General features: G+C 73.6%; 51 protein-coding genes and 1 riboswitch (2 of these 52 only partly in view). Of the genes, 18 read left to right on the top strand and 33 right to left on the bottom strand.

Annotation, left to right across the window (positions count from 1 at the left end):
• Together Sru01_RS36125 and Sru01_RS05320 are read right to left on the bottom strand one after the other, a co-directional pair.
• A protein-coding gene (locus tag Sru01_RS36125) for an SWIM zinc finger family protein (protein WP_203982700.1) crosses the window boundary here: on the bottom strand, positions 1-109 show its 5' end (the start). 743 nt of this gene lie to the left of the window's left edge; only the first 109 of its 852 coding nucleotides appear in the window; its start codon is at positions 107-109; its stop codon lies beyond the left edge, outside the window.
• A gap of 1 nt (position 110) precedes the next feature.
• Positions 111-3,386 (bottom strand): DEAD/DEAH box helicase, encoded by a 3,276-nt coding sequence (locus Sru01_RS05320; RefSeq protein WP_239136947.1) that lies wholly within the window; start codon positions 3,384-3,386, stop codon positions 111-113.
• Positions 3,387-3,574: 188 nt separating this feature from the next.
• Between Sru01_RS05320 and mmuM the strand changes: the two genes are divergently transcribed.
• Positions 3,575-4,465: a homocysteine S-methyltransferase gene (gene mmuM / locus Sru01_RS05315; protein WP_203982699.1), complete on the top strand. Its 891-nt coding sequence runs from the start codon at positions 3,575-3,577 to the stop codon at positions 4,463-4,465.
• A gap of 258 nt (positions 4,466-4,723) precedes the next feature.
• Positions 4,724-7,009 (top strand): carbamoyltransferase HypF, encoded by a 2,286-nt coding sequence (hypF, locus tag Sru01_RS05310; RefSeq protein WP_203982698.1) that lies wholly within the window; start codon positions 4,724-4,726, stop codon positions 7,007-7,009.
• 98 nt (positions 7,010-7,107) lie between these two features.
• Here the strand turns inward: hypF and Sru01_RS05305 are convergent, their stop codons facing one another.
• Positions 7,108-7,827 (bottom strand): lysophospholipid acyltransferase family protein, encoded by a 720-nt coding sequence (locus Sru01_RS05305; protein ID WP_203982771.1) that lies wholly within the window; start codon positions 7,825-7,827, stop codon positions 7,108-7,110.
• A gap of 191 nt (positions 7,828-8,018) precedes the next feature.
• On the opposite strand from Sru01_RS05305, the gene Sru01_RS05300 reads away from it, so the two are divergent.
• Both Sru01_RS05300 and Sru01_RS05295 read left to right on the top strand, forming a co-directional pair.
• Positions 8,019-8,780, top strand: coding sequence for an alpha/beta hydrolase (locus Sru01_RS05300; RefSeq protein WP_203982697.1), 762 nt, complete (start codon positions 8,019-8,021; stop codon positions 8,778-8,780).
• Positions 8,781-8,930: 150 nt separating this feature from the next.
• Positions 8,931-9,410, top strand: coding sequence for a hypothetical protein (locus tag Sru01_RS05295; protein WP_203982696.1), 480 nt, complete (start codon positions 8,931-8,933; stop codon positions 9,408-9,410).
• Positions 9,411-9,459: 49 nt separating this feature from the next.
• On the opposite strand, the gene Sru01_RS05290 is transcribed toward Sru01_RS05295, so the two are convergent.
• From Sru01_RS05290 to Sru01_RS05260, 7 genes are all read right to left on the bottom strand, one after another.
• Entirely contained in the window at positions 9,460-10,653 is a 1,194-nt protein-coding gene (locus Sru01_RS05290; RefSeq protein WP_203982695.1) for a hypothetical protein, read from the bottom strand.
• Positions 10,654-10,721: 68 nt separating this feature from the next.
• Entirely contained in the window at positions 10,722-11,411 is a 690-nt protein-coding gene (locus Sru01_RS05285) for an endonuclease/exonuclease/phosphatase family protein (protein WP_239136945.1), read from the bottom strand.
• A gap of 9 nt (positions 11,412-11,420) precedes the next feature.
• Entirely contained in the window at positions 11,421-12,365 is a 945-nt protein-coding gene (locus tag Sru01_RS05280; protein WP_203982694.1) for an ROK family glucokinase, read from the bottom strand.
• Between the two features lie 34 nt (positions 12,366-12,399).
• The gene (locus Sru01_RS05275) at positions 12,400-13,086 is read right to left on the bottom strand and encodes a hypothetical protein (RefSeq protein ID WP_203982693.1); all 687 of its coding nucleotides are present in this window, start codon (positions 13,084-13,086) and stop codon (positions 12,400-12,402) included.
• Complete coding sequence (locus Sru01_RS05270) at positions 13,086-14,267, bottom strand: ArsA family ATPase (RefSeq protein ID WP_203982692.1); 1,182 nt, start codon at positions 14,265-14,267, stop codon at positions 13,086-13,088. Before Sru01_RS05270 ends, Sru01_RS05275 begins: the two co-directional genes overlap by 1 nt.
• Positions 14,264-14,710, bottom strand: a complete 447-nt coding sequence (locus Sru01_RS05265) for an SRPBCC family protein (RefSeq protein ID WP_203982691.1) — start codon at positions 14,708-14,710, stop codon at positions 14,264-14,266. The genes Sru01_RS05270 and Sru01_RS05265 overlap by 4 nt, the downstream gene beginning before the upstream one ends.
• Positions 14,711-14,765: 55 nt before the next feature.
• Positions 14,766-15,533, bottom strand: coding sequence for a metallophosphoesterase family protein (locus Sru01_RS05260; protein WP_203982690.1), 768 nt, complete (start codon positions 15,531-15,533; stop codon positions 14,766-14,768).
• Between the two features lie 232 nt (positions 15,534-15,765).
• On the opposite strand from Sru01_RS05260, the gene Sru01_RS05255 reads away from it, so the two are divergent.
• The 3 genes from Sru01_RS05255 to Sru01_RS05245 all read left to right on the top strand — a co-directional run bounded on the left by Sru01_RS05255 (position 15,766) and on the right by Sru01_RS05245 (position 22,456).
• A complete protein-coding gene (locus tag Sru01_RS05255; protein WP_203982689.1) occupies positions 15,766-17,604 on the top strand; it encodes an AMP-dependent synthetase/ligase in 1,839 nt (612 codons plus the stop codon).
• 28 nt (positions 17,605-17,632) lie between these two features.
• Entirely contained in the window at positions 17,633-18,391 is a 759-nt protein-coding gene (locus tag Sru01_RS05250) for a 3-keto-5-aminohexanoate cleavage protein (RefSeq protein ID WP_203982688.1), read from the top strand.
• Positions 18,392-18,475: 84 nt separating this feature from the next.
• Entirely contained in the window at positions 18,476-22,456 is a 3,981-nt protein-coding gene (locus tag Sru01_RS05245) for a HAMP domain-containing hybrid sensor histidine kinase/response regulator (RefSeq protein ID WP_203982687.1), read from the top strand.
• Between the two features lie 15 nt (positions 22,457-22,471).
• On the opposite strand, the gene Sru01_RS35330 is transcribed toward Sru01_RS05245, so the two are convergent.
• The 7 genes from Sru01_RS35330 to Sru01_RS05210 form a co-directional block, all read right to left on the bottom strand.
• Positions 22,472-22,795 carry a PIN domain-containing protein gene (locus Sru01_RS35330; RefSeq protein WP_239136943.1) on the bottom strand — a complete coding sequence of 108 codons (324 nt, stop codon included), beginning with the start codon at positions 22,793-22,795 and terminating at the stop codon, positions 22,472-22,474.
• 223 nt (positions 22,796-23,018) lie between these two features.
• Complete coding sequence (locus Sru01_RS05235) at positions 23,019-24,134, bottom strand: helix-turn-helix domain-containing protein (RefSeq protein WP_239136942.1); 1,116 nt, start codon at positions 24,132-24,134, stop codon at positions 23,019-23,021.
• A gap of 391 nt (positions 24,135-24,525) precedes the next feature.
• On the bottom strand, positions 24,526-25,050 hold the full coding sequence (locus Sru01_RS05230) for a GNAT family N-acetyltransferase (protein ID WP_239136940.1): 525 nt from the start codon (positions 25,048-25,050) through the stop codon (positions 24,526-24,528).
• 27 nt (positions 25,051-25,077) lie between these two features.
• The gene (locus Sru01_RS05225; protein ID WP_203982685.1) at positions 25,078-26,331 is read right to left on the bottom strand and encodes a glycosyltransferase family 4 protein; all 1,254 of its coding nucleotides are present in this window, start codon (positions 26,329-26,331) and stop codon (positions 25,078-25,080) included.
• Complete coding sequence (locus tag Sru01_RS05220; protein ID WP_239136938.1) at positions 26,328-27,860, bottom strand: M48 family metallopeptidase; 1,533 nt, start codon at positions 27,858-27,860, stop codon at positions 26,328-26,330. The genes Sru01_RS05225 and Sru01_RS05220 overlap by 4 nt, the downstream gene beginning before the upstream one ends.
• A 34-nt stretch (positions 27,861-27,894) precedes the next feature.
• Positions 27,895-28,773 carry a hypothetical protein gene (locus tag Sru01_RS05215; protein ID WP_203982684.1) on the bottom strand — a complete coding sequence of 293 codons (879 nt, stop codon included), beginning with the start codon at positions 28,771-28,773 and terminating at the stop codon, positions 27,895-27,897.
• Positions 28,774-29,066: 293 nt separating this feature from the next.
• Entirely contained in the window at positions 29,067-29,687 is a 621-nt protein-coding gene (locus Sru01_RS05210; protein ID WP_239136937.1) for a C40 family peptidase, read from the bottom strand.
• A 38-nt stretch (positions 29,688-29,725) separates the two neighbouring features.
• A riboswitch (cyclic di-AMP (ydaO/yuaA leader) is annotated at positions 29,726-29,885 on the bottom strand.
• A 402-nt stretch (positions 29,886-30,287) separates the two neighbouring features.
• On the opposite strand from Sru01_RS05210, the gene Sru01_RS05205 reads away from it, so the two are divergent.
• Together Sru01_RS05205 and Sru01_RS05200 are read left to right on the top strand one after the other, a co-directional pair.
• Complete coding sequence (locus Sru01_RS05205) at positions 30,288-30,863, top strand: ArsR/SmtB family transcription factor (protein WP_203982683.1); 576 nt, start codon at positions 30,288-30,290, stop codon at positions 30,861-30,863.
• The gene (locus Sru01_RS05200; protein ID WP_203982682.1) at positions 30,860-32,203 is read left to right on the top strand and encodes an MFS transporter; all 1,344 of its coding nucleotides are present in this window, start codon (positions 30,860-30,862) and stop codon (positions 32,201-32,203) included. The genes Sru01_RS05205 and Sru01_RS05200 overlap by 4 nt, the downstream gene beginning before the upstream one ends.
• A gap of 77 nt (positions 32,204-32,280) precedes the next feature.
• Here the strand turns inward: Sru01_RS05200 and Sru01_RS05195 are convergent, their stop codons facing one another.
• The 3 genes from Sru01_RS05195 to Sru01_RS05185 all read right to left on the bottom strand — a co-directional run bounded on the left by Sru01_RS05195 (position 32,281) and on the right by Sru01_RS05185 (position 35,423).
• On the bottom strand, positions 32,281-33,267 hold the full coding sequence (locus Sru01_RS05195; RefSeq protein ID WP_239136935.1) for a C40 family peptidase: 987 nt from the start codon (positions 33,265-33,267) through the stop codon (positions 32,281-32,283).
• A 136-nt stretch (positions 33,268-33,403) separates the two neighbouring features.
• Positions 33,404-34,726 (bottom strand): NYN domain-containing protein, encoded by a 1,323-nt coding sequence (locus tag Sru01_RS05190; RefSeq protein ID WP_203982681.1) that lies wholly within the window; start codon positions 34,724-34,726, stop codon positions 33,404-33,406.
• A gap of 148 nt (positions 34,727-34,874) precedes the next feature.
• Positions 34,875-35,423: a hypothetical protein gene (locus Sru01_RS05185; protein ID WP_203982680.1), complete on the bottom strand. Its 549-nt coding sequence runs from the start codon at positions 35,421-35,423 to the stop codon at positions 34,875-34,877.
• A 183-nt stretch (positions 35,424-35,606) separates the two neighbouring features.
• On the opposite strand from Sru01_RS05185, the gene Sru01_RS05180 reads away from it, so the two are divergent.
• Positions 35,607-37,367, top strand: coding sequence for a DEDD exonuclease domain-containing protein (locus tag Sru01_RS05180; protein WP_203982679.1), 1,761 nt, complete (start codon positions 35,607-35,609; stop codon positions 37,365-37,367).
• Positions 37,368-37,397: 30 nt separating this feature from the next.
• On the opposite strand, the gene Sru01_RS05175 is transcribed toward Sru01_RS05180, so the two are convergent.
• Together Sru01_RS05175 and Sru01_RS05170 are read right to left on the bottom strand one after the other, a co-directional pair.
• Complete coding sequence (locus Sru01_RS05175) at positions 37,398-37,799, bottom strand: PIN domain-containing protein (protein WP_203982678.1); 402 nt, start codon at positions 37,797-37,799, stop codon at positions 37,398-37,400.
• A complete protein-coding gene (locus tag Sru01_RS05170) occupies positions 37,796-38,071 on the bottom strand; it encodes a ribbon-helix-helix domain-containing protein (RefSeq protein WP_203982677.1) in 276 nt (91 codons plus the stop codon). Before Sru01_RS05170 ends, Sru01_RS05175 begins: the two co-directional genes overlap by 4 nt.
• 216 nt (positions 38,072-38,287) lie before the next feature.
• Between Sru01_RS05170 and Sru01_RS05165 the strand changes: the two genes are divergently transcribed.
• On the top strand, positions 38,288-38,575 hold the full coding sequence (locus Sru01_RS05165) for an Lrp/AsnC family transcriptional regulator (RefSeq protein WP_203982676.1): 288 nt from the start codon (positions 38,288-38,290) through the stop codon (positions 38,573-38,575).
• A gap of 66 nt (positions 38,576-38,641) precedes the next feature.
• On the opposite strand, the gene trpD is transcribed toward Sru01_RS05165, so the two are convergent.
• Positions 38,642-39,715 (bottom strand): anthranilate phosphoribosyltransferase, encoded by a 1,074-nt coding sequence (trpD, locus tag Sru01_RS05160; protein WP_203982675.1) that lies wholly within the window; start codon positions 39,713-39,715, stop codon positions 38,642-38,644.
• A gap of 152 nt (positions 39,716-39,867) precedes the next feature.
• Positions 39,868-40,266: a response regulator transcription factor gene (locus Sru01_RS05155; RefSeq protein ID WP_203982765.1), complete on the bottom strand. Its 399-nt coding sequence runs from the start codon at positions 40,264-40,266 to the stop codon at positions 39,868-39,870.
• Positions 40,267-40,448: 182 nt separating this feature from the next.
• Between Sru01_RS05155 and ctaE the strand changes: the two genes are divergently transcribed.
• From ctaE to qcrB, 4 genes are read left to right on the top strand one after another with little or no spacing between them, the layout of a single operon-like run.
• On the top strand, positions 40,449-41,075 hold the full coding sequence (gene ctaE / locus Sru01_RS05150) for an aa3-type cytochrome oxidase subunit III (protein WP_203982674.1): 627 nt from the start codon (positions 40,449-40,451) through the stop codon (positions 41,073-41,075).
• 17 nt (positions 41,076-41,092) lie between these two features.
• Positions 41,093-41,923 carry a cytochrome bc1 complex diheme cytochrome c subunit gene (gene qcrC / locus Sru01_RS05145; RefSeq protein ID WP_203982673.1) on the top strand — a complete coding sequence of 277 codons (831 nt, stop codon included), beginning with the start codon at positions 41,093-41,095 and terminating at the stop codon, positions 41,921-41,923.
• Positions 41,916-43,031, top strand: a complete 1,116-nt coding sequence (qcrA, locus tag Sru01_RS05140; protein ID WP_203982672.1) for a cytochrome bc1 complex Rieske iron-sulfur subunit — start codon at positions 41,916-41,918, stop codon at positions 43,029-43,031. The genes qcrC and qcrA overlap by 8 nt, the downstream gene beginning before the upstream one ends.
• Positions 43,028-44,695 carry a cytochrome bc1 complex cytochrome b subunit gene (qcrB, locus tag Sru01_RS05135; protein WP_203982671.1) on the top strand — a complete coding sequence of 556 codons (1,668 nt, stop codon included), beginning with the start codon at positions 43,028-43,030 and terminating at the stop codon, positions 44,693-44,695. The genes qcrA and qcrB overlap by 4 nt, the downstream gene beginning before the upstream one ends.
• A 184-nt stretch (positions 44,696-44,879) precedes the next feature.
• On the opposite strand, the gene Sru01_RS05130 is transcribed toward qcrB, so the two are convergent.
• The 4 genes from Sru01_RS05130 to ctaC all read right to left on the bottom strand — a co-directional run bounded on the left by Sru01_RS05130 (position 44,880) and on the right by ctaC (position 49,121).
• Positions 44,880-46,154, bottom strand: coding sequence for a L,D-transpeptidase (locus Sru01_RS05130; protein WP_239136931.1), 1,275 nt, complete (start codon positions 46,152-46,154; stop codon positions 44,880-44,882).
• Positions 46,155-46,318: 164 nt separating this feature from the next.
• Positions 46,319-46,714 carry a cytochrome c oxidase subunit 4 gene (locus Sru01_RS05125; RefSeq protein WP_203982670.1) on the bottom strand — a complete coding sequence of 132 codons (396 nt, stop codon included), beginning with the start codon at positions 46,712-46,714 and terminating at the stop codon, positions 46,319-46,321.
• On the bottom strand, positions 46,711-48,381 hold the full coding sequence (gene ctaD / locus Sru01_RS05120; RefSeq protein WP_373869486.1) for an aa3-type cytochrome oxidase subunit I: 1,671 nt from the start codon (positions 48,379-48,381) through the stop codon (positions 46,711-46,713). Before ctaD ends, Sru01_RS05125 begins: the two co-directional genes overlap by 4 nt.
• Positions 48,378-49,121, bottom strand: a complete 744-nt coding sequence (ctaC, locus tag Sru01_RS05115; protein ID WP_203982762.1) for an aa3-type cytochrome oxidase subunit II — start codon at positions 49,119-49,121, stop codon at positions 48,378-48,380. Before ctaC ends, ctaD begins: the two co-directional genes overlap by 4 nt.
• Before the next feature lie 263 nt (positions 49,122-49,384).
• On the opposite strand from ctaC, the gene Sru01_RS05110 reads away from it, so the two are divergent.
• Complete coding sequence (locus tag Sru01_RS05110) at positions 49,385-50,521, top strand: cysteine desulfurase family protein (protein ID WP_203982669.1); 1,137 nt, start codon at positions 49,385-49,387, stop codon at positions 50,519-50,521.
• An 18-nt stretch (positions 50,522-50,539) separates the two neighbouring features.
• Complete coding sequence (locus Sru01_RS36520; protein ID WP_373869485.1) at positions 50,540-50,887, top strand: sulfurtransferase TusA family protein; 348 nt, start codon at positions 50,540-50,542, stop codon at positions 50,885-50,887.
• Between the two features lie 73 nt (positions 50,888-50,960).
• Here Sru01_RS36520 and Sru01_RS05100 read toward each other — a convergent pair whose 3' ends face one another.
• Positions 50,961-51,947, bottom strand: a complete 987-nt coding sequence (locus tag Sru01_RS05100) for a carbohydrate kinase family protein (RefSeq protein WP_203982668.1) — start codon at positions 51,945-51,947, stop codon at positions 50,961-50,963.
• A 331-nt stretch (positions 51,948-52,278) separates the two neighbouring features.
• Positions 52,279-52,632: an iron-sulfur cluster insertion protein ErpA gene (gene erpA, locus Sru01_RS05095; RefSeq protein WP_203982667.1), complete on the bottom strand. Its 354-nt coding sequence runs from the start codon at positions 52,630-52,632 to the stop codon at positions 52,279-52,281.
• A 203-nt stretch (positions 52,633-52,835) separates the two neighbouring features.
• On the opposite strand from erpA, the gene nadA reads away from it, so the two are divergent.
• Positions 52,836-54,020 (top strand): quinolinate synthase NadA, encoded by a 1,185-nt coding sequence (gene nadA / locus Sru01_RS05090; RefSeq protein ID WP_203982666.1) that lies wholly within the window; start codon positions 52,836-52,838, stop codon positions 54,018-54,020.
• 65 nt (positions 54,021-54,085) lie between these two features.
• On the opposite strand, the gene Sru01_RS05085 is transcribed toward nadA, so the two are convergent.
• From Sru01_RS05085 to pspAB, 3 genes are all read right to left on the bottom strand, one after another.
• Complete coding sequence (locus tag Sru01_RS05085) at positions 54,086-54,895, bottom strand: SIMPL domain-containing protein (protein WP_203982665.1); 810 nt, start codon at positions 54,893-54,895, stop codon at positions 54,086-54,088.
• A gap of 106 nt (positions 54,896-55,001) precedes the next feature.
• On the bottom strand, positions 55,002-56,813 hold the full coding sequence (locus Sru01_RS05080; RefSeq protein ID WP_239136927.1) for a phosphatidylglycerol lysyltransferase domain-containing protein: 1,812 nt from the start codon (positions 56,811-56,813) through the stop codon (positions 55,002-55,004).
• A 97-nt stretch (positions 56,814-56,910) separates the two neighbouring features.
• Positions 56,911-57,086, bottom strand: the 3' portion of a protein-coding gene (gene pspAB / locus Sru01_RS05075; RefSeq protein ID WP_203982663.1) for a PspA-associated protein PspAB. 385 nt of this gene lie beyond the right edge of the window; the window shows 176 of its 561 coding nt (coding positions 386-561); its start codon lies beyond the right edge, outside the window; its stop codon occupies positions 56,911-56,913.

The following is a 57,086-nucleotide window of genomic DNA, read 5'->3' as shown; positions in this document are numbered from 1 at the left end:
GGGACCACCATTGCTCGCCGATGCTGCCGCGCCTGCTGCGCGCCCGGATGCCGCCCTCCACCCGGATGGGGGCTCCACCCTCGAACCAGCCGTCCCGGCCGACCGGCACCTCAGCTCACCGCCTCGGGGCCGAGCCGGAACAGCTCGCGCAGCTGCTCGGTGGACAGCCCGGTGATCCAGTCCTCGCCGGCGCCGACGACGCGCTGCGCCAGCGCCTTCTTGCGCTCGATCATCTCGTCGATCCTCTCTTCCAGGGTGCCGGCGCAGATGAACTTGCGCACCTGGACGTTGCGGGTCTGCCCGATGCGGAACGCCCGGTCGGTGGCCTGGTCCTCCACCGCCGGGTTCCACCAGCGGTCCACGTGGACCACATGGTTGGCGGCCGTCAGGTTCAGGCCGGTGCCGGCCGCCTTCAGCGAGAGCAGGAAGATCATCGGCTGGTCGTCGCCCTGGAACCGCTCGACCAGCTCGTCGCGGCGTTTCTTGGGCAGCCCGCCGTGCAGCCACAGCACCGGGCGGTCCAGGTGGGCGGCGAGGTACGGCTGCAGCATGGCCCCCCACTCGGCGTACTGGGTGAACACCAGCGCCTTGTCGCCCTCCTCGACGATCTCCTGAGCCAGTTCCTCCAGCCGGGCCAGCTTCCCGGACCGGCCGGCCAGCCGCGAGCCGTCCTTGAGCAGCTGGGCGGGGTGGTTGCACACCTGCTTGAGGCGGGTCATCGCCGCCAGCACGTTGCCGCGCCGCTCGATGCCGTCGCTGCCGTCGATGCGGTCCATCATGTCGCCGACCACCGCCTGGTAGAGGCTGGCCTGCTCGGGGGTGAGCGTGCACCACACCTTCATGTCCAGCTTCTCCGGCAGGTCGGAGATGATCGTCTGGTCGGTCTTCAGCCGCCGCAGCACGAACGGCCCGGTCGCCCGGCGCAGGGCGCGCGCGGCGTCCTCGTCGCCCCGCGCCTCGATCGGCTCCTGGTAGCGCTCGCGGAACCGCCGGGCCGGGCCGAGCAGGCCGGGATTGGCGAACTCCATGATCGACCACAGCTCGGCCAGATGGTTCTCCACCGGGGTGCCGGTCAGCGCCAGCCGGGTGCGCGCGGGGATGCCGCGCACCGCCTGCGCCTGCCGGGCCGCGCTGTTCTTGATGGCCTGCGCCTCGTCGCAGACCACCCGGCCCCAGCCGAAGCCGGCCAGCACCGGCGCGTCGCGCAGTGCCGTGCCGTAGGTGGTGACCACCAGGTCGGCCGCGGCCACCTCGGCGGCCAGTTCCTCGCCGCGCCGCCGCCCGGCGCCGTGGTGCACGTACACCCGCAGTGAGGGGGCGAACCGCGCGGCCTCCTTCTGCCAGTTGCCGACCAGGGACATCGGGCAGACCAGCAGGGTGGGCGCCGGCCGCCCCGCGGTGCGCTCGGCGAGCAGCAGCGCCAGCGTCTGCGCGGTCTTACCCAGGCCCATGTCGTCGGCCAGCACGCCGCCGAGCCCGATCCCGGACAGGAACGCCAGCCAGGACAGGCCGCGTTCCTGGTAGGGCCGCAGCGTCCCCTGGAAGCCGGGCGGGGTGGCGACCGTGGTGAGCCGCCGGTCGGCCTCGCCGGACAGCAGGTCGCCGAGCGGGCCGTCGGCGTCCACGGCCACCAGCGGCAGGTCCTCGTCCCCACCGGCCACCACCTCCTGGAGCACCTCGCCGGCCGACATCTCGCCCGAGCGCCGCCGCTCCAGCACCGCCAGCGCCGCCTTCAGCTGCCGGTCGTCCAGCTCCACCCACTGGCCGCGCACCCGGACCAGCGGCACCTTGAGCCGGGCCAGCTCCGCCAGCTCCTCCTCGCCGATGGTGTGGTCGCCGATCGCCAGGTCGATCCGGAAGTCGACCAGCTCGGCGAGGCCGAAGCCCTGTCCGGCGGCGGCCCGGCCGGGCGCCGTGCGCGAGCGGGTGGTCAGCTTGAGCCCCAGGTTGCGCCGACCGGCCCAGTCGGGCAGCCGGACGCCGAAACCGGCCGCCTGCAGCAGCGGGGCCGCGCGGCGCAGGAAGCCGAACGCCCACGCGGTGTCCACCACCATGCCGCTCGGCGCCGGGTCGGCCAGCGCCGCGTGCAGTTCGGGGCAGAGCCGGACGGCCCGCCCGAGACCGGCCAGCAGCGTCTCGTCCGGCCGGCCGGGCAGCCCGGGGATCCGGCCCTCCCGCCACACCACCGCCGCCGGAACGTACAGGCTCGGCTCGTCGACGGGCTGCAGCGCGAACTCCAGCTCCCAGGCGTCCTCCTCGCCGGCCGGCTCGATCAGCCGGAAGCACACCCGCACCGGTCCCTCGGCCCGGCTCGCGGCGGCGAACCACTCGCCGAGCGTCGTGCCGAGCTGGCCGGCCTCGGCCGGATCGGCGCCGGGCAGCGCCGCGTCGTCGCCGGTCAGCGCGAACAACCACCGCTCGGCCAGCGGGGTGCGCGTCCCGGGCCGGTTGCCGCGCAGCAGCCGGTCGGGCAGCGCGCGGCGGACGGCCTGGTCGGCGAGCGCGCCGAGCGCATCCGCCAGCACCCGCGCGGCGGGGTGCTCCCCGCCGGCGGCGCGGCAGACCGGCGGCATGGCGCGGGCGAGGTCGCCGAACGCCGCCGCGTCCGCCCCGGTCACCACCGGGCGCCAGCGGGCGGCGTGCCCGCCGTCCTCCTCGGCGAGCTGTGGCAGTACCCGGCCGCGCCGGACGAGGGCGCGGGCGTGCTCGGCCACCACGGCGAGGTAGCGCAGCGACCCGCCGGCCCCCCACTCCGGCACCTCGGCCCGGCCCGGCTCCAGGTCGCCGCCGGAGGGCTCCCCCGGCCCCGCGTCCAGCCCTGCGACCGGCCCGGTGACCTGCTCGGTGCCGCGCCCGGCGACCGGCACCGAACCCGGCCCGGTGTCCGGATCCGCGTCCGGATCCGCGTCCGGCTCGCCGTCCGGTCCCGCGCCCGGCCCGGTGCGGGGCGTGCCCGGGCCGGAGGCCGGTGACGTTCCGCCCGGGGCCGGGCCGGCGAGCCGGCCGAGCAGGTCGAGGGCGGCCGCCGGGCCGAGCAGCAGCGCCGGAACCCGCCACGACGAGATCTTCGGGACCCGGAGCCGGGTGGCCAGCCCGGACTCCGGCGAGGGCAGCGGGCCGGCCGGCGACCCGGGCAGCAGCACCTCCACCTCGGCCCGCTCCGCACCGCCCGCGGCATCGCCCAGCGCGGCCGCCAGCCTGCCGTTCGCCGCGGCGAACGGATGGTCCTTGGCGCCGCGCCGGCGAGGCCGCGCGGCTCCCGCGCCGGTGTCCGTCCCGGCTCCACCCCTGGTGGCCGTTCCGGTGGCCGGGGCGCCGGGCGAGGTGGTGTCCTCCGCCCACAACACCAGCCGCCGGCCCTGCCAACCGCCGTGTACCACCAGCACCTGATCCGACTCCTGTCCGCCCGCGCCGCCCGGCGGGACCGCCCCCTGCCCCCGGCGCCGGCACGCCCGCACCGTACCCCGTCCGGAGACCCGGCGCCTATGGATCGTTCCATCGCCCTGCCGGGCCGCCGGCCGGCCGTCCCGATGCCCGGCACCTCGGGCGGCTGACCGGCCATTAGGGTATTTAGGTGACTTTTCTCCCCGAAGAGACCGATGTCGTGATCCTGGACGGCGGCCTCGCGACCCACCTGGAGTCGCTCGGGCACGACCTGGGCGATGAGCTTTGGTCGGCCCGGCTGCTGCTGGAGAACCCAGAGGCCATCCTCCAGGCCCACCGGGACTACTTCGCCGCGGGCGCCGACGTGGCCACCACCGCGACCTACCAGGCGAGCTTCCCCGGCTTCGCCCGGCGCGGGCGCAACGAGCACGAGGCCGAGGCCCTGATGCAGCTCGCGGTCGAGCTGGCCAAGCAGGCCCGCGACGAGGCGGGCGGCGGCGGGGTCGTCGCGGCCGGGGTGGGCCCCTACGGCGCGTCGCTGGCCGACGGCTCGGAGTACACCGGCCGCTACGACCTGGACGAGGAGGGGCTGTACGCCTGGCACCGGCCCCGGTGGGAGGTGCTGGCCGGCAGCCACGCCGACCTGCTGGCCTGCGAGACCATCCCCTCGTTCGCCGAGGCCCGGGCGATCGCCCGGCTGCTCGCCGATACGCCCCGGACCAACGCCTGGGTGAGCTTCTCCTGCCGGGACGGCGGGCACCTCGCCGACGGCACCCCGCTGGAAGAGTGCGCCGCGCTGTTCGCCGGGAACCCGCAGGTGGTGGCGGTCGGGGTGAACTGCGTCCCGCCGAGCCTGGTCGGGAAGCTGATCCCCCGCCTGGACGGCGCGCCGGTCATCGTCTATCCCAACTCCGGCGAGAGCTGGGACCCCGCGGCCCGCCGGTGGCGCGGGATCGCCGACCCCGAGGAGTTCGGCGACGCGGCCCGGGCCTGGCGGGACGCCGGCGCCGCCTACATCGGCGGCTGCTGCCGGACCACCCCCGACCACATCCGCCGGGTGCGCCAGAGCCTGTCCGCCTGACCGCCCCGGCCCGCGGGCGACGGCCGGGCACTACCCCGCCGGGCATCCTGACCTGCGGCCCGCCGGCCTCATACACCCCGCCCCCGGCATCCTGACCCGTGGGCCCCTCGCGGGGCGTTCGGCTCTGATCGGGCCGGTGCCCCGTCCCGGCGAGTCCGCCGGCCCGGCCCCGTGCTCCGGTCCGAGAGGCGACCGCCTTCGGCTCGCCGGCCGGCGGGTTCGTTGTGCTAGCGGACCCGCCGGGCGAGACTGATCTTCGTGAACGGGCGTGTCCGGACGCTGGTCCGGGTCGACGGGATCGTCCAGGGGGTGGGTTTCCGGCCTTTCGTGCACCGGCTGGCGGCCCGGCTCGGGCTGTCCGGGCACGTGGGCAACGACGAGCGCGGCGTGCTGGTCGAGGTGGAGGGTCACCCCGCCGCGGTGGCCGAGTTCCTCGGCGCGGTGCGGGACCGGCCGCCGCCGGCGGCCGTCGTCGAGCGGGTCACCGCGCGCGAGATACCGGCCACCGGCCGGCCCGGCTTCGTGATCGGCCCGAGCGCCGGCGACGGCCGCGGCCGGGCGCTGATCTCGCCGGACATGGCGACCTGCGACGACTGCCTGCGCGAGCTGGCCGATCCGGGCGACCGGCGGTACGGCCACCCGTTCGTCAACTGCACCGGCTGCGGCCCGCGGTTCACGATCGTGCGCTCCTCGCCCTACGACCGGGCCGCGACCACCATGGCGCCGTTCGCCATGTGCGCGGCGTGCGCCGCCGAGTACCGCGACCCGGCGGACCGCCGCCACCACGCGCAGCCGGTCTGCTGCCCGGCCTGCGGGCCGCGCCTGCGGCTGCTGCGCACCGAAGACGGCGGCGTCGCGGACGGCGCCGGGGACCCGGGCGATCCGCTGGCCGCGGCGGCGGAACTGCTGCGGGCCGGCCGGATCGTCGCGGTGAAGGGCGTCGGCGGCTACCACCTGGCGGTGCGCGCCGACCTGGAGCCGGCCGTCGCCGAGCTGCGCGCCCGCAAGCGCCGCGAGCACCGGCCGTTCGCGCTGATGGCCGCCACCCTGGCCGCCGCCCGGGAGCTGTGCGCGGCGGACGCGGCCGAGGCGCGGCTGCTCACCGCGGCGGCGCGGCCGATCGTGCTGCTGCGCCGCCGCGCCGGCGCCGCCGTGGCGCCGTCGGTCGCCCCGGGGACGGGCCGGCTCGGCGTGATGCTCCCCTACTCGCCGCTGCACCACCTGCTGGCCGCCCGGGTGGCGGCGCCCCTGGTGCTGACCAGCGGCAACCTGGCGGGCGAGCCGATCGCGCACCGGGACGAGGCGGCCCCGGCCGCGCTGGCCGACGCCGTCCTGCTGCACGACCGGGTGATCCACGTCCGGGCCGACGACTCGGTGGTGCAGGTCTTCCGCGGCCGGTCACTGCCGGTCCGCCGCTCCCGCGGGTACGTCCCGGCGCCGATCGTCCTGCCGCGGCCGGCCCGCCGGCCCGTCCTCGGCTGCGGCGCCGAACTCAAGCACACGTTCTGCCTGGCCGGTGGCGGGCGCGCGTTCGTCTCCGCGCACACCGGCGACCTGGCCGACGCCGCCACCCACCGGGCGTTCACCGAGGGGGTGGCGCACTTCGAGCGGTTGTTCGGCATCGTCCCGCGGGTGGTGGCGCACGACCTGCACCCGCAGTACCTGTCCACCCGGTACGCGCTGGCCCGCGCGGACGCCGAGCCGGTCGGCGTCCAGCACCACCACGCGCACATCGCGTCCTGCCTGGCCGACAACGGGGCGGCCGGGCCGGTGATCGGCGTCGCGTTCGACGGCCTCGGCTACGGCCCGGACGGCACGCTGTGGGGCGGGGAGTTCCTGGTCGCCGACCTCACCGGATTCGTGCGTGCCGGGCACCTGGCCCCGGTGCCGATGCCCGGCGGCGCCGCCGCGGTCCGCCAGCCCTGGCGGATGGCCGCCGCCTACCTGGGGGACGCGGCACCCCCGGACCTGCCGGTCCGCGCACGCAATGCCACGCACTGGGAGGCGGTGGTCGCGATGGCCGCGCGCGGGGTCAACGCACCGGCCACCTCCAGCGCGGGGCGGCTGTTCGACGCGGTGTCCGCGCTGGTCACCGGGCGGGACGCGATCACCTACGAGGGGCAGGCCGCCGTCGAGCTGGAGGAGGCCGCCGACCGGGCCGAGCGGGGCGCCTACCCGTGCCCGATCGACGGCGGGACGCCGTTCGTCGCGCGGGGCCAGGACATGGTCGCCGCCGCGGCGGCGGACCTTTCGGCCGGCGTCCGGCCCGGCGTGGTCGCGGCGCGCTTCCACAACGGGCTGGCCGGCCTGGTCGCCGCGGGCTGCGCGCTGGCCCGCGAGCGCACCGGCCTGGCGGCGGTGGCGCTGTCCGGCGGGGTCTGGCAGAACCTGCTGCTGCTGGAGCGGGCGGTGCCGCTGCTGGAGGCCGCCGGGTTCCAGGTGCTGCTGCACTCCCGCGTCCCGCCCAACGACGGCGGCGTCAGCCTCGGCCAGGCCGCCATCGCCGCCGCCCTGGACCACCCGTCCCGGCGGCGCCGTAGGTGACACGACACCGTCCCCCGCCCGGGCAGGGCCGGCAACGCCCTGGCGGCGTGCGCTCCCGCCCTCCCGGCGGATCGTGCCGCCGGGGGCGACCGGAGATCTCAGGCTTCGGGGGTGGGCGGGGGCTGCCTGCGGCGGGCGGCGCGGGCCATCTCGACCTTGGCGCTGGCGGCGTACTTGTCGACGTACTCCTGGCCGGACAGCTCCATCAGCGCGTACATGATCTCGTCGGTGACCGCGCGCAGGACCAGCCGGTCCTCCTCCATGCCGTAGTAGCGGGAGAAGTCCAGCGGCTTGCCGTAACGCACCCCGGGGCGAATGCCGAGCTTGGGCAGCGGCCGGCCGGGCGGCATCATCTCGAAGGTGTTGACCATCGCCCACGGGATCACCGGCACCCGGGCCTCCAGCGCCAGCCGGGCCACCCCGGTCTTGCCCTTGTAGAGGCGCCCGTCCGGCGAGCGGGTGCCCTCGGGGTAGATGCCGAGCACGTGCCCCTCGCGCAGCACCCGCAGCCCGGTGCGCAGCGCCGCCTCGCTGGCCTTGCCGCCCGACCGGTCGATCGGCACCGTGCCGACGCCTTTGAAGAACGCCTTGCTCAGCAGCCCTTTCAGACCCCGGCCGGTGAAATATTCGGCCTTGCCGAGGGAGATCACCTTGCGCGGCAGCGGCAGCGCGCCGAAGAAGTGGTCGGCGAAGGAGAGGTGGTTGCCGGCCAGGATGACCGCCCCCTCGCGCGGAACGTTGTCGGTGCCCTCGGTCCATGGCCGGAAGACCAGGTGCAGGAACGGCGAGAGAACGGCCTTGACCAGCCAGTAGAACACTCCCGGCATCCCTTCTCCGGCCTGTGGTGTCGTTCGCCCGCGTTACGGCGGCGTGGCGTCATCTTCGCATGCCTGGCATGCCACCCCTACATCCCCGGACGCGACATCCGCGACACCGGGGATGTCGGACCTCGCGGAGAGGCGCCGGAACATGCGACGATCAGGCGAGCCGCACCACGAGGGGAACCGTCATGCCGCTGATGCCCGGCTCCGCGCCGTACCAGCACGAAGGTGGCCAGGTGGGCGTCCTGCTCTGCCATGGGTTCACCGGCACGCCGCAGTCACTGCGCCCGTGGGCGGAGCACCTGGCGGCGGCGGGCCTGACCGTATCACTCCCCCGGCTGCCCGGCCACGGCACCACCTGGCAGGAGATGAGCCACACCCGCTGGGAGGACTGGTACGCCGAGCTGGAGCACGCCTTCGAGAGCCTGGCGGGCCGGTGCGCCGAGGTCTTCGTGATGGGCCTGTCCCTGGGCGGCTGCATGGCGCTGCGACTGGCCGAGGTGCACGGCCCCTCGGTGCGCGGCCTCGTCGTGGTGAACCCCTCCATCGTGAACGACGTGTGGCTGCTGAAGCTGGCCCCGCTGCTGAAGTTCGTGGTCCCCTCGGTGCCCGGCGTCGCCAACGACATCAAGAAGGAGGGCGCGGTCGAGCTGGGGTACACCCGGACGCCGGTGCGGGCGGCGGCCACGCTGCCCCGGCTGTGGTCGCTGGTGCGGTCGGAACTCCACCTGATCACCCAGCCGGTGCTCGTGTACCACAGCCCGGAGGACCACGTGGTGAAGCCGCACAGCGTCCGCCTGCTGCGCCGGACCCTGGGCGACAATCTGGAGGTGCGCGAATGCCCCGACAGCTATCACGTCGCGACGCTGGACAACGATGCCGAGCGGATATTCGAAGGGAGCCTCGAGTTCATCAGGACGCATGCCTCGGTACCCTTGCAGAGGGACTGATCCGACCCCGGCGGTGAGCCACGCGCGAGGCCGCGGCCAGACCCGGGCGGCCGGCCGCCGGCCATGACCGTCCGACGAACACCACCCGCACGATCGCCAGCACCAGCCAGCCAGTGGATCACGAGCATGGGAAACGAATCGAAGTGACCGGTGACGCCACAGAGCGATGAGGACGAGGTCTGGCGTCAGATCGTCGCCTCGTTCAACGAGACCGCCGAGCCCGGCACGGCCGGGCATCCCTGGCCGGACCGGGAGAACGTCTCCGAGGAGGATGCGGCGCCCCCGGCGACGCCGGCACCCCCCGCGGTGAAGGACCCGCCCGCCGCCGAGGACGGGGCCGCGGCGGAGGACGAGGAGCGGCCCCCCGCGCCGGAGGAGGACGAGGACCACTACGTCCCGCCTCCGCCGCCGCCGCTGCCCAAGATGGACGGCGGCACCAGGGCCGCCTGGCTCGCGCTGTTCGGCGGCCCGGCGTACCTGCTGCTGGCGGCCCTGCTGAACTGGCCGATGGACGGCTGGATCGTGTTCACCGCGATCGCCGCGTTCATCGGCGGCTTCGTGGCGCTGATCGTCCGGATGGGCGACGGCCCGCCGCCCGGCTCCGGCTGGGACGACGGCGCGGTGATCTGACCGCCCGGACCGCTCGGGAGGGCGGGCGGAGAAGCCCGGGTCGCCCTGGTCAGCGCGCGGCGGGGCCGGTGTCCCGCCCGGTGCGGCCGGTGGCGGCGGCCCGGGTCGCGCCGGGCTGGAACCGCTCCACCACGTCGGTGTAGCGGTCGCGGGCGTCCACCACGTGCCCGACCGCCATGGTGAGATCGCCGACGTGCGTGACGGCCAGCAGGCGCACCGTGCGCGAGCCGCCGGCGGCCTTGCCGCGGACGGCCTTCCACCCGGCGGCGCCGCCGCGCAGCAGGAACGCCTGCCCGGGGGTGCCGGGGTCATGGCCGGACGCCCAGAAGTGCCCCTTGCCGTCACCGGTGACGCCGTACAGCTCGGCGGGGCGGTCCGGAAGTCGGGCCCGGCTCCAGCGCCGGCCGTTCCAGGAGAGCACCAGCGGGGCGATGCCGCCGTCGTCGTGGTAGACGCCGCCGACGGCGACCGCCTTCTTCGCGCCCTCCGCCGTCACGTCGCGCAGGAACCCGCCGGGGATGTCCGGGATCTTCACCGGCTTCGCGGTGCCGCCGGACACCTTCATGATCAGCGGCTCGCCGTCACCGTCGCCGACCGCCCAGCTGTCGCCCTTGCCGGCCGGCGTGACGCCGTACAGCGTGCCGGCGGTCTTGCCGGCGGTGACCGTCCACCCCTTGGCGGTGACCGTGGCGATCAGCGGCTTGCCGCGCCGGGCGCCGACCGCGACCGTGCGGCCCGGTGCCGCGGCCACGCCGCCGAGCCAGTCGCCCGAGCCGAACTCCGGGACGCTGATCCGGTCGAACACCGAGCCGTCCCCGCGCACCACGTACGGCAGGCCGTCGTGGGCGTCGCCCACCGCCCAGATCTCCCGGGGGGAGGCGATCGCGACCGACCTCAGGTGCCCCGCCCCCGAGGCGTCGTTGCGGATGCCGAGCTCGGTCCAGGCCGAGCCGTTCCAGTGGGTGATCACGCCGCGGTTCTGCCAGGCCTCCCAGACGTCCTCCTGGCCCACCGCCCAGACGTTCGACTTGGACAGCCCCGCGACGTCGGAGAGCGAGCCGTCGGCCCGCAGCCGCGCGGTGGCCGACTCCTGGACCAGCGTCGCCGGGCCGCGCTCGGCGGCGCTCGGCCGGGACGGGTCGGCGTGGGCATGGGCGGAACCGCCGTGGAGAAGGCCCCCGGCCAGCACACCGGTCACCAGCACGCACAACGGCGTCACACCCGGCGGCAGGCGACGGGACATGTCCAAATCGTACGTGTCCTGCCATCCGGTGCGTGGCACGTACCCCACACTTCACCGAATCATCTACCTCAGGTGGCCGTGAGGTCGGCGATCACCGGCAGGTGGTCGGTGGCGGCCCGCAGGTCGGCCGGGTCGGCGGCCACGCCGCCGCAGGATCGCACGGCGAGCGCCGGATCGGCCAGCACGACGTCCAGCCGGCTCTCCGGCCGCCGGGCGGGGAAGGTGCGCCCGTCACCGGACGGCGCGATCAGGTAGCAGTCGGCCAGCCCCCGGGTGAGGTAGCCCCACACCGGGCCGCCGGGCCGCTCGTTGACGTCGCCGGCCACCACCAGCGGCGCGCCGAACCGGTCCGCGACCGCGCCGGCCAGGCCCATGATCTCGCCGGCGTGGCACAGCCGGGCACCGGCGTGCAGGTCGAGGTGGACCGAGGCCACGGTCAGCCGGGTGCCGGCGTGCTCGGCGACCGCGATCGCCACCGCCCGCCGCTCCAGGCCGGTGAACGCCCGCAGCGGGTGGCTCTCGGCGTGGATCACCCGGGTCCGCGGCCCGGCCAGCACGGCGACGCCGCCGAGGCGCCGCCCGGTGACCGGCCGCAGCCCGGCGGACCGGGCCAGCCGCTCCCGGGCGCCCCGCCAGCCGGTGAACCGGGGCGCCTCCTGGACGCACAGCAGGTCGGGGGCCATCGTGGTGATGACCCGCGCCAGCGCGGCGGTGTCGTCGTACATCGACCGCACGTTGTAGGTGCCGACGCGGATCACCGGCGGCTCCTAGGGGTGGCGCGCCAGGTCGGCCGCGCCGACCAGGCCCGCCGCGGCGCCGAGCTCGGCCACCCGGATCTCCGGGTGCGGGCGGTGCTCCCGGGCGGTCAGCGCGCGCAGGAACGCGGCCCTGGTCTGGTCGACCCACAGGTCGGCGGCGCGGGAGACGCCGCCGCCGAGGATGAAGCAGCCGGGGTCGAGGATGGCGGCCACGTCGGCCAGGCCCTGGCCGAGCCAGTCGGCCAGCGAGGTGAAGGCGCTCAACGCGGCCTCGTCGCCCTCGCGGGCCGCCTGGGTGACGTGCTCGCCGGACAGGTCGGACACCGACCCGCCGGCCAGCTCCAGCATGCGGCCGGCCCGCTCGGGCTCGGCGGCGGCCAGCCGGCGGGCCTCGTGCACCAGGGCGTTGCCGCTGGCGTACTGCTCCCAGCAGCCGAGGTTGCCGCAGCCGCACAGCCGGCCCTCCGGGACGACCTGCATGTGGCCCATCTCGGCGCCCATGCCCCAGCGGCCCCGGTACAGCGCGCCCTGGATCACGATGCCGCTGCCGATGCCGGTGCCGACGGTGACGCACACCACGTGGCTCTCGCCGCGCCCGGCGCCGAAGCGGTACTCGCCCCAGGCCATGGCGTTGGCGTCGTTCTCCACCACGACCGGCAGGCCGGTCCGCTCGGCCAGCTTCTTCTGCAGCGGCTCCTCGCGCCAGGCGAGGTTCGGCGCGAACCTCATGATCGACCGGGTCTCGTCGACGAATCCCGCCGCGCCCAGCCCGAGGGCCTCCACGTCGTGGCGGCCCGCGAGCTCGCGCACCGCCTCGGCGATCGTGTCCGCCACGTCGTCGGGGCTGTCCGCGGGGGTGGGCCGCAAGAGGTTCTCCACGATGTGGCCGTCCTCGTCCACGACCCCCGCGGCGATCTTCGTACCGCCCACGTCAACGCCGATCGTCAGCGCCATTTCTCATCCCTTCTGCCCGAGGGCCACCGGGCGCTCAGCCCAGGTCGATGTGCTCCACTCGGGTGCCCGCGTCGCCGTCGCGCGGCGGCGGGGCCGGCCGCGACACGGCGTCGGCCATCCCGCGCAGCGCGGCGAACAGCTCGCCGCCGGCGGCGAGCAGGTGGCCGCCGACGTCCCCGCCCGCGTCGCGCCGCGCCGCCTTGGCGCGGCAGACGGGGCAGGCGCGGCAGATGTACTCGTCGTGCTCGGTGACCGCCTCACCCCACACGTCGCCCGCGCGGCTCGGGCGACCGCCGCCGAAGGCCTGGCCCAGACCGCCGACGCCGCCGCGGACCACGGTCCGGCCGATCTCCGTGCCGACCCGGTCGCGCACCGTCCGCAGCAGCCGGCGGGCCTCCTCGGCCGCCGTGCCGAGCGGGTCGGCCGCCGGGCCGGGGGCGCCGGGGCGGGAGCCGGCCGCGCGGGCCCGCTCCCGGTCCCGGGCGCGGAACCACTCCTCGCGGCCGGCCGCCCGCTCGTGGCCGCCGTCCGGGCCGGGCCGGGCGGCCCCGCCGTCCCGAGCGGGCTCCCCGGCCTGGACGGACTCCCCGGCCTGGGCGGGCTCCCCGGCCCGGGCGGATCCGGCCGCCGGGGCGGGCCGGTCGGCCACCGCCTCGCTCCACACGTCGCCGGCGCCCGCCCCGCGGCCGCTCATGTCGTTCATGTCGTTCATCTCGGTCATCAGGCCCCTCCTGTCTCGAACCGTACCCGGAGGTGGCCGTCGCGGAGTGCGGCGTCGCGCACCCGTCCACGGGCCAGCGCGGCGGGCAGCGCGAGCACCCGGCGGTACGACCCGGCCGTGATGATCAGCTCGTCACCCTTGCGGGCCAGGTCGACCTCGTCCTTGCCGGCCAGCGGCAGCGCCAGGGTCAGCTCGTGCGCGTCGCCGGCCTGGCGGATGACCAGCGGCGGGTCGCCGGCCGGCGGCGCGAACGGGTCGGCGTCGCCGTACAGGCGGTCCCCCAGCGCCGCCAGCGCGTCCGGGCCGACCGGCTCGGCGGGCAGGTAGGGCACGGTGCGCACCGGCAGCGGCGCGAACGACTCGCCGACCGCCGCCAGGTGCCGGGCCTGGGCCGCCGCCCAGCCGCGCCGCCACTGGTCGGAACCCTCGTCGGGAAAGACCCGGTTGGCCACGACCGTGTCCACCCGGTAGCCGTACAGGCTGAGCGAGGTGAACGTGCGGCGGGCCTCGGCGACCACCACGGCCTCGGGGGTCAGCACCAGCCGCACCGAGGCGTTGCCGCCGGTCAGCATCCGGTGCACGCCCATCAGCCCGGTGTGCAGCCGTGCCGCGGCACCGACCACCGCGTCCTCCGGGACGCTCACCCGGGCGACGTGCCGGATCACCGGCGCCAGCGCGCGCATCAGCCGGCGGCCGGCGGGCAGCAGCCTGCTGACGTGCCAGTCGAGAGCCTCGGGCAGCGCCAGCAGGCGCAGCGTCTCGGCGGTCGGGGCGCAGTCGACCACGACGATGTCGAACCGGCCGGCGCGCACCTGCTCGCGCAGCTCCAGCAGCGCGATGACCTCCTCGGCGCCGGGCAGCACGGTGAGCTCCTCGGAGGTGATCTCGTCCAGCCCCAGCTCGGCGAGCACCCCCTTGGCGTAGCCCTGCAGCTCGCCCCAGTGCCGCTCCAGCGCGCGCTGGGTGTCGACCTGCTGCAGGAACAGGCCGGGGACGACCTCGGCCGGCTCGGCGGACCCGGGCGCGCCGAGGGCGTCGGCCAGCGAGTGGGCGGTGTCGGTGGACACGACCAGCGTGCGCAGCCCGCGGCGGGCGGCCAGGGTGGCGGTGGCCGCCGCGACGGTGGTCTTGCCCACGCCTCCCTTCCCGGTGAACAGCAGGATGCGAGGGTCGGTGCTCATCGCCGCTCGACGCGCTTCTTCAGGCCCCGCAGCGCGGTGTCCACGATGACCCGCTCCGCCTTGCGGCGGACCATGCCGATCATCGGCACCTTGAGGTCGACGGCCAGCTCGTAGGTGACCTCGGTCGCGCCGGGTGCCCCGGCGGCGTCGGCCAGGCGGTAACCGCCGGTGAGCCCGGACATCATCCGGCCCGCCTCGACCATCTCCCAGTCGACGGCCCGGTCGCCGTCCCAGCGGTAGGCCAGGGTGTACTCGTCGCTGATCACCCCGGCGTCCAGCACGAAGCGGACGGTCGCCGGGCGGCCGTCGGCACCGGTGGTGCGGACCTCGGCGGACTTCACCTGGCCCGCCCACTCGGGGTAGGACGGGAAGTCCGCGATGACCGCCATGACCGCCGCCGGGGCGGCCTCGACGGTGACGCTGGAGGTGGTGCGATCGGCCATGGGCCTTACCGTACTCGTTCACCGCCGCCCGGCGAACGCCCTGTCCGCTCCTTGATCACAGCTCCAGGGCGAACGGGGTGCCGCGGCCGCGGAAGTGGCCGACGTTGACACACTCGGTGCGGCCGATGCGGGTGCGCCGGGCCAGCGGCTGGTGCACGTGACCGAACAGCGCGTAGCGGGGCTGGGTCCGCCGGATCGCCTCCAGGGTGGCCTCGCTCCCCCGCTCGAACCGCCGGGCCACCACGTCGTACAGCAGGCCGGGCACCGCGGGCGGGATGTGGCAGCACAGCACGTCCACCGCGCCGACCGCGGCGACCTTGCGGGCGAAGTCCTCGTCGTCGACCTCGTTGGGGGTGCGGTAGCGGGTGCGCAGGCCGCCGCCGACGAAGCCGAAGGTGACGCCGCCGATCTCGGCGACCTGGCCGTCCAGCATGTGATGGCCGTCCCGCAGGTAGTCGCCCCACAGCGCCGGCAGGTCGACGTTTCCCGGGGTGAGATAGGCGGGGGTGGGCATCGCGGCGAAGATCCGGGTGTACTGCTCGCGCACCGCCCGCTCGATGTGCTCGCGGGGCTCGCCGCCGAGGGTGGCCCACAGCCGGGCGGACATTCCGCGCGCCTCGTCGAACCGGCCGGCGGTGCGCAGCGCGACGAACCGGGTGGCCTGCTCGGCGCCGAACAGCTCGGCGAAGATGCCCTGCGAGTGGTCGGCGTAGTCGACGAACAGCAACAGGTCGCCCAGGCACACCAGCGCGTCGGCGCCGTCACCGGCCCGGGCGAGGGCGTCGGCGCGGCCGTGGACGTCACTGACGACATGGACCCGCATGCCGGACATGGTAACGCTCCGGCCAGCGGGACGACCAAGCGCTTGGTAGGCGACCGCGACACGGCCCGGCGGCTCCCTCGCGGGCGGGCCGAGGCGGCGGACGCCGCTGATAGCGTGGATTTGCCCTTGATAAAGGGTGGGTGACGGATCTACCCATGCGTAACTTGACGCGGTAGCGTCCTGGCAACAATCCGTCAGCGACCGCCTGCGTGCGCCCCGAGGAGTTGTGACCGTGCGCGAGTACAGCGTTCCCGTCCTGGTGGACGTGCCACCGTCCGTCAACTGCGTCGAGACCGTGTTCGCCCGCGGCGAGCAGGAACCGGACGCGGTGGTGCTCAGCCGCAACGTCGGCGACGGCTGGACCCCGGTCACCGCGGCCCGGTTCCGCGACGAGGTCACCGCGGTGGCCAAGGGCCTGGTCGGCGCGGGCGTGGAGCCCGGCGACCGTGTCGCGCTGATGTCGCGCACCCGCTACGAGTGGACGGTCCTGGACTACGCGATCTGGGCCGCCGGTGGCGTCGGCGTGCCGATCTACGAGACCTCCTCGGCCGACCAGGTCCGGTGGATCGTCCAGGACAGCGGCGCCAAGGTCGTCGTGGTGGAGACCGAGGCGCACCGCGACACCGTCGCCGAGGCGCTGGCCGGCGGCACCCCGGACGCCGGGGACGCCGCCGGGGAGGCCGGTGAGTCCGCCGGGCCCGCCGTGTACTGCCTGGACGCCGGCGCGATCGACGAGTTCACCGCCGCCGGCGCCGAGGTCTCCGACGAGACGCTCGCCGGGCGCCGCACCGGCCGGGGCGGCCGCGACCTGGCCACGATCATCTACACCTCCGGCACCACCGGCCGGCCCAAGGGCTGCCGGCTGACCCACGACAACCTGATGTTCACCGCCCGCAACGTGTCCCAGGGCTCGCTGGAGGCGCTGTTCCAGGTGGACGGCCGGGCGGCGCTGCTGTTCCTGCCGCTCGCGCACAGCTTCGCGCGCATCATCGAGATCGTGCTGGTCGAGACGGGCACCGTGCTGGCCCACACGCCCAACATGAAGAACGTCGGCCCCGACCTGCAGGCCTTCAAGCCGACCTTCCTGCTCGGCGTGCCGCGAGTGTTCGAGAAGGTCTACAACTCCGCCGAGCAGACCGCGGCGGCCGGCGGCGGCCTGAAGAGCAAGATCTTCCACGCGGCGGCCGCCACCGCGATCGCCTGGAGCCGGGCGGAGTCCTCCGGCGGCGCCGGGCTCGGCCTGCGGGTGCGGCGCGCGGTGTTCGACCGGATCGTCTACGCCAAGCTGCGCGCGGCCACCGGCGGCCGGCTCAACGCGGCCGTCTCCGGCGGCTCGGCGCTCGGCGAGCGGCTCGGCCACTTCTTCCGCGGCGCCGGCATCGAGGTCTTCGAGGGCTGGGGGCTCACCGAGACCTCCGCCCCCTCCACCGTCAACATCCCCGGCGCCAACAAGATCGGCACGGTCGGCAAGCCCTTCCCCGGGGTGACCGTCCGGGTCGCCGACGACGGCGAGGTCCTGGTGAAGGGCCGGCACGTGTTCGACGGCTACTGGCAGAACGAGGCGGCCACCGCCGAGGCGATCGACGCCGACGGCTGGTTCCACACCGGCGACGTCGGCGAGCTGGACGCCGACGGCTACCTGCGCATCACCGGCCGCAAGAAGGAACTGATCGTCACCGGGGCCGGCAAGAACGTCGCGCCGGCCCCGCTGGAGGACCGCATCCGCGCCCACCCGCTGGTCAGCCAGGCCCTGGTCGTCGGCGACGACCGGCCCTTCGTCGCCGCGCTGGTCACCCTGGACCCCGAGGCGCTGGAGCAGTGGAAGTCCGCCAACGACCGCACCGGCGCCTCCCTGGCCGAGCTGTGCGCCGACCCGGCGGTCATCGCCGCGGTGCAGACCGCGGTGGACGAGGCCAACCTGCAGGTGTCCAAGGCCGAGCAGGTGAAGAAGTTCGTCATCCTGGACACCGACTTCACCGAGGAGACCGGGCACCTCACCCCGTCGCTGAAGGTCAAGCGCAACCTGGTGGTGCGCGACTTCACCAAGGAGATCGACGCCCTGTACTCCTGACCGGCGGCGGGCGCGCTACGGTTTGCGGATGTGGTTGAAGGCCTGCCTTAACGGAGACCGCGCCCCCGGTGATCACCCGGCGCTGCCGCTGACCCCCGCCGCGCTGGCCGCCGACGCCCGCGCGGCGGCCGAGGCCGGGGCGGCGGCCGTCCACCTGCATCCCCGGGACGCCTCCGGCGCCGAATCGCTGGCCGCCGCCGACATCGGCGCCGCCATGGCCGCGATCCGCGCCGCCGTCCCCGGGCTGCCGGCCGGCGTCTCCACCGGCCTGTGGATCACCGGCGGCGACGCCGCCGCCCGGCTGGCGCTGGTCCGCTCCTGGGCCGGCCTGCCCGATGACGCGCGACCGGACTTCGCCTCCTGCAACCTGTCGGAACCCGGCTTCGCCGAGCTGGCCGCCGCGGTCGCCGCCGCCGGCGTCGCGGTGGAGGCGGGCGTGTGGTCGGTGGCCGACGCCGAGGCGCTGGCGGCCGCCGCCGCCGCGCCGGGGTTCCCGCCGGTGCTGCGCGTCCTGGTGGAGATCATCGACGCGCCGGCCGAGGCGGCGGCGGCCGAGGCGGCCCGGGTGCTGGACCGGCTGGACTCGCTCGGCGTCACCGCGCCCCGGCTGCTGCACGGCGAGGGCCCGGCGGCCTGGCCGCTGGTGGCGGAGGCCGCCCGCCGCGGGCTGGCCGGCCGGGCCGGCCTGGAGGACATGCTGCACGGCCCGGCGGGCGAGCCGGTCGCCGGCAACGCCGACATCGTCCGCCGCGCCCTCGCCCTGGCCGCCGCCCCGCCGGCCGGCTGAGCGCGGCCCGCCGCCCGGTCCCGGCACCCGGGGCCGGGCTTTACCATTGCCTGGCCGATCCCAGCGACGTCACCGAGGGTGGACATGGTCGAGACCGTCAGCACCGCCAAGCGCGGCCGCTCCCGGGGCCCGGAGGTCGACCTCCGCCAGCTGCTGGCCGGCCTGACCGCCGTCCGCGACGGCGATTTCGGCACCCGGCTGCCGGAGGAGGGCGACGGCCTCTACCGGGAGATCGCCACCGTCTTCAACGGCATGGTCGACCAGCTCGCGCTGTTCACCTCCGAGGTGACCCGGGTCTCCCGCGAGGTCGGCACCGAAGGCCGGCTCGGCGGCCAGGCCGAGGTGCCCGGCGTCTCGGGCACCTGGAAGGACCTCACCGACTCGGTGAACGCCATGGCGGGCAACCTCACCGACCAGGTGCGCTCCATCGCCCAGGTCACCACGGCGGTCGCCCGGGGCGACCTGTCGCAGAAGATCACCGTCTCGGCCCGCGGCGAGATCCTGGAACTGAAGAACACCATCAACACCATGGTCGACCAGCTCTCCTCGTTCGCCGACGAGGTCACCCGGGTCGCCCGCGAGGTCGGCACCGAGGGCCGGCTCGGCGGCCAGGCGGACGTCAAGGGCGTCTCCGGCACGTGGAAGGCGCTCACCGAGTCGGTGAACGTCATGGCGGACAACCTGACCGCCCAGGTGCGCAGCATCGCCGAGGTGACCACCGCGGTCGCCAAGGGCGACCTCTCGCAGAAGATCCGGGTGGACGCCCGCGGCGAGATCCTGGAGCTGAAGGAGACCATCAACACGATGGTCGACCAGCTGTCGGCGTTCGCCGACGAGGTCACCCGGGTGGCCCGCGAGGTCGGCACCGAGGGCAACCTCGGCGGCCAGGCCACCGTCCGCGGCGTCTCGGGCACCTGGAAGGACCTCACCGACAACGTCAACGTCATGGCCCGCAACCTCACCGGCCAGGTCCGCTCGATCGCGCAGGTGGCGACCGCGGTGGCCCGCGGCGACCTGTCGCAGAAGATCACCGTGGAGGCCAAGGGCGAGGTGGCCGCGCTGGCGCAGACCATCAACACGATGGTCGACACCCTGAGCGCCTTCGCCGACGAGGTCACCCGGGTGGCCCGCGAGGTCGGCACCGAGGGCAACCTCGGCGGCCAGGCCACCGTCCGCGGCGTGTCCGGCACCTGGAAGGACCTCACCGACAACGTCAACTTCATGGCGAACAACCTGACCAGCCAGGTGCGCAACATCGCCCAGGTCACCACCGCCGTCGCCCAGGGCGATCTCACCCGGAAGATCGACGTGGACGCGCGCGGCGAGATCCTGGAGTTGAAGACCACGATCAACACCATGGTGGACCAGCTCTCCTCGTTCGCCGCCGAGGTCACCCGGGTCGCCCGTGAGGTGGGCAGCGAGGGCCGGCTGGGCGGGCAGGCCGAGGTGGAGGGCGTCTCGGGCACCTGGAAGCGCCTCACCGAGAACGTCAATGAGCTGGCCGGCAACCTCACCCGGCAGGTGCGGGCCATCGCCGAGGTCACCAGCGCGGTCACCTCCGGCGACCTCACCCGGTCGATCACCGTGGACGCCTCCGGCGAGGTGGCCGAGCTCAAGGACAACATCAACTCCATGGTGAAGTCGCTGCGCGAGACCACCCGGGCCAACCAGGAACAGGACTGGCTGAAGACCAACCTGGCCCGCATCTCCGGTCTGATGCAGGGCCACCGCGACCTCGCCGTGGTCGCCGACCTGGTCATGAACGAGCTCGCCCCGCTGGTCCGGGCCCAGTACGGCACCTTCCTGCTCGCCGAGGAGTCCGGCGCCGAGCTCGGCGTGGTCGGCGGCTACGGGCACCAGGAGCTGTCCCGCCGCTACGCGCTGGGCGAGACGCTGGTCGGGCAGGCCGCCAAGGCCCGGCGCGCCATCCTGGTGGAGGACGTCCCGGCGGGCTACCTCGACATCTCCTCCAGCCTCGGCCGCACCGGGCCGGTCAACCTGATCCTGCTGCCCATCGTGGTCGAGGACCAGGTGCTGGGCGTGATCGAGCTGGCCAGCCTGAACCGCTTCACCCAGGTGCACCGCGACTTCCTGGAGCAGCTGGTGGAGACCATCGGCGTCAACGTCAACACCATCGTCGCCAACGCCCGCACCGACTCGCTGCTCACCGAGTCGCAGCGGCTGGCCACCGAGCTGCAGGTCCGCCAGGAGGAGCTCCAGCGGTCCAACGCCGAGCTGGAGGAGAAGGCCGAGCTGCTCGCCCAGCAGAACCGCGACATCGAGACCAAGAACATCGAGATCGAGCAGGCCCGCCAGGAGCTGGAGGACCGTGCCCAGCAGCTGGCGCTCGCCTCCAAGTACAAGAGCGAGTTCCTGGCCAACATGAGCCACGAGCTGCGCACCCCGCTCAACTCGCTGCTGATCCTGGCCCAGCTGCTGGCGCAGAACCCGGCGCGCAACCTGACCGCCAAGCAGGTCGAGTACGCCAACGTCATCCACTCGGCGGGTACCGACCTGCTGCAGCTCATCAACGACATCCTCGACCTGTCCAAGATCGAGGCGGGCAAGATGGACCTCACCTTGGAGGCCTTCCAGCTGCGCCAGCTGCTCGACTACGTCGACGCCACCTTCCGGCCGATGACCACCGAGAAGGGGCTGCGGTTCGACGTCGAGGTGGCCCCGGACGTGCCGACCCGGCTGCTGATGGACGAGCAGCGACTGCGCCAGGTGCTGCGCAACCTGCTGTCCAACGCGGTCAAGTTCACCGAGGCCGGCTCGGTGCGGCTGCGGGTGGAGCGGGCCGGCGAGATGGACCTGCCGGACGGCTCCCGCCAGGACGTGCTCGCCTTCCACGTCAGCGACACCGGTATCGGCATCGCCGAGGAGAACCTGTCGCAGATCTTCGACGCCTTCCAGCAGGCCGACGGCACCACCAGCCGCAAGTACGGCGGCACCGGCCTGGGCCTGTCCATCAGCCGCGAGATCGCCGCGCTGTTCAACGGCGAGATCCGCGCCGAGAGCAGGCTGGGCGAGGGCAGCACCTTCAGCCTGTACCTGCCGATGGACCTGGCCTCCCGGGCCGTGGCGTCGCCGGTCCGGCCGGTCCTGGCGCCGTGGCCGCCGGACGACGCCGCCGAACCGGCCACGGCGACGGCCGGCCCGGTGGCACCGCCGGCCGCCGCGCCGCCGGCGGCCGGGCCGGAGGAGGGCGCGGCGGAGGACACCCGCCGCCTGCTCGTCGTCGAGGACCGGCCGGGCGGCCTGCTGTCCATGCTCGCCCAGAGCGTGGTCGCCGACCTGACCCACACGCACGGCGCGGTGCGGGTCACCACGGCCGGCGATCCCGGCAGCGCTCTCGGCGCGCTGGTGCGCCAGCGATACCACTGCGTCGTGCTCGACCTCGGCATGCCCTACGACGCGGCCGCGGAGTTCCTGCGCGGGCTGGACGAGGATCCGGCGCTGCGCTCGCTGCCGGTGCTGGCCCATCACTCCCGCAAGCTCACCCGCCCCCAGGAGAACCTGCTGCAGGGCCGCTCGCGCACCCAGCCGCTGGAGCGGCTGCCCAGCCTGGACGAGCTGCGCGAGCGCATCACCCTGCACCTGTCGGCCACCGGCCCCGGCGGCGTCCCCCCGCTGGTGCCGGCGGCCGTGGAGGAGGCGCCGCGCGAGGTGGGCGGCGTGGACAGCGGGCTGCTCGGCCGCAAGGTGCTGGTGATCGACGACGACGTGCGCAACGTCTTCGCGCTCACCAACATCCTCGAGCTGCACGGCATGCAGGTCATCTACGCCGAGAACGGCCGCAAGGGCATCGAGATGCTCATGCGCAACGACGACGTCGACCTGGTGCTGATGGACATCATGATGCCGGAGATGGACGGCTACGCCGCGACCGCCGCCATCCGCGAGATGCCGCGCTTCACCGACCTGCCGATCATCGCGGTCACCGCCAAGGCCATGCACGGCGACCGGGAGAAGACCCTCTCCTCCGGCGCCAGCGACTACGTCACCAAGCCGGTGGACGCCGAGGAGCTGATCGACCGCATGCAACGCTGGCTCGACCTGTGACCCGCGTGCCTCGATTCAAGGGCTGTCGAGCATGCCGTTCTCCTCGGCCCACCGGGCGAACCCGCCAGGCCGGAACGGGAAGTGGTACCTGCTGGACAACAGGTCGTCGGCCAGTTCGGCGACGAGCGGAACCGTCAGCAGTCCATCCCTGATCGACCAGCACAATAACCGCAGCGTAGGACAATAGTCCACTTTGTAGGCGTCGGCCGCCCGCCTCGCCGCCGCGTCATCGATAACCGCCGTGGCGCCCGTTGTTCGTGCCAAGGCGAGCACTCCCGCCTCACCGAGGTTCCTGCCCCCGACGACCAGCAGTTCGGAGAAGTCGGCGAACGCCGCCATCTCGGCCAGGGAACCGAGCTCATGACGTTCGATCCACTCCGCGGTGAGTACAGCGCCGATCCGCGAGTCTTGGCCGCCCCCTCCATCAGTTCCATGGCGACGACATCCGGGATTATGGTACGGCGCTTGCCCATCACCGCCTTGAGCACGCCCAACCAGTTATTGACGGCGAAAGCACTCAGCGGTCCGGTGTCGAAGACAAATGTCTCGCTGGTGTCCTCTGTCAAGAGACGAACTCCCAGATCGCGTTCTCCGGAAGTTGCGGTACCTCTGGAAGCTCATCTTCCCGCCAGGTATCGAACAGCAGGTCCATCGCCCGGACGGCGGAGATCTCCGAGCCGCGATACAGGGCAAGAACCGACCTGACGTAGGGCTTGGGCAGGCAGGGCGGTTCCAGTTCATGTTTGACCACAAGGTTCAGTTCGATGATGTCCGCTCTGCCGGTGCGTACCGACCGCACCGCACGGGCGTCGGAAGAAGCGATCAGATCCGTCTCGACCATCCGCCGGGCCAGCGTCGCCATATCGACCTGATAAAGGCTTCCGAGCTTCACCGCCATGGTCCGTAGATCTGCGCCCTCCCCGACCAATCGCCGGTACTCCGCGCGCAGGCCGGCCGCCGGCAATAGGAGAGCGCGGGCGAACCGGTCCAGGCGCGACTCCCAGCCCTCGGCACCGTCCCGCTCAGCGATCCGCCAGTCGACGGTGTACTCGTCGGCGAACAGAAAGTGGCCCAACTCATGCGCCAGAGCCAGCCGGCGCCGCCCCACCTGACGCGCCCCATTGACAATCGCGATACCACCCTCGCGAAGCAACAAGGATGCGGCGTCGGCGGCATCGGTGCCAAGATCGAACGAGAAGGCCAACAAACCCAGGGTGGCCATCCGGTCGACCAGCGCGGAGACGGGCGCGCCGGGATCGGCGCCGAGCATCGTGCGAGCCGTCTCCGCGGCGTCCTCCGCCTGGGCCACCGTGCCAGGTCTGGTGAGAGCGGAAACGCTCGGCCACTCCCACTTCGCCCTCTTGGTGACGAACTCCACGTGACGTGCCACCTTCTCGGCCAGCTGGTCGATGGCGGGACTGGCCGCCCCGGGCTCCACGAGGTTGCGGTGAGAGATGATGGCGGGCGGTGCGAGCTGAAAGAACCACTCGATCCGTTCATCGAGCACCTGAGAGATCCGGGCCAGCTCCATGGCGGACACCCGGCGCCCGCCATTCTCGATCTTGGCAAGGCTGGACCGGTCGAGGGCGATCGCGGCGGAAAGCTCCGCCTGCGTCATCCCGGCGCGCTGCCGGGCCGACGCGATCCGCGCGCCCAGCTCACCCTCAGCGATGGTCATTGTTCGATTATAGAACAACACCATGTCGATCGCTACGAACCGCTGACGGGAGTGGTCCATCAGCGGCCTCCGGGCCGGGTGCCTTGCGGTCTCTCCGAGGCTGCGCCGCGGTGTTCGGAGGTACGACTGATGACGGTGTAGTGAGGTCGGCGGCCGGGGTGGTCGGTGGCGGTGACGGTGATCAGCAGGCGGTCGCCCTCGTAGACGTCCAGGTGCGGTGCTGCACCCCGGCCACCTGGACGCCGACACCATGCTCACCGTGCTGGAACGCCACCTGGCCGCCTTGGGCGGCGGTCCGGCCAGGTGGTAGCCCCGGTGGAGCGTGGGCTCGCCTGCCTCGACGCCCACGGTGCCCGGCGGGCGCGGGCGGCCCGGGCTCTGTGCCCTCGGTTCATCCGTCCTGACCGGTGGTCAGGGCGCGTTGCATGAGCACCGTGTCGACCCAGCGGCCCTGCTTGTAGCCGACGCCGGCCAGCCGGCCGGCGTGGGCGAAGCCGAACCGCTCGTGCAGCGCGGTCGACGCGGGGCTCCCGCCGTCCGCGATGACGGCGATCACCTGGCGCATGCCCGCCTCGGCGCAGCGGGGCAGCAGCGCGCCGAGCAGCGCGCCGCCCAGCCCGCGGCCGGTCATACCCGGGGCGAGATAGATCGAGTCCTCCACGGTGTGCCGGTAGGCAGGCTTGGGGCGCCACGGGCCGGCGTAGGCGTATCCGGCCACGTCGCCGTTCAGCTCGGCGACCAGGAAGGGCAGGCCCCGGCCGGCCAGCTCGTCCAGCCGCCGCCGCCAGTCGGTATGGCCCGGCGGCGTCTGGTCGAAGGTGATCACGGTCTCCAGAACGTAGTGCGTGTAGATCTCGGCGACGTCCTTCAGATCCGCGGGGCTCGCGGGACGGATGACCGCGTCGGGGAGTGTCACGGGCATGCTCTTTCTCTGTGGCGTTCTCTATGGCGCTCCGGCCGGCCCTGGCGGCCGTTCACCGAGCGCCGGGCCGTCCGGGCCGTCGTCGGCCTCTGGGGCGGCGCCGGCGGAAGGGGCGGCGGCCTCGGGACTCGGTTGGGAGGCGAGAAGGGTGGCGAAGCGGTCGGCGACCAGGTCCCAGCGCCACTCGCGCTCGATCCAGGCCCGGCCGCGGCGGCCCATCTCCCGGGCGCGGGCCGGGTCGGCCAGCAGGGACGCCACCGCCGCCGCCACCGCGTCCGGCCGCTCGCCGTCCACCACCACGCCGGTGTCGCCGTCGCGGACCGCGTCCGGCGCACCGCCCGAGGTGCCCGCCACCACCGGCAGCCCGGTCGCGGACGCCTCCAGGTAGACGATGCCGAGGCCCTCCACGTCCAGCCCGCCGAGCCGGGTGCGGCACGGCATGGCGAAGACGTCGCCCGCGTCGTAGTAGGCGGGCAGGTGGCTCCACGGCACCGAGCCGGTCACCACGACCGAGCCGGCCAGGCCGCGGGCGCGGACCGCCCGTTCCAGGCCGGCCCGGGCCGGGCCGCCGCCGACCAGCAGCAGCACCGCCCCGGGCACCCGGCGCAGCACGTCCGGCCAGCAGCGCACCAGGGTGTCCTGGCCCTTACGCGGCACCAGCCGGGACACGCACACCACCACCGGCCGGTCGCCCAGGCCCAGGCTCCGGCGGACCGCGGCGCCGCCCGCGCCGGGCCGGAAGGCGTCGGTGTCCACGCCGGGGGCGAGCCGCACCAGCCGGGCCGGCGGGATGGCGCGGGCCAGCCGCTCTCGGGTGTAGTCGCCGAGGTAGGTGACCGCGTCGGCGCCGGCGCCGATCCGCCGCAGCAGCGCGCGGGCCGGCGCCAGGCCCGCCCAGGCGGCCTCGTGCCCGTGGGTGAGCATGACGACCCGCCGGGCGCCGGCCGCCCGCATCGCGGGCGCGAGCAGGCCGAGCGGCGCGGCGGCGCCGAACACCACCGTGTCGCAGCGGTCCTCGCGGACCAGCGCGGCGGCCCGCCGGGCGACCTCGGGCACCGGGAGCATCAGCGAGGTGGGGTGCCGCACCACCCGGTAGGGCTGGCCCGCGTCGAACTCCTCCCAGCCGGTCCACCGGGAGGCGTAGACGGTGAGCGTGCCGGGCGGGCGGCGGACGGCCAGCGCGTGCACGAACGCCTGGATGCCGCCGGGCCGGGGCGGGAAGTCGTTGGTGACGACCAGGGTGCGCCCACTCCCGGCGCCGGACGGCGGGCTCACGGCCCGGGCCGGCCGTGCGCGCGCGCCCAGGCGCGGGCCAGCGCGAGCCGCTCGGGGGTGGAGGGGTGCGAGGCGTACATGACGTACTCGAACGGGTCCGGCTCCAGGTCGGAGAGGTTGGTCAGCGCCAGCCGGCGCTGCATCGCGGCGAAGGTGGCCGGGTCGCCGGTGAGGTCGAGGGCGTGCACGTCGGCCCGCGCCTCGATCGGGCGGCTGACCAGGTTCTGCGCCGGGCCGGAGGCGATGGTGGCCACGGTCATCAGCCCGACCAGCAGCCCGGCGGCCCGCGGGTCGCCGGGCGAGTCGACCCCGGTGCGGCGGCGCAGCGGCCGCCAGGTGGTGACCAGGAACAGCGCGCAGGCACCGGCCGCCGCGCCGAGCGCGCCGACCAGGGTGCCGTACAGCACGTCGCCGCGCTCGGCGTGGCCGAGTTCGTGCGCGACGACCAGCTCGACCTCCTTGGCGGGGGCGCGCAGCAGCGTGTCGTAGACGACGATGCGCCGGGTGGCGCCGAACCCCGAGACATAGGCGTTGAGCGCGGTGGTGCGCCGGGAGGCGTCGGCCACCAGCACGTCGGAGACCGGGACGCCGTCCCGGGTGGCCATGGCGATCAGGTCGTCGCGCAGCGGGCCCGGCGGCAGCGTGCGAAAGTCGTTGAACAGCGGCTCGACCAGCAGCGGGTAGACGAACGAGACGGCGACGGTGAGCACGAACGCGCCGGCGGCGGCCGGGATCCACCAGCGTGCCGGCCGGTGCCGGGCCAGCCAGACCACCGCGAGGACCATGATCGCCATGAGCGCCGTCTGCACGGCGAAGCTCTTGAGCCGGTCGCCCGACCAGGCCGGCCACCCCTGGGTGGACAGGCCGTACTCCCGCAGCCGGGTCTCGTACCACATGCCGAGCGGCCACTTCAGCAGCAGCCCGGTGCCGGTGACCGCCAGGACGCCGAGCAGGGTGCGCAGCCACCACGGCCCGTGGATCCGGCCGAGGATCCGGCCGCCGAGCGGGGTCAGCACCAGCACGCCGGCGATGGCGAGCGTGACGGCCAGCGACAGGTACCCGGGCATGCTGAGCGCGGCGTCGAAGGCACCGGCCCGGGCGATCTGCGCGGCGGTGAAGTCGCGCGCGGGGTCCGGCGGGCCGGGGGCGGGCCCGGGCAGCGGCCGCCAGGGCGTGGTCAGCGCGACCACCGCGGCCAGCGCGGCGCCCAGCGCGACCAGCGCCACCCCGGCCGCCCGCCGCCCCGGCATCCGCCGCCCGCCCACGGCGGCGCCGGTCGAGCCCGGCGGGCTGCCGGTACCGGTACCGCCCTGGGCCGGCTCGTCGCCGGACGCGACCGCGGGCCCTTCGTCCTCCGCCCGGCCCGCCGGGCGGGAGGCGTCTCCGGCACCGGAGGACGTCGGCCCCTCGTTCGCCGCGGCCGGCGCGGGACCGGCCGGCGGGGCGCCGCCCCGGCGGGCATCGGCGATGGGCGGCTCGCCGCCGTGCTCACCTGGGCGGACGCCGGGGGCCGGCTCGCCGGGCGTCATCGGGCGTCCCGGGCCGAAGCGGCGCGCCGGAGCCTCACGAGAGCTCCTCGCGGACGTATCCGCGCCAGGCGGCGGCCAGTTCCGGCATGGTCATCCCGAGCGTGCGGCGTGCGGCCGCGTCGACGTCACCTCGCATGGACTCACGGTAGAGGGTCACCAGGGTCCGCTCCCCGAAGCGACCCGCCACGTAACGGCAGGCGAGCCACGCCTCCTGGTAGGCCTGGGCCAGGCGCGGGGCTCCGGCGGCGAAGTCACCGGGCAGCGGGAGGCCGTCCGGCGCGCGGCCGGCCCGCACGTCGGCGGCCAGCTCGGCCGCGGCGACCGGGACCGGCAGGCCGGCGTCCCGGTGGCCCACGTAGTCGGCGAAGCCCTCCACCAGCCACTTGGGGGTCCGCCCGTCGGCCGCCGCGCCGGTGACCAGATGGGTCAGCTCGTGCGCAAGGACGACGTCCCGGCCGGTGGGCGTGAGCCGGGCGAACGACTCCGGTTCGATGATCATCCGGTCGGTGGCGGCCAGCGCGGCGAGCCCGCTGACGGCGGCGGGCGCGGCGAGCGTCGCGGCCTGGGCGGTGGTGTCGGGCACCAGCACCAGCGGGCGCGGCGGCCCCGCCAGGCCGAGGATCGCGACGGTGGCGCGGCTCGCCCGGTCGGCCCGGCGGGCCAGATCGGCCAGCGTGGCGGGCGCGGCCCCACGGCCGCCGACCACCACCGCCCACCGGCCGCGCACCACGCGCGCGCCGCGCCAGATCTCCGGACGCTCGCCGATCACCGCGTCCACCGCGGGAGCCCGGACCGTGCCGCCGGTGAATACGGGCGGTGGTGCGATCACCGGCGGGAGGCCGGTCGCCGCGGCGGAGGCGGTCAGGCCGGCCAGCAACGTCACCAGGACGGCCGACGACCTGAGCGCGCGCATGCCGGAAATCTACCCGGCATCGCCGCCCTTCCGGTTCCAGCGGGCCCGGCTCCGGTTCCGGTTCGGCGGGCCCCGGCTCCGGTTCCGGTTCCGGCGGGGCCGGTTCCGGTTCTCGCGCCGGCGGTGCGGACACGCGTCGGCCCCGGCACTCTCCGCGGAGAGTGCCGGGGCCTGGGCGAAACCGGCCGGCGGGGTCTCGGGGAGAAGGCGTCTCGACGAGTCCCGCCTGGGGCTCCCGGCCATCGGCCGTGCGTCCGGTCGCCGGACGGCGGGGCCGGGCTGGAACGTTCCGGTCAGGCGCCGGGGCGGGCCGCGCCGACGAACGCGCGCTTGCGGTAGCTCCCCAGCTTCTCCACGCGCACGGTCTTTCCGCTGCTCGGGGAGTGGACCATCTTGCCGTGCCCGACGTACATGCCGACGTGGCCGAGCCCGTAGAAGAACATCAGGTCGCCCGGCTTGAGGTTCTTCCAGGAGACCTTCTTCTTCACCGAGCGGTACTGGCTGCCCGTGACGCGGGGAAGCTTCACGCCGGCCTTGCGCCACGCGTAGCGGACCAGCCCCGAGCAGTCGAACGCGTTGGGGCCGTTGCCGCCCCAGCGGTAGGGGTCGCCGACCTGCTTCTTGGCCACCGACACGGCCTTGGTCGCCTTTACCCGCTGCCGCGCGGCCTTGCTGAGCTTGGCCTTGCCGCTCTTGGTGCTCTTCTTGGCGCCGCTGGTCCGGGTCGTGCTCTTGGCCGCGCTCTCGGCACTGTCGGTCCGGGCGCTCGTCTGGGTGCTCACCGAGGTGACGCCGCCGTTGACCGGGTTGGCCGTCGCGGCGGCCTCAGCCGTGCCCTGCGTCGCGATCGCGCCGACCGACGCCGTCATGGTGAGGGCCACCCCGCCGAGGGACAGGCGGGCGAAGCGCGACACGCAGGTGTTCTTGGTGGTGCTGGACAGGATCTCTCCTACGGTTCTTCCACTTACGCCTACCGGGTTAGCTGTCGGATTCGGGCCTGGAAGGCGCCCTACAGCGCGAATAGCGCTGATTCACCCCCGATCCCAATGAAAGGGATCAATTGGGTCCCCGGCTCCGCACTCCTTGCCGCGCGGACTCGGCAGGTCACAGCGCCGCGCGGCCAGAAGCGAGCTCCGGCCGGCGACCGTGACGGTTGGATTTGTGATACGACGCGGCCCCGCATCGAAGGCCGGTCGCGACGGGCATGGCGTACTCGCCGCGGCCCAGAAGTTACCGAGAACCTCAAAGTCTGGCAAAGGCCCACCCTGCCCCAGGGAGATCACCAAGGCAGATCAAGAACAGATAACGCCTGGGTAAATCATGGTTCCGTTATCCGGATGTGATTCCCCTCACATGCCCTGCCTCTGCCCTCCCGAAGTTCGCATCAGGTGACATCCGTCACACATGTCACCTGGATCGAGGCGCGTCCACGGTACATCCGCAACGGGTATTGCGCGATGAATATTGCACAAGAGGTATTGCACAATGGTCGCTTCGCGATCCAGACTGGCGGCATGGAACGACAGGAACCACGCCAGATCACCGACGCCAAGGTGCTGGCGGCCGTGAGCCACCCGCTGCGGCGGCGACTGATGGACGCGCTGCGCGTCTACGGACCCGCGACGGCCAGCGTGCTGGCCGAGCACACCGGCCAGTCGGTGGCCAACGTGAGCCACCATTTGCGCGTGCTCGGCACCGCCGAGCTGATCGAGGAGGCCCCCGAGCTGGCCCGGGACCGCCGCGAGCGCTGGTGGCGGCTGGTCGCGCCGAGCCTGCGCTGGTCCACCGCCGACTTCAACGAAGATCCGGTGTCGGCGGCCGTGGCGACCGCGGCGGAGTCGCTCAACCTGGACCACCACGTGGCCATGGTGCGCGCCTGGTACGCCGCCGGCGAGGAGGAGCGCGCCGCCTGGGACAACGCCCCGTTCTCCACGGACAAGTGGCTGCGGCTCACCCCGCAGGAGCTGCACCGCTTCGAGGCCGAGCTGCTGGAGCTGGTGAACCGCTGGGCCGGCCGCGACGTACCCGACGACGGTGCGCGACGCGACCCGGTCTTCTTCTTCGCCTTCGGCGTCCCGGGGCGGCCATGAGCGCCGCCGACGCCGCTCCGGCGGCCACCCGGGCCGCGCCGGCGGCGCCACCGCCCCGGCGCGGCGGGCTGTGGCGGGACCGGGACTTCCGCCTGCTGTGGACCGGCGAGACCGCCAGCGCCTTCGGCAGCTCGCTGACCGCGGTGGCCGTGCCGCTCACCGCGGTCACCACGCTGCACGCGAGCGCGATGGTCGTGGCGCTGCTGACCGCGGCCGCCTGGCTGCCCTGGCTCATCATCGGACTGCCCGCCGGAGCCTGGATCGACCGGCTGCCCCGGCGGCGGGTGATGCTCGTCTGCGACGCCGTCTCGCTGGTGCTGTTCGCGAGCGTGCCGGTGGCGGCCTGGCTCGGCCTGCTCTCGGCCGGCTGGCTGCTGGTGGTGGCGCTGCTGGCCGGCACGGCGAGCGTGTTCTTCAAGACCGCCTACCAGGCGTACCTGCCGACGCTCGTCCCGGTCGCCCGGCTGGCGGAGGGGAACGCCAAGCTCCAGGGCAGCGAGTCGGTGTCCCAGATCGCCGGGCCGGGGGCGGCCGGCCTGCTCGCCCAGGCGTTCGGCCCGGTGAACGCGCTGCTCGCCGACGCGGCCACCTTCCTGGTGTCCGCGCTGTGCCTGCTCGGCATCCGGACCCGCGAGGAGCCGCTGCCGCCGCCCCCGCCCGACGCCACGCTGCGCCGGCGGATCGCCGAGGGCACCCGCTTCGTCGCCCGCGACCCCTACCTGCGGGTGCTCACCGTGTTCGGCGCCGCCAGCAACCTGTTCCTGGTCGGCTACCAGGCCATCCTGGTGGTGTTCCTGATCCGCGAGGTCGGCGTCGGCCCGGGCGCGGTCGGCGGCCTGGTGGCGGCGACCAGCGTGGGCGGGGTGGCCGGTGCGCTGCTCGCCGGCCCGCTGGCCCGCCGCTTCGGCAGCGCCCGCACCATGATCGGCTCCGAGCTGCTCGGCGCGCCGTTCGGCCTGCTCATCCCGATGGCCGGGCCGACGACCGCCGGGCTGGTACTGGCCGTGGCGGGCGGCTTCATGGTGGTGGCCGGCGTCGTCACCGGGAACATCATCAAGGGCGGGTTCCGGCAGGCGTACGTGCCACGCGAGCTGATGGGCCGGGCGGTGGTGAGCATGCAGTTCGTCAACCTCGGCACGCTGCCGCTCGGCGCGGTGCTCGGCGGGACGCTGGCCGGCGCGCTCGGGCTGCGCCCGGCGATGTGGCTGATGACCGGCGGGCTGGCCCTCACCGGCCTGATCCTGCTGATCGGCCCGCTGCGCCGCGGCCGCGACCTGCCCGCCGCGCCGCCCGCGCCCGTCCCCCGGCAGCCCCGCCCGGCGCGGGGCGGCGCCCGGTGAGCCCGGGCCCGGCACCGGCCCCCGGCTCGCCGCCCGGTGCGGTACGGGCCGCTCCCCCGGCCCTCAGGCCGGGCGGGTCACGGCCGGACCGCGCCCATCAGGTTGGGGTAGGACGAGAGCGGCACGACCTTCACCACGTCCCCGGTGCGCGGCGCGTGCACCATCTTGCCGTCGCCGGCGTACATGCCGACGTGGCCCAGGCCGTTGGAGAAGAGCAGGTCGCCCGGCTGTACGGAGTTCAGCGAGACCCGCCGCGAGGCGCCCCAGGAGTACTGCTGGGTGGTGGTGCGGGGCAGCGAGACGCCGGCGGCCCGCCAGGACGCCTGGGTCAGCCCAGAGCAGTCCCAGGAGCCCGGCCCGGTGCCGCCGTAGCGGTACGGCTTGCCGACCTGGGCGAAGGCGAACTGGAGCGCCTTGCGGGCGTTGCCGGACGCCGGCCCGGTGTAGGCGATGCCCGAGCTGTTGGGGTTGCCGGCGTTGTAGGCGTTCAGCCGCCGCAGCAGGCGCTCCTGCTCGGCGACCAGCTTCTCGACGTCCTTCTTCTGGTCCCGGAAGTCGTCCAGCAGCCTGCGGGCCTTGTCGTAGGAGACCTTGGCCTTGTCCCGCTCCCCCTTGAGCGAGCGGGTGGCGTTCTCGTACTGGGCGATCGTGCGTGACCGGCCCGCCGACATCTGGTCGATCGAGGCCAGGCCGGCGAGCAGCGACTCGGGGTCGCGCTGCGTCATCAGGCTCGGCCAGCTCGTCATGTCGCCGGACTGGTAGCTGCTGACCGCGACCGAGACCAGGCCCGAGCGCATCTCCTCGATCCGCTCCACCTGGCTCTTCAACCGGCCGTTGAGCCCGTTGTACTCCTTGCGGGCCTGCTTGTAGTCCTCGCTGGCCTGGTTGTACTTCTCGACGACGTGATCGGCCTTGTCGTTCAGCTTGGCGAGGCGCGCCTTGGTCTGGGCCACCGTCGGCTTGGGCTTCGCCTCGGCCCCGGCCACCTGGCACAGCAGGCAGGCGGCGACGAGTCCGGCGGTGAACGGGATCCTTCCGGTACGCCGGATGACACGCAGGACCACTGGGACGCCAGCTCCTTCGAGTGCGGGAAGTGCGACAACCTGGGGCGTGATCCTACAGAAGGGTCAAGCCGCCTGCACCTTTCCCCACGAAACGGATATGAGGTAGCAACCCAATTTCTACCAGGGCATACAGCGACTAACCCCGCCCAAGCCGGCGGAGCAACAGGGTCGCCGGCACCGGCCGCGCGCCCATCCGGCGCACCGAATCGGCCACCTCCCGGTCGGACGACACCACCGCGACCGCGCGGCCCGGCGGCTCGGCGCGCACCAGCCTGCGGATCAGGTCGTCGGCGATCTCGCCCGGCTCGCTGAAGAGCACCCGCACCCCGCGCGGCGCGGACACCTGCACCGGGCCGTTGAGCTCGGCGCCGTCGAAGGCGCAGGTCACCTCGACCCTGGTCTGCACCGCCAGCCCGCCGAGGCCGGTGAGCAGCCGCGAGCGCTGGTCGAGCAGGGTGAGGGAGGGATAACCGGTCTTGGTGACGTTGTAGCCGTCCACGATCAAATGCAGCTGCGGGACGGCCAGCAGCTGGTCCAGCAGGGCCGGGTCGTCGTCGGCCAGCGCCCGGGCCGGCACCGCGCGCACCGACGGCCCGCCGGGGGTGACGGCGTGCACCGAGTCGGCCGGGCGGCTGATCGCCACCGGCAGGCCGAGCTCGCCGCGCAGCCCCGCCGCGGCGTCCTGCAGGGTGTCCAGCAGCACGCGGATGCGGGCGTCCTCCATGCTGCGCCCGGCACGCGCCGCGCGGCGGCCCGCCTCCAGCAGGCGTTCGGCCTCCGTCAGGCGCTCGCGGAGCTTGCGCAACTCGGTCTCGGCCGCGCCGGCGGCCGTGCTCACCGCGGCCCGCGCCTCCTGCTCCAGGGTCGCCAGCTCGGCGGCGCGCTCCTCGGCGGCCCGGCCGCGCTCGCGGGCGTCGTGCAGCCGGCGCCGCAGGTCGGCGACCTCGGCGCGGGACGCCTTGAGCTGCTCGCGCAGCCGGTCGCCCTCCTCCTTGGCCGCGGCCTTCTGCGCGGCCAGCTGCTCGCGCAGCCGGGTGACGGCCTGCTCCTGCGCGCTGCCCTCGGCCGCCGCCGCGATCTGCTCCAGGTCCGTGCGGGCGATCTCCACCAGCTCCGGCCAGCCCGGCGGGCGGGTGAGGTAGGCGGCCGCGGCCACCAGCACCGGCTCGGCGGCCGGCGGGACGTTGCCCTCCTGCAGGCCGGCCACCAGCTCGGGCCAGGCCTCGCGCAGCGATTCGGCGACGGTCTCGCGGAACTCCTTGTCCGACTCCAGCTGCGCCGCGATCGGCGCGCTGCCCAGCCGGGCCCGCTTGCGCGGGTCGAACCTGGCGATGCCCCGCAGCGGCGCGGGCACCGCGGCGGGCGGCAGGGCGCCGAGCACCTGGGCCGCCAGCTCGACGACATGCGAACGGACCTGCTCGGGCAGCGGGCGCGACAGGCCTTCTCCCGCTGAACTCATCCGTCTACCCCTAGCTGGCCGGCCGTTCACTTGTGTCTTCCGTCAAGGGTACGACCGCGGGCCTCGTGCTCCGCGCGGCGGCGCCGGGCCGGCACCGGCGCCCGCGGCGGGGACGCCGCGGGTGCGAGCCGGGCCCGGCGCACCGGCGTCAGCGCCGGGAGATGACCGTCCGGGACGTGCCGATCAGGTCACCGCGGGTGACCTGGGCGAGATAGCCGCGCACGCTGCCGGAGCCGGCGGCCACGATCCGCGCGTAATGCCCGACCCGGTAGTTGCCGGCGTACTTGTACTTCACCCAGACCCGCAGCCGCATGGCGACCTTGTCGGCGCTGCCGAACCGCACCACGCAGTAGGCCCGGACGTCGCGCACGCCGCACGAGGAGTGCGGCGGGCGGGCGATGAAGCGGATCTTGGAGGCGGTCCCCTTCGGCAGGTAGGCGACCAGCACCAGCCGGTCGCCGCGGAGGCGGCGCAGGCCGGAGACCTGATAGCCGAAGGTCGCGAAACCGCCGCGCCGGATGGCGCGCGGGTAGTTCACCGTGACGTGTGCCTTGGGCCGCTGGGCCGCCTCGGCCGTGTGGGCCGCCACGGCCCGGGTCGCGGCCGGCGCGGCCGGCGCGGCCGAGGCGGTACCCGGCAGGGCGAGTAACCCACCGGCCAGCGCGGCCGTCGTGGCGAACGTCGTCAATCTGCGCATGAACATCTCCCCGTAGAACCCCGGTGGACATGGACGGCGGCGCCGTCCACGGGCCGGCGTGCATATCTGGCATCACCCGGCACACGGCGTATAACGATCAGACCGCCCGGAGGTTCCGACGCATCGCGCGTCTTTTTCACCGGGCGCCCCGGCCCGCGCGGCGGAATGTCGGTCGCCGCTCGTATGGTCATCGTCGTGGAGATCGGTGTTCAAGGGACGCTCGACGAGCTCGGCACGCCGCTCGACCAGGTGACCTTCGTGGTGTTCGACCTGGAGACGACGGGCGGCTCGGCGGCCGAGCACGCCATCACCGAGATCGGCGCGGTCAAGGTGCGCGGCGGCGAGGTGCTCGGCGAGTTCGCCACCCTGGTCGACCCCGGCCGGCCGATCCCGCCGTTCATCACGGTGCTGACCGGCATCACCGACGTCATGGTGACCGCCGCGCCGCCGATCGCCCAGGTGCTGCCGTCCTTCCTGGAGTTCGCCCGCGGCGCCACGCTGGTCGCGCACAACGCGCCGTTCGACCTGGGCTTCATCAAGGCCCGCTGCGCCGACCTCGGTTATCCCCCGCCGGCCAACCCGGTGGTCGACACCGTCGACCTGGCCCGCCGGGTGCTCACCCGCGACGAGGTGCCCAACAGCAAGCTGTCCACCCTGGCCGCCCACTTCCGCAGCGCCACCGAGCCGTGCCACCGGGCGCTCGCCGACGCGCGGGCCACCGTCGACGTGCTCCACGCGCTGATCGAGCGGGTCGGCGCGTACGGGGTGGCGACCCTGGAGGAGCTCAAGGGGTTCGTGCGCGCCCCCACCGCCGAGCAGAAGCGAAAGCGGCACCTGGCGGCCGCCGTGCCCAGCTCCCCCGGCGTCTACGTCTTCGAGGACGCCCGCGGCGAGGCGCTCTACATCGGCAAGAGCGGCGACCTGCGGCAGCGGGTGCGCTCGTACTTCACCGCGAGCGAGACCCGGCCGCGCATCCGCGAGATGATCGGCATCGCCGAGCGGGTCCGGCCGATCGTCTGCGCCACCGGGCTGGAGGCCGAGGTCCGCGAGTTACGGCTGATCGGCGCGGCCAAGCCCCGCTACAACCGGCGGTCGCGGTTCCCGGAGAAGGTCGTCTGGCTGAAGCTCACCGACGAGCCCTTCCCTCGGCTGTCCATCGTCCGGGAGGTCAAGGCCGACCAGGCCACCTACCTGGGCCCGTTCACCTCCGCCCGTGCGGCCGACGACGCCCGGGCCGCGCTGCACGAGGCGGTGCCGCTGCGCCAGTGCACCGAGCGGCTGACCCCGCGCACCCGCCGCCCGGCCTGCGTGCTGTTCGAGATGGGCCGCTGCGGGGCCCCCTGCGAGGGCCGGCAGGACACCGACGCCTACGGCCGGCACGCCGCGGACGCCCGCGCGGCCATGGAGGCCGACCCGGGCCCGGTGTTCTCCGCGCTGGAGGCCCGGATGGCCCGGCTCGCGGCCGAGCAGCGCTACGAGGAGGCCGCGGTCGACCGCGACCGGCTCGCGGTGTACGTGCGCACCGCGGCCCGCATGCAGCGGCTGCGCTCGCTCACCGGGATCCCCCAACTGGTCGCGGCGAGCCCCGCCTTCGACGGCGGGTGGGACATCCACGTGGTCCGGCACGGCCGGCTGGCCGCCGCCGGCGTCATGCCCAGGGGCGCCCATCCGGTGCCCTACGTCGACGCGCTGGTGGCGACCGCCGAGACCGTGGTGCCCGGCCCGGGGCCGCTGCCCGCCGCCGGCGCCGAGGAGACCGAGTGCATCCTGCGCTGGCTGGACTCCCCCGGCGTGCGTCTGGTCCGCGTCGAGGGCGGGGTGTGGAGCCTGCCGGCCCGCGGCGCGGCCCGCCTCAAGGCCCGCATCGACCGCGCCTACGACGGCGCGCACGCCCTGGGCGCCCCCGGTCCCCGCTCGCCCCGCGAGGGCCGCCCGCTCCGCTGACGACCCCGCCGGCCGCCCGGCGGTTACCCCCTACAGCTCGAACAGCCGCTCCTTGAGCCCGGGACTCACTCGCAGGATGTCCTCAGGGTCCGACGTGACCACGACCGCGTCCCGGTCCTCGGCCAGCATCGCGACATGGACGTCCACCACATCGTGGTGACCGGTCTCGGCGATCCTGACACCGGTCCGTTTGGCCGCCTCGGTGTCCAGGGAGACTTTCGCGCATTGATCCGGCCGGAGCCCCAGCAGCGCGGCCAGCCGTGCCTGACGCCCGTGCCCCCCTCGCCATACCTGGGCGAGGACGGCGTCGGGCATGATCAACTGAGCCTCTTCCCGCCGCACCAGGATCAGTAGTTCCGTCATACGCCGATCCGCTCGCTCCAGCGCGATCAACGCACCGGAATCCAGCACGAACCGCGGGCGCCCGGTCATGCCGCGTCGCTCGCCTCGGTCCGGCCGGCGTGGAGGGCCGCGCGCGCTCTGGCCATCGCGTCGCCGACCGCGGCCCGGGCCTCCTCGTCCGGCTCACCGGTCTCGGCGACCATGCCGGCGATCAGCAGGTCCAGCGGGTCGAAGTCTCGAAGCCTCTCGGCGGCACGCGTCATATATGCGGATACCGAGTCGAAGCGCCCAGCCTCCACCTCGGCCCGGATATAGGTGACAAGTTCCTCCGGGACACTCACCGTGATCTTCATGGTGGCCATACTCACCATCATACCGGCCATCCTACCGGCCCGCTGGAGATCATTATCGCGCTCCGCATTCATTCGGCAACGCGAAGTCAAAGTGCCCGATCCGACGCCGCGGAGATCGTTCCGGCGACCGGGGTGCCGGGTCTCGCGGGGATCGGAGGCGATGGGTGGGGGGTAGGCGGGCAGGGTTAGAGTCTGGCCAAGCCGTACTCGAAGGAGAGAGCGCCCATGATCACCGCGATCGTGCACATCAAGGCCGAGGTCGACCGGATCCCCGAGGTCGCGCAGACGATCGCGGACCTCGACCGGGTCAGCGAGGTGTATTCGATCACCGGTGACCACGACCTGGTGGCCATGGTCCGGGTCCCGAGGTACGAGGAGATCGCCGAGGTGATCCCCGGGCGCATCAACAAGGTGGCCGGCGTCATCGCCACCGAGACCCACCTGGCGTTCCGCACCTACTCCAAGCACGACCTGGACGCGGCCTTCTCCATCGGCTTCGCCGAGGCCGACTGAGCCGGTCGGCCCCGGGACGGCCCCGCCAGGCCGGGCGGGGCCTCGATCGGGCCGGGCGGTGCGCGGTCAGGCCGGGCGGTGGGCGCGGCTGAGCTCGACCCAGCGGTCCAGGGTCTCGGCGGCGCGGCCGGAGTCGACCGCCTCGGCGGCCCGGGCGTAGCCGCGCCGCATCGCGGCGACCAGCGCCTCGCCGGGCGGGCCGGCGTCCGGAGCGGCCGGGCGGGTCTCCAGGCTGACCAGCGCGGCGGCGGCGTTCAGCAGCACGGCGTCGCGCACCGGGCCCGTCCTGCCCTCGACCAGCTCGCGCACCGCGCGCGCGTTGAACTCCACGTCACCGCCGCGCAGCGCCGCCGGGTCGGAGCGCGGGACGTCGATGTCCAGCGGGTCGAAGACCGTCTCGACCGCCGTGCCGTCCCGGACGACCCACACGGTGGAGGTGGTGGCCGTGGACAGCTCGTCCAGCCCGTCGTCGCCCCGGAACACCAGCGCCGACACGCCCCGCTCGGCGAAGACGCCGGCCACCACCGGCAGCATGCGCGCGTCGTACACCCCGATGGCCTGCGCGGAGGGCCGGGCCGGATTGGCCAGCGGGCCGAGGAAGTTGAAGAACGTCGGGACGCCGATCTCCTTGCGGACCGGACCGGCGAAGCGCAGCGCCGGGTGGTAGACCGGCGCGAAGCAGAACGCGATGCCCGCCTCGACGGCCATCCGCGCGGTGACCTCCGGCGGCAGGTTCAAGGTCACCCCGAGGTGCTCCAGCACGTCGGCGGCGCCGACCGAGGATGACGCCGAGCGGTTTCCGTGCTTGACGACCCGGGCCCCGGCGCCCGCCGCGACGATCGCCGCCATGGTGGAGACGTTGACGGTGTGCGCGCGGTCGCCGCCGGTGCCCACGATGTCGACCGTCGGCCCGGCCACGGTCAGCGGGGTGGCCAGATCGAGCATGGTGCGCGCCAGCCCGAGAACCTCGGCGACGGTCTCGCCCTTGGCCTTCAGCGCGATGGCGAAGGCGGCGATCTGCGCCTGCGTCGCGTTGCCGGACATGATCTCGCTCATCGCCCAGCCGGTCTCGTCGGCGGTCAGGTGCTCACCGCTGACCAGGGCGGTGAGCAGCGCGGGCCAGGTGGTGCGCGCGTCCATGGAGACTCCGGTCGGTGGAGGGGGGGTCGGTGGATGTGCGGGTGGAGCGAGAACGGACCGGCCCGCGGCCGCGGGCCGGCCGGCGGATAGGCCGGGCGGGACGGACGGCCCGCCGGCACCGGGCACCGCCCTGCGGAGAGGGGCGGCGCCGCTCAGCCGGCGGTCAGCCGGGTCTCCCCACGGCGGCGCATCAGGCCGGCGACGGCCTCGGCGAGCGCCATCGGGTCCAGCGGCTGGGCGACGACGGCGTCGGCCCGGGACCACTCGGCGAGCCATCGGTCGTCCCGCCGCCCGATGATCAGGCAGACCGGCGGGCAGTCGTAGACCTCGTCCTTGGCCTGGCGGCAGATGCCCATGCCGCCGGCCGGGGCCGCCTCGCCGTCGAGCACCGCCACGTCGATCTCGCCGGAGTCGAGCCACTTGACCGCGGCCGGCTGGGTCGCGCACTCGACGATCTCCACGACGGGCACGTCGGCCGCCGGGCGCCGCCCGATCGCCAGCCGCACCTTCTCCCGGGTGCTTGCGTCGTCGCTGTAGACGAGAACCCTCATGCTCACGGTCGCGCTCACTATCGATTGACGAGGTATGGTCACCACGGATGCTACCGGTCCCCGCCGGCGGAATCCCAGACCAGCCACACTTGCCGCGGTTGCGGGCTTATGTCGGCTTTACCGAGGGGGGCCGGGCCGCTAACGGGGGGTCGTGCGGCGACCCGGCCCACAGAGCCGCAATAATGCTGGGCGTGGCGACAGCATCCGCAATAACGACGACGACAGCCCCCTCGTCCCGCCGGCCGAACCTGGTCAGCGTCGGGACGATCGTCTGGCTGTCCTCTGAGCTCATGTTCTTCGCGGCGCTGTTCGCGATGTACTTCACCATCCGGTCGGTCAGCCTCGGCCAGGGCAAGGCCTGGCCCACGATGCCCGAGGGCGTCGAGCTCGACGTCCCCTTCGCCCTGGTCAACACGATCGTCCTGGTCCTGTCGAGTGTGACGTGCCAGCTGGGCGTGTGGGCCGCCGAGAAGGGCCAGGTCAAGAAGCTCCGCTTCTGGTACATCGTCAGCTTCCTGATGGGCGCCTGGTTCGTCGGCGGGCAGCTGTTCGAGTACCACAAGCTGGTGGAGGAGGGCGTCACCCTGTCCTCCAACGCCTACGGCTCGGTCTTCTACCTCACCACGGGCTTCCACGGCCTGCACGTGACCGGTGGCCTGATCGCGTTCCTGTTCATGCTGGGACGCACGTACGCCGCGAAGCGCTTCACCCATGAGCAGGCGACCAGCGCGATCGTCGTGTCCTATTACTGGCACTTCGTCGACGTGGTCTGGATCGGCCTCTTCGCGACCATCTACATCATCAAATGATCGGAACGAGGATATCGGTGAACTCGATCACCGCACGGAGGCGGCATCCACTTGCGCGGTATGCCGTCCTCCTGCTGGCCCTGAGCCTCCTCGGAGGGGTGTACGCCCTGCTCGCGCCCGGAGGCGACCGGGCCGACGCGGCGATCGCCTCCGGTAGGGCGGACGACGTCGCGGCGGGCAAGGACCTGTTCGCGGCGCACTGCGCGAGCTGCCACGGCCCCAACGCCGAGGGCACCTCGCAGCCGGGCACCGCCTCGGGCCCGAGTCTCATCGGCGTGGGCGCCGCGGCCGTCGACTTCCAGGTGTCCAGCGGCCGCATGCCGCTGGCCAACCCCGGTCCGCAGGCCCCCCGCAAGCGCGCGCCGGAGTGGGTCAACCCCGACACCGTCCGCCAGCTCGCGGCGTACGTGCAGTCGCTCGGCGGCGGGCCGACCAAGCCGTCGCTGGAGTCGGTCGACCCGGCCAAGGGCGACCCGGCCAAGGGCGGCGAGCTGTTCCGGGCGAACTGCATCCAGTGCCACAACTTCGTCGGCTCCGGCGGCGGCCTCACCTACGGCAAGTACGCGCCTCCGCTGAACCCGGCCACCCCCACCCAGATCTACGAGGCGATGGCCACCGGCCCGCAGGCGATGCCGGTCTTCAACGACACCACGATCACGCCCGAGCAGAAGCGCGACATGATCGCCTACATCGTGAGCGTCCGCGAGCAGCCGGACCCGGGCGGCAGCGGCCTCGGCCGGATCGGCCCGGTGACCGAGGGCCTGGTCGCGTGGATCGCCGGCATCAGCCTCCTCGTCCTCGCCGCCATCTGGATCACCGCGAAGAAGCGTCAGGTCAACCATGACTGAGAACCCGCACGAGACCCCGGAAGAAGAGCGCGTGCCGCGGCGCGTCATCGGCACCCCGGCCCCGGCCGCCCAGCGGTCCATGCTCGGCACGCAGGCCCCGCCGCGCGGCGACGGCCACGGCTCGGCCGCCGGCGAGCCGGCGGGCGCGCAGGAGCCGATCACCGGCAAGGCGGTCAAGTTCCCGGACGCGGCGACGGCCCGCAAGGGTGAGCGCATCGCCTCACTGCTGTTCGTGGTGGCCTTCCTGGCCGCGGTGGCCTTCGTCGCCTCGTACGTGATCTTCCAGGTGGGCGACATCACCCGCACCCAGACGTCCAACCTGGCGCTGGGCGGCTCGCTGACCGTCGCGCTGCTGAGCCTGGCCGCCGGCCTGGTGGTGTGGGTGCGGCTGATCATGCCCAAGTACAACCTGGTGCAGCAGCGGCACTCGATGAGCACCGACGCCCCGGTACGCGAGGAGATCTCCGAGACCTTCCTGCGCGGCGCCGACGAGAGCGGCTTCGTCAAGCACAAGATGCTGCGCCGCACCCTGCTGCTGGCCGCGGCGCCGCTCGGCCTGCTGCCGCTGGTGCTGCTGAAGGACATGGGCCCGCTGCCGAAGACCGCACTGCGCCACACGGTGTGGAAGAAGGGCATGCGGCTGAAGGTCGAGGGCACCAACGAGCCCATCCGGGCGGCGGACTTCAACTCTCCCGGCGGCATCCTGTCGGTGGTGCCGGACGGTTTCGAGACCGATCTGAACGCGCTGGCCAAGGCGACGCTGATCCTCATCAAGTTCCGGCCAGAGGACATCAAATCGGGCACCAATGTCAATTGGACCCATGATGGCATCGTCGCCTACTCTAAGATCTGCACCCACGTGGGCTGCCCTGCGGCGCTGTACGAGCAGACCACGCACCACATCCTCTGTCCGTGTCACCAGTCCACGTTCGACGCGGCGGACGGCGCGAAGGTCATCTTCGGTCCCGCGGCGCGTCCCCTGCCCCAGCTGCCGATCGCGGTCGACGGCGAGGGCTACCTGGTCGCGCAGAGCGACTTCAACGTGCCGGTGGGCCCGAGCTTCTGGGAGCGCGGGGACGCCGAAGCCGAAGTGAGGGGGCAGAAGTGAGCCTCGAAACCGTCCCGAAGGCGATCGCGGGGCCGTCGAGCTTCATCGACGACCGCATCGGCGCGGGCAACTTCCTCAAGCGCAACCTGCGCAAGGTGTTCCCCGACCACTGGTCGTTCCTGCTCGGCGAGATCGCGCTCTACTCGTTCGTCATCCTGCTGCTCACCGGGACGTTCCTGACGTTCTGGTTCAAGCCGGGAATGGCCGAGGTGGCCTACGACGGCTCGTACGCGCCGCTGGTCGGCGTGCACATGTCGGAGGCCTACGCCTCGGCGCTGCACATCAGCTTCGAGGTCCGCGGCGGGCTGCTCATCCGGCAGATCCACCACTGGGCGGCGCTGCTGTTCGTGGCGGGCATGATGGTGCACATGCTCCGGGTGTTCTTCACCGGGGCCTACCGCAAGCCGCGCGAGCTCAACTGGCTGATCGGTGTGCTGCTGCTCACCCTGGCGCTGCTCGAGGGCCTCACCGGCTACTCGCTGCCCGACGACCTGCTGTCCGGCGCCGGCCTGCGCATCACCCAGGGCGTGATCCTGTCTCTGCCGCTGGTGGGCACCTACCTGCAGTTCCTGCTGTTCGGCGGCGAATATCCGGGCGAGGACATCATCGCCCGGTTCTACAGCATCCACATCCTGCTGATCCCGGGCCTGCTCCTCGCGCTGATCTCGGCGCACCTGATCCTCATGTGGGTGCAGAAGCACACCCAGATGCCGGGCAAGGGCCGCACCGAGAGCAACGTGGTGGGCGCGCCGTTCTACCCGTCGTTCATGCTCAAGTCGGGTGCCTACTTCCTGTTCACCTTCGGGGTGCTCGCGCTGCTCGGCACCTTCGCCCAGATCAACCCGATCTGGCTGTTCGGGCCGTACAGCCCGGCGGACATCTCGGCAGGCTCGCAGCCCGACTTCTACATGGGCTTCCTGGAGGGCTCGCTGCGGCTGATGCCGTCCTGGGAGATCAACTTCCTGGGCTACACCCTCCCGATGAGCGTGCTCATCCCGGCGTTGCTGCCGCTCGGCCTGATCATGACGGGGCTCGCGCTGTACCCGTTCGTCGAACGCTGGGTCACCGGCGACAACAGCGAGCACCACCTGTGCGACCGCCCGCGCAACAACCCGCACCGCACCGCGATCGGCATCGCGTCGATCACGTTCTACGGCCTGCTGTGGCTGCTCGGCGCCAACGACTGGATCTCCGCCAAGTTCCACATCTCGCTCTACCAGACGACCATCTTCGGCCGGTTCGCCATCTTCCTCGGGCCGGCGCTGGCCTACTGGATCACCTACCGGATCTGCCTGGGCCTGCAGCGCAACGACCAGGCGGTGCTGTCCCACGGGGTGGAGTCCGGAGTGATCAAGCGGCTGCCGCACGGCGAGTACATCGAGGTCCACGTGCCGCCGGCCGACGACATCGCGGCGCACGTCCGCGGCAAGAAGGAGATCCCGGCCATCGCGGCCGGCCCGGACGGCGACGGCGTGCCGCCCAAGGCGATGCGCACCCCGCTCGGCCGGCTCCGCGCCAAGATGAGCCGGGCGTACGCCGCCGACACCGAGTCCATCTCGCTGGACGAGGCGCACAACGGTCACCACGACGGCCACCACGACGGGAACGGGCACCACGCGCCCGCCGAGGTGGGCGCGGGCGACCGCAAGTCGATCGGCCACTGAGGCCGGTCACCGGACGGTGCGGGGCCCGGGCGCGTCACGCGCCCGGGCCCTTCGCGTTCCCGGCCCCATCCCCCGCCCGTTACGCCGGCCGTCCAGCCGGCGCGAGCCGGCCGCGCCGCCGTGGCCGCCGTGGCCGCCGTGGCCGCCGTGGCCGCCGTGGCGCCGTGGCGGCGTGGCGGCAGGGTCAGGACGGCACCTTGCGGGGCGGCGTGGGCGCGGCGATGCGGTGCTCGGCGGGCGGACGGCCGGCCAGCGGCTCGGTGGTGATCGCGCCGCGCAGCCCGCTCCAACGCAGCCACTGCTTCCAGTTCTCCTGCCAGTAGCCCCAGCCGTTGCCCGGATCGAGCCGGCGCGGGGTGCCGCTGACGATGATCGGATCGCCGATCAGCGTGGTCTCCTTGAACCACTTGGCGTTCTCCGGGCTGACGTTCACGCAGCCGTGGCTGACGTTGGCGTTGCCCTGCGACCCCACCGACCAGGGGGCGCCATGGATGTACTCGCCGGTGTCGGAGATCCGCACCGTGTCGTACACCGTGAGGCTGTAGTACCCGGCGCTGCCCGGCCCGGCGTCCGGGTTGGTCATCGTGGTGACGTCCTCGCGGGACATCGCCAGGTGGACGCCGCTGGTCGTGTAGTGCCGCCAGTCGCCGCCCTCGCCGGCGCTGATCGGCACCGTGCGGATCACCCGGCCGTTCCGCTTGACCGTCATGTGGTGCGAGACGGTGTCGGCGTGGCTGATCTGGCTGCGCCCGACCGTGAAGTCGCGGACGTAGTCCTGGGCGCCGTAGCTGCCCGGGCCGCCGCGCACCCCGGCCAGCTGGGCCACCAGCCGGACCTGGGTGTGCGCCGGCCAGTACTTTCGCGGCCGGAAGGCCACCGACTTCTCGTCCAGCCAGTGCCAGGCGCCCTCCACCGGCCGGGAGGCCTGCACCTGCAGGCTGCGCTCCACCGAGACGCGGTCGGCGATCGGGCGGTCGAAGGTCAGCATGATCGGCATGCCCACGCCCACGGTGAGGCCGGTCATCTCCTTGTTCGGCAGGATCCGGTCCAGCGCGAACAACTGGGCGGCCTTGATCGTGGTGAACTCGCCGCTGAGGTTCCTGATCCGCCCGTCGGGGTCCACCGCGGCCACGGTGACCCGGTAGGTCTCCCCCGGGATCATCGCCCGCCGGCTGCGCCACCGGGTGCGGTCGGCACTGTAGACGCCGGCCAGCGGCACGTCATGGGACGCCGAGCGCACCGAGACGCTCCGCAGCACGCCACCGGCCACACCCACCATCACCGGCAGCTCGGGGGCCACCTGGGCGGCTCCAGGGGCCGGGAAGACGTCCACCGCCACGCCCGGCCGATCGGCCGCACCGTCTCGCGGGCGGCCGGAACCGCCGCACCCGGCGGCCGGGAGCAGCAGGGCCAGTGTCGCGGTGCCTAGGGCGATCACCCGGATCTCGATGCGTCCCACGTGACCACTCCCCCCGTCGGTGATGGATCACTCTTGTGAGTTATTACCCGTTTAGCGGGTAACGGGTACTCTCCGTAAGGAGATAGGACGCAACGACCTGCCAAAATGCGAAGCGGGCGGCACGGTGGCCTGTCACCGGGGCGGGGGTGCCCCGGGCCGGCCGGTCAGTGGGTGAAATGCCCCCGGTAGTACTGGAAGACGAAGCCGACCGCGGCCATGACGATGGCGAACGCCCCGATCAGGAACATCCACCAGCCGATGACGAAGCCGACGGTCATGAACGCCACGGCCAGGCCGAGGAACAGCGGCCACCAGCTCGACGGGCTGAAGAAGCCGAGCTCGCCGGCGCCGTCGCTGATCTCGGCGTCCTTGCGGTCCTCCGGCTGCTCGCCGATGCGGCGCGCGGTGAACAGCAGGTAGTAGCCGATCATCAGCGCCAGGCCGACCGAGATGGCCAGCGCGGTGGTGCCGGTCGGCTCCTTGGACCAGAACCAGTAGACCAGGTCGACCGCGGCGAAGAAGATGCCCACGAGTAGGAACATCCAGCCCTGGATCCTCATCGGGGCCCCTCCAGCTCATCGGCCGGCACCAGGCGGTGCGGGTTCTTCAGGTCGAAGGCCGGGCGCTCGGACCGGATGCGCGGCAGCCTGGTGAAGTTGTGCCGGGGCGGCGGGCAGGACGTCGCCCACTCCAGCGAGTTGCCGAAGCCCCACGGGTCGTCCACGGTGACCTTCGGCGCGGTCCGCGCGGTCTTCCAGACGTTGTACAGGAACGGCAGGGTCGAGGCGCCGAGGACGAACGCGCCGATCGACGACACCACGTTGAGGTCGGTGAACCGGTCGAACGCCGAGTAGTCGGCGTAGCGGCGCGGGAAGCCCTCCGACCCCAGCCAGTGCTGCACCAGGAAGGTGGTGTGGAAGCCGATGAACAGCAGCCAGAAGTGCCACTTGCCCAGCCGGTCGCTCAGCATGGTGCCGGTGAACTTGGGCCACCAGAAGTAGAACCCGGCGAACATCGCGAACACCACGGTGCCGAAGACCACGTAGTGGAAGTGCGCCACCACGAAGTAGGAGTCGCTGACCTGGAAGTCCAGCGGCGGCGAGGCCAGGATGATGCCGGTCAGGCCGCCGAACAGGAAGGTGACCAGGAACCCGACCGCGAACAGCATCGGCGAGGCGAAGGTGATGTGGCCGCGCCACATCGTGCCGATCCAGTTGAAGAACTTCACCCCGGTGGGCACCGCGATGAGGAACGTCATGAAGGAGAAGAACGGCAGCAGCACCTGGCCGGTGACGAACATGTGGTGCGCCCACACCGCCGCCGACAGCCCGGCGATGGCGATGGTGGCGCCGATGAGGCTGATGTAGCCGAACACCGGCTTGCGGCTGAACACCGGCAGCACCTCGGTGATGATCCCGAAGAACGGCAGCGCGATGATGTACACCTCGGGATGGCCGAAGAACCAGAACAGGTGCTGCCACAGCACCGCCCCGCCGGTCTCGGAGGCGAAGATGTGCGCGCCGAGCCGGCGGTCGGCCTCCAGGGCCAGCAGCGCGGCGGCCAGCACCGGGAAGGCCAGCAGCACCAGGATGCTGGTGAGCAGGACGTTCCACGTGAAGATCGGCATCCGGAACATCGTCATGCCGGGCGCCCGCATGGTGATGATCGTGGTGATGAAGTTCACCGCGCCCAGGATGGTGCCGATGCCGGACATCGACAGGCCCATGATCCACAGGTCCGCGCCGATGCCGGGCGAGTACACCGAGTCCGACAGCGGGGTGTAGGCGGTCCAGCCGAACGCGGGGGCGCCGCCCGGGGTGAAGAAGCCGGAGACGGCGATCGTGCTGCCGAACAGGAAGAACCAGTAGCTGACCATGTTCAGCCGCGGGAACGCCACGTCCGGGGCGCCGATCTGCAGCGGCATCAGCTCGTTGGCGAAGCCGGCGAACAGCGGCGTCGCGAACATCAGCAGCATGATCGTGCCGTGCATGGTGAACAGCTGGTTGTACTGCTCGTTGCTGGTGAACTGCAGCCCCGGCTGGGCCAGCTCGGCCCGGATGATCAGCGCCATCACGCCGCCGATCAGGAAGAACACGAACGAGGTGATCAGGTACAGGTGACCGATGATCTTGTGGTCGGTGGAGGACAGCCATCGGGCGGCGACGGTGCCCTTGCGAGCCTGCCGGCGGGCGACGTCCGGGATGGAGGGTTGTTCGATGGCGGTCACTGGGCACTCCCCGCCTGGCTGTTGACGTATTGGTCGTACTCGGCCTGCGGCACGAGCTTCACCGTGAAGAGCATCCGGCTGTGGTCGACGCCGCACAGCTCGGCGCAGCGCCCGGCGAACTCGCCCGGCCTGTTCAGGGTGTTGATGTCGAAGACGTTCTTGGCGCCGGGGATGACGTCCCGCTTGAACAGGAACGCCGGGACCCAGAACGAGTGCACCACGTCCGGAGAGACCAGGTCGAAGCGGACCTTCTTCTCGATCGGCAGCACCAGTACCGGCTTCTGCTCGGGGGTGCCGGAGACCCGGACGGTCTTGCCGTTGTACTCGCTGGTGAAGCGCCAGCTCCACTGGAAGCCCTCGACCTGGACCTTCACGTCCGGGGTGCCCGCCACCTTCACGATGGCGTTCTCGTCCCGGGCGGTGAAGAAGAAGAACACCGCCACCATGATGATCGGAATCGTGGTGTAGAGGATCTCGATCGGCAGGTTGTAGCGCACCTGGGGCGGCAGCGCGTCCGGGCTGTTCTTGCGCTTGCGGTGGAATGCGCAGGCCCACAGGATCAGGCCCCAGACCACCACACCGACCGCGAGAGCGGCGATCCAGGCACCGTTCCACAGGTTCTGGATGATGTCAGCCTCTTTGGTCACGCCCTCCGGCATACCGCCACGAGACCACGTGCCTGGGCCGCCACACGCCGTCACGGACGCCAAAAGCGCCGCCAGAGCGGCGGCGCGCGGCATGCCGCGGCGGGCCAACGGACGCCGTGCAGAACGGCGGGTCGGACTCACGGATCGCCTACCCCACAGTTGAAGCCCAAGAGTCTGCCTCCCGGGCGATCGTTTCCAGATTCACGATGTACGCGCTCTTGGTTGTCTCACGTCACGCTGGGGGACACATTAGCGCGGAAGGGCGCCGCCCTCCTTCTCAGCCCCCGGCAACGCCGCGCCGCGTCCGGCCGCCACCCCGGCGGGGCCGGGCGGTGCCCAGGTGGCAGCATGAGCGGATGGCGTACTTCGACGCGGCCTCCACCGAGCCGCTGCATCCGGCCGCCCGCGAGGCCCTCGTCGCGACGCTGGACGCCGGGTTCGCCGACCCCGCGCGCCTGTACGGCGCGGCCCGGCGCGCCCGGCTGCTGCTGGAGCAGGCCCGCGAGCAGGCCGCCGAGGTGATCGGCGCGCGCCCGGACGAGGTCTCGTTCACCGCCTCGGGCACCCAGGCGGTCCACCTCGGCGTGCTCGGCACGCTGGCCGGGCGCCGCCGGGCCGGCCGCCGCCTGGTCGTCTCGGCCGTCGAGCACTCCAGCGTGCTGCACGCCGCCCGCGCCCACCAGGACGCCGGCGGCACGGTGGAGACCGTGCAGGTCGGCCGCACCGGCCGGGTGGACGCCGCCGCGTTCGCCGCGGCGGTGGCAGGCGAAGGGACCGCGCTGGCCTGCCTGCAGACCGCCAACCACGAGGTCGGCACGCTGCAACCGGTCGCGGAGGCCGCCCTGGCCTGCCGGGAGGCCGGGGTCCCGCTGCTGGTGGACGCCGCCCAGACGCTCGGCCGGCTGCCGGTGCCGCCGGGCTGGTCGGTGCTGGCCGGCAGCGCGCACAAGTGGGGCGGCCCGGCCGGCGTCGGGCTGCTGGCCGTGCGCAAGGGCACCCGGTGGCGTTCCACGCTGCCGGAGGACGACCGGGAGCGCCGCCGGGTGCCGGGGTTCGAGAACGTGCCGGCCGTGGTGGCGGCGGTCGCCGCGCTGCGGGCGCGCGCCGCGGCCGCGCGGGAGGAGAGCGCCCGGCTGTCGGCGCTGGTGGACCGGATCCGCGCCGAGGTGCCCCGCCTGGTGCCCGACGTCGAGGTGGTCGGCGAGCCGGTGGAGCGGGCCCCGCACCTCGTCACCTTCTCCTGCCTCTACGTGCCGGGTGAGGAGATACTGGCCGAGCTGGACCGGGCGGGCTTCGCGGTCTCCTCCGGCAGCTCGTGCACGGCTAGTACGCTACGACCATCGCACGTGCTCGAGGCGATGGGAGTGCTCACGCATGGCAATGTCAGGGTCTCGCTGCCCAGGGACGCCGCCGGCGCGGACGTCGACCGCTTCCTGGCGGTGCTGCCGGAGGTGGTCCGGCGCATCCGGGCGAGCGTGGGCGCGCCGTCCTGAGCCGGCGCGGGGGCGGGCGTGAGCCGCCACCGCCGCGAGCCGGCCGCGCCGCCGCCGGGCGCCGGGCCGGAGCGGCCGGCCGAGGTGCCGCCGGTCGAGGTGCCGCCGGTCGAGGTGCCGCCGGTCGAGGTGCCGCCGGTCGAGCTGACCGTCGACGCGCTGGGGCGCAAGTGCCCCATCCCGATCATCATGCTGGCCGAGCGGATCAACGAGGTGGCGCTGGGCGCGACGGTGGCGGTGCTCGCCGACGACCCGGCCGCGTTCACCGACGTGCCGGCCTGGTGCCGGCTGAAGTCGCACCACCACGCCGGCACCTTCGAGCTGCCCGGCGGCGGCTGGGCCATCCACGTGCGGCGCAACTACTGACCCCGCCCGGCTCGCCGCCCGCCGGCCGGCGGGTACGGCCGCCGGGCCCGTGGCGGGCGCGGCGGCCGGTCGCTCAGGGGTGCGGGCAGCGGACGTGCGGCTCGATCTCCGCGGCGGCGTCCGCTCCGTAGGCCGCGGCGAACCTCGACAGCAGCCGTTCCCGGCCCAGCTCGTACTCCTGCCCGCCGACGTGCTCGAGAACGTGCGTGGCCACCAGGTTGCCGAGCTGGCCGCAGCGCTCCAGGGACAGCCCCCACGACAGCGCGGCAAGGAAACCCGCGCGGAACGCGTCGCCGACACCGGTCGGGTCGGCCTTGGCGAGCTCGGGGGTCGGCGGGATGTGCAGCGAGGGCTCGCCGCGCCGGTCGATGCGGGCGCCCTTGGGCCCGAGGGTGGTGACCCGGACGCCGACGCGGGACAGCACCTCCTCGTCCGACCAGCCGGTCTTCTGCTCGACCAGGGCCTTCTCGTAGTCGTTGGAGAAGAGGTAGGCCGCGCCGTCGATCAGCCGGGAGATGTCCTCGCCGCCCATCCTGGCCAGCTGCTGGGAGGTGTCGGCGGCGAACGGGATGCCGCGCTGGGCGCACTCCTCGGTGTGCCGGAGCATGGCGTCGGGGTCGTTGGCGCTGATCAGGACCAGGTCCAGCCCGCCCACCCGCTCGGCCACCGGTCGCAGCTCGATCTCGCGGGCCTCGGCCATGGCACCGGTGTAGAAGGAGGCGATCTGGTTGTGGTGGGCGTCGGTGGTGCACAGGAAGCGCGCGGTGTGGTGGATCTCCGACACGCGCACCGAGTGGCAGTCGACGTTGTGCCGCTCCAGCCAGGAGCGGTAGTCGGCGAAGTCGGTCCCGACCGACCCGACCAGGATCGGCGTCAGGCCCAGGCAGCCCATGCCGAAGGCGATGTTGGCGGCACAGCCGCCCCGCCGGATCTGCAGGTCGTCGACGAGGAACGACAGCGACACGCGGTCGAGCTGCTCGTCGATGAGCTGGTCCCCGAAACTGCCGGGGAAGGTCATCAGATGGTCGGTGGCGATGGAGCCGGTGACGGCGATGCGCACGGGGTGCTCTCCTCGTTGTCAGCATCGAATGAGCTGCCAAGCCTACGGCACCGGGGCTGGACGGATGCTCGAGGAACACTGGGGACGGGCCCGCCGCGCCGCCGCGGATCGGCCGCCGCGCCGGCCTCGGGCACCCGGCCCGGACGGCCGCCTGCGCGTCGGCGGCGGGGTGGCGGTGCCCCCTACCAGGCCGGTGACCTGCCGGCCGGACCCCTCCCCCGCGCGACATCGAAGTACCCGTGGACATGACGAACACCCCGCCCGGCATGGAGATCGCGTGAGCGGGGTGTGCCGTTCCGGCCGGCCGGGGCGCCCGGCCGGCGGTCGCCGGCTAGTTGAACGAGTCGCCGCAGGCGCAGGAGCCCGTGGCGTTCGGGTTGTCGATCGTGAAGCCCTGCTTCTCGATGGTGTCGACGAAGTCGACCGTGGCCCCCGTCAGGTAGGGCGCGCTCATCCGGTCGGTGACGACGCTGACGCCGCCGAAGTCGGCGACCACGTCGCCGTCCATCGAGCGGTCGTCGAAGAAGAGCTGGTAGCGAAGGCCCGAACAACCACCGGGCTGCACGGCGACGCGCAGCTGCAGGCCCTCTTCGCCCTGCTGCTCGAGCAGGCTGCGGACCTTGGCCGCCGCCGCGTCGGTCAGGATCAGACCCTGCTGCGTGGTCTCGCTGCTCTCAACCGTCATGTGCTGACTCCCCGTCTGCCCCGGCGCCCCTCACAGGCGGAGGCCTTGGTCTGAGGTCTCATTCAGACGCTACCAACACCCGGGCACCGCTACACATTCCTGTCTCAGGGAGCGGGCGTCACCACCCCCGGGAATACCTCGGACCTTTGGTGTGTCATGATTAGTCGTCAAGTAGACGATAAGTGCCTGAGAGGGTGTACGCCGTGACGACGACCGACACCGGCCTTCCGCTTTTCGTGCTCGGCCGGGGCACCGATCCGCACAGCGAGCGCGGCGTCGACTGCCCGGGCGAGCTGCCGCAGGCGTCCGACCCGGCGCTGGTGGAGCGCGCCGCCCGGGCCAAGGCGGCGCTGGGCGACCGGCTGTTCGTGCTCGGCCACCACTACCAGCGCGACGAGGTGATCCAGTTCGCCGACGTCACCGGCGACTCCTTCAAGCTGGCCCGCGACGCCGCCGCCCGGCCGGAGGCCGAGTACATCGTCTTCTGCGGCGTGCACTTCATGGCCGAGTCCGCCGACATCCTGACCGGAGACGGCCAGCGGGTGGTGCTGCCGGACCTCGCCGCGGGCTGCTCGATGGCCGACATGGCCACCTTCGACCAGGTCGAGGAGGCGTGGGACCTGCTCACCGACCTGGGACTGGCCGAGATCACCGTGCCGATCACCTACATGAACTCCTCGGCGGACATCAAGGCCTTCTGCGGCCGGGAGGGCGGCGCGGTGTGCACCTCCTCCAACGCCCGCCGCGCGCTGAGCTGGGCCTTCGACGAGAGCTCGGCGGGCCCGGCCAAGCGGGCCGGTGACCGCAAGGTGCTGTTCCTGCCCGACCAGCACCTGGGCCGCAACACCGCGGTGCTGGAGATGGGCCTGACCCTGGACGACTGCGTCGTATACGACCCGCACCGCCCGAACGGCGGTCTCACCGAGCGGCAGTTGCGGGACGCCAAGATGATCCTGTGGCGGGGGCACTGCTCGGTGCACGGCCGTTTCAGCGCCGGCTGCGTGGACGACGTGCGGGCGCGGATTCCGGGGGTGAACGTGCTGGTGCACCCGGAGTGCCGGCACGAGGTGGTGAACAAGGCCGACTTCGTGGGCTCCACCGAGTACATCATCAAGAAGATCGCCGAGGCGCCGGCCGGATCCGCCTGGGCCGTCGGCACCGAGTTGAACCTGGTCAAGCGGCTGGCGGCCCGGCACCCGGACAAGACCGTCACCTTCCTGGACCGGACCGTCTGCTACTGCTCGACGATGAACCGCATCGATCTTCCGCACCTGGTGTGGGCCCTGGAGTCGCTGGCCGCCGGCCAGGTGGTCAACCAGATCTCCGTGGATCCCGGCACCGCCCACTGGGCCCGCGTCGCCCTGGACCGCATGCTCGCCCTGCCCTGATGCTCGCGACCCGCCGCCCGGCCCGGCCCGCGGTGCGGCGGGCCGGGAGGTGCGGCCCGGCGCGCTCAGCGCAGCTCGAACACCGCACGGACGGTCACGACGATCGACTGCCGGCCGGGGCTGAGGCCCCCTGACTTCTCGACCAGCGCGTACCGGGACGGCGAGGCGTCCCCGTCCTCCTCCAGCCGGGCGAGCCGGGCGAGCCGCCGCCCGGTGAGCGTCGCGTACTGCCGGGCCTTGTTCAGCGCGTCCTGGTAGGCGGCGGCCCGGGCCGCCGTGCGGAACATCTCCGGTTCGGCGACGTCGAACGACAGGCCGTTGAGCCGGGCCGCGTCCCCCGCGGACGCGACCGCGGCGAGGACCGCGTCGGTGCGGGCCAGGTCGCGGACCACCACCTCGGTCGACTGGTTCGCCCGGTAACCGGACAGCCGCGGGAACTTGTCGTACTCGGCCACCAGGGACAGGTCGGTGGTCCGCAGATCGCTCTCGGCCACCCCGGCGGCGAGCAGCGCGACGGTGAGCCTGCGGGCGGCCTCCTTCACCGCGGTGAAGGCGTCGCCCGCCCTGGGCGCGCGCGCCTCGACGCCGACGTTGAGACGCAGCAGGTCGGGAGTGGCCTCGACCTTGCCGGTGCCGCCCACGGTCACCCGGGCGGCCCGGCGGGCCTGGTTCCGGTCCGCGGCCGGCGGGGGGTGCGCCACCGAACCGGCCGCGCCGCGCGGGCCGTCCGGCGCCGGCCGGACGGCGGGGATCGGCGGAACGGCCGGGCCGGACGGTGACGCGCCCCGGCCGGCGCCGGCCGCGGACGCCGGGCCGACCGGCCCGGCCAGCAGGACGAGCACGGTGGCCGCGGGCACCACAGTCAGTTTGATCATGGGCACATGCCACCACCGGACGGCGCCGCCGCGGCCGGTACGCTCCGGGACACGACCGGAACTTGACCGTTACCGGGACCTGCGGTGGCGCGTACCGGCGAGCCGGTCAGCGCCCGGCCGGAGCCGGCGGGAGCGGCGCCGCCACGGCCGGCCGGCGGAACGGGGCGGGCGGCCCGGGCACGCCCAGGAATCCCTCGGCGATGGCCGAGGCCAGCCCCACCCTCGGCAGGGCCCGCGCGTCGTCGAAGGCGACGAAGCGCGGCACCCAGCGCGGCCGGTACTTGGCGTTCGCCCGGTACAGCGACTCCAGCTGCCACCACCGTGACAGGAACACCAGCGTGCACCGCCACAGGCGCAGCACCGGGCCGGCGCCGAGCCGGGCACCCTGCTCGAAGACCGAGCGGAACATGGCGAAGTTGAGAGAGATCCGCCGCACCCCGAGCCGGCCGGCCTCGCCGACCAGTCCGGCGACCATGAACTCCACCAGCCCGTTGTCGGAGTCACGGTCCCGGCGCATCAGGTCGAGGGAGAGCCCGTCCTCCCCCCACGGCACGAACGACAGCAGCGCGTCCAGCCGGCCGCCGGCGTCCCGGGCCTCCACCAGCACGCAGGCGCCGTCGGCCGGGTCGCCCAGCCGGCCGAGCGCCATGGAGAAGCCGCGCTCGTCGGCGGCGCCCCGCCAGGCGGTGGCCCGCTCCACGACGTGGCGCATGTCCTCGTCCGGCACCTCGGCGTGCCGCCGGATCCGCAGCGTGTAGCCGGCCCGCCGCACCCGGTTGACCGCCTGCCGCACCCCGCGCATCTCCCGGCCGTCCAGGGTGAACTCCGCGACGTCGATCACCGCCTCGTCGCCGAGTTCCAGCACCCGGAGCCCGGCACGGGCGTAGGCGTGCGCGGCGGCCTCGCCGGAGCCGATGGCCGCCGGGATCCACCCGTAGCGGCGGGCCTCCTCCAGGAAGGCGCGGATCGCGTGCCCCCACGCCTCCACGTCGCCGACCGGGTCGCCGGCGGCCAGGCACACCCCGGCGACCACCCGGTAGGACACCGCCGCCTTGCCGCTCGGAGAGAAGACCACCGCCCGGTCCCGGCGGGTGGCGAAGTAGCCCAGCGAGTCGTGGGCCCCGTAGGCCGCCAGCAGCGCGCGGACGCGTTCCTCGGCCGCGGCGGGCAGCTCGGCGCGGGCCCGCTGGGAGCGGAACAGCACCGCGAAGGCGACCAGCACCGCCACCGCGCTGATCAGGCCGATGAGGAAGTTCACCCACCCGGGCGGGTGCCCGGCGCGGTAGGGGTCGAGGTCGACCACCCCGCCGAGGGCCCGCTCCAGCGCCCAGGGCAGGTGGTCGGCGGGCCGCAGCGTCCCGGGGAACAGCCCGACCAGCGCCCAGCCGATCCCGAAGGAGACCGCGAGCAGCGTCACCAGGGTGAGCAGCGCGGTGCGAAACGACGCCCGCCGGGTCGGGGCGGAGAACTCGTCTCGCGCGGCGGCCAGCACCCCGAAGGCGACGGCGGACAGTACCAGGTTGAACTCCGAGGCGACGACCTGCGGGGTCATCGCGAACTCGTCGACCAGGTCGGGCATGAGCGTGGAGGACAGCACGACGGCGAGGTTGCCGACCACCAGCAGGCCGAAGATGGCGGTGATCACCCAGTAGGCGGCCCGCTTGTGCCGGGCGAGCGCGCCGGCCAGGATGGCCAGGAACACCGCGTAGCCGAGGTTCGGCTCCACCGGGAAGACGGCGCTCTCGATCACCTCGGTCGCGGTGGCGAGCCACCGGCGCAGCGGCGGCAGCACGGCGATCGCCGCCGAGTAGGCGGCCGCCGCGGTGAGGCATACCGACAGCAGGCGCGGCAGCCCGGCGCGAAGCCGGCCCTCCGCCCCGGCGCGCGCGGCCCGTCCGACCCGGTCGTGCTCGGTCACTGCCACCATGTCCCCCCGGCGATGGCGATCTGCCGGGTTGGTATACCCCCTCGCCCACCCGCCTATGGCAGTCCCGTCCCGGCCGGCGGGAGGGCGGTCACAGGCCCGGGGCCCCCCACAGCGGGAACCAGCGCGACAGGTCGGCCTCGACGGGCAGCTCACCGGTCAGCACGCCGCGTACCTGGAGCTCCAGCGGGTTGTCCCGGCGCTCGCCGGGCAGCGGCGCGAACGGGTAGAAGGTGCCCTGCTTGTAGAGGTAGACCAGTGCCAGCC

The sequence above is a fragment of the Sphaerisporangium rufum genome (genome assembly GCF_016863395.1).
GTDB classification, from domain to species: Bacteria; Actinomycetota; Actinomycetes; order Streptosporangiales; family Streptosporangiaceae; genus Sphaerisporangium; species Sphaerisporangium rufum.
The sequence above is the reverse complement of the archived record's forward strand: the minus strand, read 5'-3'. Positions and strand labels throughout refer to the sequence as shown.

Coding starts and splice junctions, on each gene's coding strand:
- Sru01_RS05250 (WP_203982688.1), top strand. CDS start 17,633: ATGTGGTTGAAGGCCTGCCTTAACGGAGACCGCGCCCCCGGTGATCAC.
- qcrA (WP_203982672.1), top strand. CDS start 41,916: ATGACTGAGAACCCGCACGAGACCCCGGAAGAAGAGCGCGTGCCGCGG.
- ctaE (WP_203982674.1), top strand. CDS start 40,449: ATGCTGGGCGTGGCGACAGCATCCGCAATAACGACGACGACAGCCCCC.
- Sru01_RS05275 (WP_203982693.1), bottom strand. CDS start 13,086: ATGACCGAGATGAACGACATGAACGACATGAGCGGCCGCGGGGCGGGC.
- Sru01_RS05205 (WP_203982683.1), top strand. CDS start 30,288: ATGGAACGACAGGAACCACGCCAGATCACCGACGCCAAGGTGCTGGCG.
- trpD (WP_203982675.1), bottom strand. CDS start 39,715: ATGGACGCGCGCACCACCTGGCCCGCGCTGCTCACCGCCCTGGTCAGC.
- Sru01_RS05260 (WP_203982690.1), bottom strand. CDS start 15,533: ATGCGGGTCCATGTCGTCAGTGACGTCCACGGCCGCGCCGACGCCCTC.
- Sru01_RS05280 (WP_203982694.1), bottom strand. CDS start 12,365: ATGGCGCTGACGATCGGCGTTGACGTGGGCGGTACGAAGATCGCCGCG.
- erpA (WP_203982667.1), bottom strand. CDS start 52,632: ATGACGGTTGAGAGCAGCGAGACCACGCAGCAGGGTCTGATCCTGACC.
- Sru01_RS05265 (WP_203982691.1), bottom strand. CDS start 14,710: ATGGCCGATCGCACCACCTCCAGCGTCACCGTCGAGGCCGCCCCGGCG.
- Sru01_RS05300 (WP_203982697.1), top strand. CDS start 8,019: ATGCCGCTGATGCCCGGCTCCGCGCCGTACCAGCACGAAGGTGGCCAG.
- ctaC (WP_203982762.1), bottom strand. CDS start 49,121: ATGCCGCGCGCCGCCGCTCTGGCGGCGCTTTTGGCGTCCGTGACGGCG.
- Sru01_RS05110 (WP_203982669.1), top strand. CDS start 49,385: ATGGCGTACTTCGACGCGGCCTCCACCGAGCCGCTGCATCCGGCCGCC.
- Sru01_RS05170 (WP_203982677.1), bottom strand. CDS start 38,071: ATGGCCACCATGAAGATCACGGTGAGTGTCCCGGAGGAACTTGTCACC.
- Sru01_RS05215 (WP_203982684.1), bottom strand. CDS start 28,773: ATGCGCGCGCTCAGGTCGTCGGCCGTCCTGGTGACGTTGCTGGCCGGC.
- Sru01_RS05165 (WP_203982676.1), top strand. CDS start 38,288: ATGATCACCGCGATCGTGCACATCAAGGCCGAGGTCGACCGGATCCCC.
- Sru01_RS05085 (WP_203982665.1), bottom strand. CDS start 54,895: ATGATCAAACTGACTGTGGTGCCCGCGGCCACCGTGCTCGTCCTGCTG.
- Sru01_RS05125 (WP_203982670.1), bottom strand. CDS start 46,714: ATGAGGATCCAGGGCTGGATGTTCCTACTCGTGGGCATCTTCTTCGCC.
- Sru01_RS05200 (WP_203982682.1), top strand. CDS start 30,860: ATGAGCGCCGCCGACGCCGCTCCGGCGGCCACCCGGGCCGCGCCGGCG.
- Sru01_RS05185 (WP_203982680.1), bottom strand. CDS start 35,423: ATGCGCAGATTGACGACGTTCGCCACGACGGCCGCGCTGGCCGGTGGG.
- Sru01_RS05235 (WP_239136942.1), bottom strand. CDS start 24,134: ATGACCATCGCTGAGGGTGAGCTGGGCGCGCGGATCGCGTCGGCCCGG.
- Sru01_RS05155 (WP_203982765.1), bottom strand. CDS start 40,266: ATGAGGGTTCTCGTCTACAGCGACGACGCAAGCACCCGGGAGAAGGTG.
- Sru01_RS35330 (WP_239136943.1), bottom strand. CDS start 22,795: ATGGCGGCGTTCGCCGACTTCTCCGAACTGCTGGTCGTCGGGGGCAGG.
- Sru01_RS05180 (WP_203982679.1), top strand. CDS start 35,607: ATGGTCATCGTCGTGGAGATCGGTGTTCAAGGGACGCTCGACGAGCTC.
- Sru01_RS05290 (WP_203982695.1), bottom strand. CDS start 10,653: ATGTCCCGTCGCCTGCCGCCGGGTGTGACGCCGTTGTGCGTGCTGGTG.
- Sru01_RS05190 (WP_203982681.1), bottom strand. CDS start 34,726: ATGAGTTCAGCGGGAGAAGGCCTGTCGCGCCCGCTGCCCGAGCAGGTC.
- Sru01_RS05270 (WP_203982692.1), bottom strand. CDS start 14,267: ATGAGCACCGACCCTCGCATCCTGCTGTTCACCGGGAAGGGAGGCGTG.
- Sru01_RS05220 (WP_239136938.1), bottom strand. CDS start 27,860: ATGACGCCCGGCGAGCCGGCCCCCGGCGTCCGCCCAGGTGAGCACGGC.
- Sru01_RS05175 (WP_203982678.1), bottom strand. CDS start 37,799: ATGACCGGGCGCCCGCGGTTCGTGCTGGATTCCGGTGCGTTGATCGCG.
- Sru01_RS05245 (WP_203982687.1), top strand. CDS start 18,476: ATGGTCGAGACCGTCAGCACCGCCAAGCGCGGCCGCTCCCGGGGCCCG.